Below are 56933 nucleotides of genomic sequence, written 5' to 3'. Positions count from 1 at the left end.
ACCCAAGCCGCCGAACGCGCCTATCGTGCGCAAACCGGTGAAACGGGCCGATTAAACACGCGGCTGAACGTGAACGCTGGTGCGCGGCTTAACTGGTTGCCACAAGAGATGATCCTGTTTGACGGCTGCACCCTGCACCGCCGCCTTGATATACAGCTGGATGCGTCTGCCGAGCTGTTGATGGTCGAGCCCGTTGTCTTTGGCCGCACCGCCATGGGCGAAACCCTACGCGATGTGCACTTCAAAGACCGCATCAAGATTACCCGCAATGGTGTACCGATCTATATCGACGGTGCGGACCTACACGGCAATGCTGCGGCCCACCTTGCCACCACCGCCACCGCCAAGGGCTCTGGGGCCATGTGCAGTGTCGTGATGGTCACCCCTGACGCCAAACGCCACCTAACAGGCGTACGCGCCTTGCTGCCCGAAACGGCAGGCGCCAGCGTTCTTGGCAGTGACGTTCTGGTCATCCGCCATCTTGCGCCAGACAGCTATGATCTGCGCCGCGATCTGATCCCCGTTCTTGAACACCTTAACCAATCCCCTCTCCCCGCGTCATGGAGGCTTTAGGCCATGCAACTTACCCCGCGAGAAAAAGATAAACTGCTGATCGCCATGGCAGCCGAAGTCGCCCGCAAGCGACTGGCCCGTGGCGTAAAGCTGAACCACCCAGAGGCCATTGCCCTAATCACGGACACCGTGGTTGAAGGCGCCCGCGACGGGCGCAGCGTTGCTGACATGATGGAAGCTGGCGGTTTGGTCGTCACCCGCGATCAATGCATGGAAGGTATCCCCGAGATGATCCCAGAGGTGCAAGTCGAAGCCACCTTTCCTGACGGCACCAAGCTCGTCACTGTTCACAATCCGATTAGGTAGGAGAACAACATGATCCCCGGAGAGATTTTCCCAGCCGATACCCCTTTGACCCTGAACGCAGGCGCGGAGGCAATCACGTTGCAGGTTGCCAATACCGGCGATCGCCCTGTGCAAGTCGGCAGCCATTACCATTTTGCAGAAACCAACCCAGCGCTGGATTTTGATCGTACCGCAGCCCGCGGCATGCGTCTTGATATCGCCGCCGGAACGGCCGTGCGGTTCGAGCCGGGCCAACGCCGCGACGTCCAACTGATCCCCTTTGGTGGCGATCGCAAGATTTTTGGTTTCAACCAAGAAGTTATGGGAGACCTATAGATGCCTCGTGAAATTCCCCGCCCCCAATATGCCGCCATGTTCGGCCCGACGACTGGCGACAAAGTGCGCCTTGCGGACACCGATCTGATTATCGAAGTCGAACGCGATCTTACGACCTACGGCGAAGAGGTGAAGTTTGGCGGCGGAAAAGTCATCCGTGACGGTATGGGCCAGTCCCAAGTCACCCGTGCAAACGGTGCCGTGGATACGGTCATCACCAATGCGTTGATCGTGGATCATTCCGGCATCTACAAAGCCGACGTGGCGCTGAAAGACGGCCTCATCCATGCCATCGGCAAAGCAGGTAATCCTGACACCCAATCCGGCGTCGATATCATTATCGGACCAGGCACTGAGATTATCGCAGGTGAAGGCCGCATTCTGACGGCGGGCGGTGTGGACAGTCATATCCACTTTATCTGCCCGCAACAGATGGAAGACTCCCTGCATTCCGGTGTCACCACTTGTTTTGGCGGCGGCACGGGGCCCGCGCACGGGACATTGGCCACGACCTGCACGCCGGGTCCTTGGCATATCGGCCGGATGTTGCAGTCCTTTGACGGCATCACCATGAACATCGGCCTGTCGGGCAAAGGCAACGCCAGCCAACCAGACGCTCTGGTTGAGATGGTTCAAGCCGGTGCTTGTGCACTGAAACTGCACGAAGACTGGGGCACCACCCCTGCTGCGATTGATTGCTGCCTTGGTGTAGCGGATGATCTCGATGTGCAGGTGATGATCCACACGGACACACTGAATGAATCCGGCTTTGTTGAACACACAGTCGGCGCGATCAAGAACCGCACGATCCACGCCTTCCATACTGAAGGCGCAGGCGGTGGGCACGCACCAGACATCATTAAGATCTGCGGCCATGACAATGTCATCCCAAGTTCGACCAACCCGACGCGCCCCTTCACGGTGAATACGTTGGAAGAACACCTCGATATGCTTATGGTGTGTCATCACCTCGACAAATCGATCCCCGAAGATATCGCATTCGCCGAAAGCCGTATCCGCCGTGAAACCATCGCCGCCGAAGACATCCTGCATGACATCGGCGCGTTTTCGATCATCGCGTCTGACAGCCAAGCCATGGGCCGCGTCGGTGAAGTGTTGATCCGCACATGGCAGACCGCCGACAAGATGAAAAAGCAACGCGGCGCGCTGGCAGATGAAACAGGCGACAACGACAATATGCGCGTGCGCCGCTACATCGCGAAATACACGATCAACCCCGCCATTGCGCAGGGCGTTGGCCATGTAATCGGCGATATTTCGGTCGGCAAGCGGGCGGACCTTGTTCTTTGGGACACCGCGTTCTTTGGGGTCAAACCAGAAATGGTGTTGATGGCTGGCACGATCGTCGTGGCGCAAATGGGTGATCCCAACGCGTCTATTCCGACGCCACAGCCCGTCTATACACGGCCGATGTTTGGCCAGTATGGCAGCGCACAGCAGCACACCTCTGTCAGCTTTGTATCAGGTGTCGCCCAAGACGCAGGCCTGCGTGACAGCTTGGGACTGGCGAAACAAACGGTTGCAGTGAAGAACACGCGCACAATCGGTAAATCCGACATGCTGCTGAACGACGCCACACCCGAGGTTGAGGTTGATCCCGAAACCTATGAAGTCCGCGCGGACGGTGAATTACTCACGTGTCAGCCAGCAGATGTGCTACCCATGGCGCAACGTTACTTTATGTTCTGAAAGGCGCCCCAATGGCACATGTTTTCCAAACCCTCCGCGCAACCTTTGTGGCGGGTCTTCTTCTGGCCCCTATCGGCGCGGCTGCACAGTCCACCTGCCCATCAGCGGACATGCTGGACGGGCAAGGTATCCGGTTCACACAAGACAACGGTGACTACGAAATCCATCGCATGGCGTCCAATGGCGCGATCCAGCAGAACACATACTTCGATGGCGATGAAAGCCTGAATTACCTGGCACACGGGGTTCACGTCCTTCAGCTGAGTTCGATTGAAAACGGGCGGATCATTCCAGATTCACTGTGGCAGTTTGTATTCGAAGAACCGATTGCGGACCTACCCGTCCCCGTCGCGGGTGGGACGTGGTCCGCACGGACAACGCAAATCCAGATGGGTGAAACAACCATCGAACGCGTAAGTCATCGTTGGGGCGCGACAACGCAATACACCATGGGCAACTGCACGTTGGATGCGATCCCTGTCAGCGTGAAATACACCAGTCGTGAATACGACCACATCGAAGAAGCGTTGTATTTTCCGGACCTCGGGACAGCGGTGCTGACGGCCTATTCTGATTCCGACGGTCGGGATGAGTTCACCTTCGTTTCCGTTCGGGCGCAGTGAAAGACATAAATGACCAACCTAACCGCACAGATCATCAAACGCCACGCCCACGCCGCAGCACCAATGGGCCACTGCACTCTGAGCTATGATGATCGGTTCTTGCGCCGCAAGATGCTGGCAACAGATGACGGGGTGAAGTTCCTTGTCGATCTGGAAAACACCGAGTCCCTGAACCAAGGGGACGCATTCGTGCTGGGCGATGGCCAGATGATCGAAGTTCACGCGGCCCCTGAACCGCTTTACCAAGTGACTGGCGATAATCTGGTGCAATTGGCGTGGCATGTTGGCAACCGCCACACCCCCTGTCAGATCGAAGCCGATTACCTGTTGATCCAAGCGGACCCTGTCATTGGTCATATGTTGGAACACTTGGGCGCTCAGGTGGCAGAGGTAACGGCCCCCTTCACACCAGAAGGCGGCGCCTATGGGCACGGGCGCACCCACAGCCATGAACATGTGGCAACCGCACATGACCACTAACCGCGACGTCTTAACCCTGACGCAATGGCTTTCCCCGAGTTTCCCCCTTGGGTCCTTTGCCTATTCCCACGGTCTGGAAACCGCGATTGCGAACGGCACTCTCGCGACAGCCACAGACCTTCAAGACTGGCTGACAGACCTGCTGGCACACGGCAGTGGCCGCAATGACTGCATCCTGCTGCGCGCGGGATATGACTGTGGTGATGATGGATTGGCAGATGTGAACGCAACCGCCCTCGCCTTTGCGGCCTCATCAGAACGTATCCAAGAGACGCTTTTGCAAGGGGCGGCGTTTTGCCAGACAACAGCGGCGATCTGGGGTGATAATACCCTTCCTGAACTTGCCCTACCTGTGGCGGTTGGGATGGCAGCAGCGCGACAGGGCATCGACCAAACACTTACAGCCTCAATGTATCTACAGGCCTTTTGCAGCAATCTGGTGTCTGCCTCTGTACGGGCGGTGCCGCTTGGGCAAACCGAGGGCCAAGCAGTACTGGCCGCCCTCTCCCCCCTGTGCATCGAAATTGCCGAAGACACCGCAAACGCCACCCTCGATGATTTGCAGAGCACGGCGTTCCTGTCTGACATCGCAGCGATGCAACATGAAACACTCCAACCAAGGATTTTCCGCTCATGAGCAAACACGGCCCCCTTCGCATTGGTATCGGCGGCCCCGTTGGAGCGGGTAAAACCACGCTAACCGCGGCTTTGGCGCGGGCGCTGCACCCACGGTTGTCCATTGGGGTCATCACCAATGACATCTACACCCAAGAAGACGCTGAAGCGCTAATGCGCATGCAAATCCTACCGCAGGAGCGCGTGATTGGCGTTGAAACCGGCGGATGCCCCCATACTGCAATCCGCGAGGACGCATCAATCAACCTCGCAGCGATTGCCGAGATGCGCAAACGCTTCGATGACCTAGACGCCGTAATGATCGAAAGCGGCGGCGACAATCTGTCCGCCACGTTTAGCCCTGAACTCGCGGATCTGACGATCTACGTGATCGATGTGGCAGCTGGCGAAGAGATCCCGCGCAAAGGCGGGCCTGCAATCACCAAATCGGATATTCTGGTTATCAACAAAACCGATCTGGCCCCCCATGTCGGGGCGTCACTAGACGTAATGGACCGCGACGCCACAAGAATGCGCGCGGGCCGTCCTTTTGTGTTTTGTTCCTTGCGAAACGATCAGGGCATCGATGAAGTTCTCAGCCTCATCTCTGACATTGGCGGGTTGCCGTTAAACTGACACCAGTTCCAGCAGCTGTTCCCGCCCGACGTTGGCCGACACATCATCCAACGTGACTGTCCCGCGATCCATCGTCACAAACCGATCGCCAAGTTCAAAAGCGAAATCGAAAAACTGTTCGACCAACACAATCGCGATCTCACCTTGATCACGCAGCGTTTGGATGACCTTGCCGATATGTTTTATGATGTTGGGCTGGATGCCCTCGGTCGGTTCATCCAGCAACAAGACGGATGGCTTGGTGATCAACGCCCGCGCAATGGCCAGTTGTTGTTGCTGACCACCTGACAAGTCCCCGCCGCGGCGAGCGGACATGTCCCGCAGCACAGGAAACAGATCATAGATATGGTCGGGCACACCGTGGGCACGGCCCTCAAGACAGGCAAAACCGGTCTCTAGGTTTTCCGTCACGGTCATCATCGGGAACACTTCGCGCCCTTGCGGGACATATGCGATCCCTGCCCGCGCGGCGTTCACGGCTGAATGTTTACCAAGAACCTCACCGTCCAATGAGATCGTGCCAGATGCATATGGATGGCGCCCTGCGATGGCTTTCAAAAGCGACGTCTTACCCACGCCGTTGGTGCCCATCACGGCCGTAATTTCACCCTTTTTGGCGGTGATATTGATGCCATTCAAAATCTGGCTTTGGCCATACTTCAGTGTTAAATCTTTGACTTCCAACATGATTATCGCCCTAGATAGACGTCAACGACGTCTTTGTTTTTCGTCACGTGATCCAAGCTGCCCTCGGCCAGAACGGAGCCTTCGTGCAGCACGGTCACTTTGCAGTTCAGCCGGCGCACAAATTCCATATCGTGTTCGACGACGACAACAGCGCGTGTCTTGGCGGCCCGAACCAACAGATCGGTCGTGTGTTCACGTTCTGCTGGCGTCATGCCCGCCGCGGGTTCGTCCACCAGCAACAAACGCGGGTCCTGCGCCAGCAACATGCCAATTTCCAACCACTGTTTCTGACCGTGGCTGAGCGAGCCTGATTGTTGATCCAACGCGTCTGTCAAACCGATCTCATCGCTGATAGCGCGAATGCGATCTTCGCGATTTTCGGTCTTGCGACGCAACAGAACATCAAACGGACCACGCTTGTTTTTCAACGCCATGGCGATGTTTTCGCGCACGGTTTGCGCCTCAAACACTGTAGGTTTTTGGAATTTGCGGCCAATGCCCGCCTGCGCGATCTGGCTTTCGCTCATCCCGAGCAGTGAATCTCCGCGATCCCCGAACACCACTCGACCTTCGTCGGGCTTGGTTTTGCCCGTCACGATGTCCATGAACGTGGTCTTGCCCGCACCATTGGGGCCAATGACGGCCCGCAGTTCAGGCTCCGCGATCTGGATCGACAGATTGTTGATGGCGCGAAACCCATCAAACGTGACCGAGACGCCGGAAACTTCAAGAAGCGTGCTCATGATGGCTCCCCCTCTTCATTGCGCCACGCGCCCTTGTCGGGGCCAAAATCGCCCTCGCGATTGGGTGGCGTCTTTTTCGCCAAAGCATCAAAGATGCCGCCGATGCCTTTGGGAAAGAACAGCGTGACCAACACGAAGGACAGGCCAAGCAGCACCAGCCACCAGTCGGTCCATTTGATCACATAGAAACCAAGATTGATGTTGGGGGCGGAACCGCCTGTGAACCAAGATGACAACAGTGACACCAACGCCGCGCCAATCACCGCACCATAAAGCCGCCCACGTCCACCAATGGCGACCCAAACCGCCAAATAGATCGATGCAATCGGCGCGATCTCGGCGGGGTTAATGATGCCCGCTTGCGGGTAATACAAAGCCCCAGCCACACCAGCGATCATTGCCGTCAGCGTAAAGACGAAAAGTTTATAGTGTTCAACGTGATACCCAAGGAACCTAACGCGGGCTTCGTTGTCGCGAATGGCGCGAATAACGGACCCGAACTTACCAGACACCACATAGGCAAACAGCACATAGCCAAGCGCCAGCGCAATCGCAGAGGCCCAGAAGAACCAGAGCGAAACAACCGCTTGGCTTTGATCCTCAAGACCTGGAATGTTTTGCAAACCTGACAACCCGTTGTTGCCCCGCAAACCGGTATCGTTTTGGAAAAAGTAAAGGGACAATGCCAGTGTCATCGCTTGGGTCAGGATGGACAAGTAGACCCCTGTCACCCGGCTGCGAAACGCCAGCCAACCAAACACCAATGCCAACACCCCGGGAACCAAGATCACTGCCAGCAGTTGCAGTGGCAGGCTGTGTGAGAACGCCCAAATCATCGGGAAGTCCGAACTGCCAACGACACCGAAAATCTGACCACCAATGGCGTCTGTAATCTCGGTCGCGGTCGGAGGGAGCGCATTCGCCTTAAGAGAGGTCAGCACGATCCCTTCGGTACGCGCATACATCAGCCACATACCGATGGCGTACCCACCAATGCCAAAGAATGCGAAGTGCCCAAGGCTTAGGATGCCGCAATAGCCCCAGACAACATCCATGGCGATGGCCACAAGGCACAGGCACAGGGTCTTGCCCAAGGTCTTCAGGAATGAGGTCGAGATGAGACCGAACCCTGTGGCTTCGCTCATGATTGTCACAAGGATCGTGAAAATCGCCAGCCCAGCAAGGAACCACAAGACGGACGGGTTACGCGCGATGAAGGTGTTTTTCATGATCTAGTCCCCCGCCGCACGACCCTTGAGGGCAACAATACCCTTGGGTCTGAATTGGATGAACAGGATCACGAACAGGATCATATAGGTCTGTGCCGCCAACGTGTTGGATGGGTTGAAGAATTCGATCCCCTTTTGGGTGAACCCGATCAGCGACGCACCAGCAAGCGTGCCCCAGACGTTACCGACACCGCCAACAACGACTGTCATGAAAGACTGCACGATGTAATCCGCACCCATTTCAGATGTCACCTTGGCATAAAGCCCAATGGCAACCCCTGCGATCCCTGCGATGCCAGACCCAAGCCCGAACGTCAGCATATTGATGCGATCAGGGTTGATGCCCATGCTCGCGGCCATGCCGGGGTTTTGGGTCACGGCGCGGACTTCTAGCCCTAGCCGAGTGCGTTTCAGAATGAACAAGATCAGCCCCAAGAACAGCAGCGCCAAAACGAAAATCGCGATACGGATATAGCTGATCTGGATCACATCATTGACCACCCAAGCGCCAGCCAACCAGTCAGGTGACGTAAGTGGACGGGCCTGCGTGCCAAAAATGTTCTTGGCCAGTTGCTGCAGGACGATTGCGATACCAAACGTGGCAAGCAAGGTTTCCAGCGGTCGATGATAGAGATGCCGGATGACCAAGCGTTCCATCGCAACCCCAGCTGCAAAGGTCACCGCAAAGGCGACGGGCAGCGCGATGATGATCGACAACGTGTAATTTGGCACAACCTGCTGCACGACGTAGCCAGCATAGGCCCCCATCATTATGAATTCGCCGTGGGCCATGTTGATGACCCCCATCACGCCAAACGTAATCGCAAGGCCAATTGCTGCGAGAAAATAGATCGATGCCAGCGACAGGGCATCCATCGTAAGATCGATCGTTTGACCAGCCCCAAGATACCCCGCAATCGCGGATTGCGCGTCTTCGGCGGCCCCCGTGATATCGGCATTCTCTTCGGTATAGGCGAGGTAGAACGTATGCGCACTGATCGCTGCCGCGCGTTCATCTGGCAAAATAATCGCAGGTGCGTCACCGCTGGCCACCAAGGTTTCATAGGCGGCGATGCGTGCGTCGTCAGTGTCGAGCGTGGACACGTCCACACCAGCCACCTGCCCGTTTGAAATTTGTGCCGTAAGCGTTGCGACAACATCATCAAGGGAAACGGTTGCGGGTGCGAGGTCCGCTTCAACCAGTTGTTGATACGCATCATCAGCTGACAGGTTTTCCCCGACCTCAAGGATCCGAGCGAGGTTTGTGCCCTCAGGAACATCAACGGCCACGAATTGGCGTGTGGCCAGAACTTGGCTGATCACACCGCGCACTTCGACGCTGACGTCACCTGACAGATCATTGATCGCTGCAATCCGCGCGGCTGGGTCTTCATCAAACTGCGCCGTTAGCTGGCGTTCAAGCTGTTGTTTGCGCGCAAGGATATCTGCATCTGGCTCGCCCTCAAGGCTGGCCCGTAGTGGCGCAAGCTGATCCCCCGACGGATCGCGGCCAATCGCATCAAGCGCGGACTGGCGGCGGGTGATGTCAGGGTCAGACAGCAGGAATTGAACCAAAGCGCTGCTGATCACGCGGCGCACGCCTGCATTGGGTTTGGCTTGGCTAAATCCGTCATCATCGGCAACGGTCGTGACCTCTGCGGTGTCCAGATCGGTAAGGATCAAACCATCCCCGTCTTCTACAGCGCGGAAAAACAAACCGTCGGCGTCGCGCTGCCAAATCTCTTTGGCGCGCCATCCTTCTAGGAAATCAGGAATGCCAGTGGCCGAGGACGCAACCAAGGCGGCAATAACATCATCAACTGTGCGGCGGGAGGGTTTGGCAACGGCCTCTGCATTGTTTTGCAAAACGTCTTGGAGGGTTTGCGCCTGAACGGGTTGGGCCAAAACGAGGGCCACACACAGGGACAGGCACGCGAGCAGAAGTCGCAGCATTGGGTATTCTTTCATTGGTCGTGAAGCGGGCGAGGCACCTGCCCCGCCCGCCCAAAACGCATCTTAGTAGTTAGATGTCAGCTGAACGCATGTTTCAGTTTCGGTGTTGTACATGCCGCAACCGAGGTCTTTCCAATCGGAAACAAGGACCGCAGATTCTGGCAAGTAGTCTGTCCATGCATCACCTGGAACTTCGCTTGTCTGGCTGATGATGTCGAACTGACCGTCCGCTGTGATCTCACCAATCAGAACTGGCTTGGACAGGTGGTGGTTTGGCAACATTACGGCTGTGCCGCCTGTCAGGTTCGGGAATTCCTGACCGTACATTGCTGCGCGAACGGCGTCGACTTCAACGGTTCCAGCTGCTTCTGCTGCGTTCACCCACATGTTGAAACCGATGTAGTGGGCTTCCATTGGGTCGTTTGTGACGCGTGTGTCGTCGCCAGTGTAGGCTTGCCAATCAGCGATGAACTGCGTGTTGGCTTCGGTGTCAGCGGACATGAAGTAGTTCCATGCAGCCAAGTGGCCAACCAGCTCGGATGTGTCAAAGCCGGACAGCTCTTCTTCACCAACAGAGAACGCAACAACTGGGATGTCGTCAGCAGAAACGCCGGCAGCAGCCAATTCTTTGTAGAAACCGACGTTCGCATCACCGTTGATTGTCGAGATTACGCCAACTTGGTTGCCGTCTGCGCCCAGCGCTACAACGTCACCAACAATCGTTGCCCAGTCAGAATGACCGAATGGTGTGTAGTTCACAAAGATATTCTCTGGCGCGATACCCTTTGAAATCAAGTAGCTTTCGAGAATGTTGTTGGTGGTGCGAGGATAGACATAGTCTGTCCCCAAAAGCGCAAATTGCTCTACGCCCAGCTCTTCGAGGAAATAATCGACAGCCGGAATGGCCTGCTGGTTTGGTGCGGCACCGGTATAGAATACGTTACGTGAGGACTCTTCGCCTTCGTACTGAACTGGGTAGAACAGAAGGCCGTTCAGTTCTTCGATAACTGGCAAAACAGATTTACGGGACACCGATGTCCAGTTGCCGAAGATCACGTCGACTTCGTGCACAGTCAAAAGCTCACGAGCTTTTTCAGCAAACAGTGGCCAGTCGGATGCAGGGTCAACAACGACCGCTTCCAGTTCACAGCCCAGAACGCCGCCTGCTTCGTTTTGTGTGGCGACAAGCATTTGCATGGTGTCAGCCAAAGTTGTTTCGGAAATCGCCATTGTACCGGACAGCGAGTGCAAAACGCCAACCTTGATGGTGCAGTCTTGCGCCATCGCGCTGCTGCCAGCAGCAATCAAGGTCATCGTTGAAAGAGTAGAAAGAAGTTTTGTGGACGTCTTCAAAGGATCGTTCCCCCATTTGGAATTCGGCCGCGGTCTTGGCCCGATAGTTACGCCTGTTCGAAAGGCGAAAACCACGGTATCCCTATTGCCGCAGCTTATTGTTGCAGCCATGCGAGGGTTGTTATCTTCCAGGATCGCGCCCTCGCTTGGCACTCATGCCCCTCATCAAGAGGCAGGGCGAGACTTGACGCCGCACCGCAGCAAGGCAACGCATCGCGCTAGAAAACACGCGACCCCCAAGAGGCTTGCCTAATTTTCAGTCAATAAACTGCAGTTCGCCCGAAAATTAATCGCAAATCCATTACCTGTTGCGCTACTAGTATGTCGTCAGGCAAACAAGGCGGATGACGCGGGATTGATGTGGACGCGGTGTTTGCCCGTTTGATTTGTTTGAAATTTGATGCCATCAACCAGAATGGAATTTTTAGACACCACCAACAATACCGCTCTTGTCTTGGCTTCTATCATCGTTGCTCTTGTCGCTGGCTTTACGGGTTTGACGTTGTCCAAAGATCTTTCAACGAAAAGTGTGGCACGTCGAAAGGTATCGATCGCGATGTCGTCTATCGCCCTAGGGGGCGGCATTTGGTCGATGCATTTTGTGGCCATGCTCGGCATTCAGATGCCCATCCTTTTTTATTACGATGCGGCGATAACACTCGCGTCCGCGCTGTTGGCAATTTTGATTGTGGGAACGGCTTTGCTGTTACTTCACTTTCGCGAACGGACGCCTTTTACCCTGTCAGCCGCAGGAGCATTGGTTGGCTGTGGCATACTGGCGATGCATTATATCGGAATGGCAGGCCTTCAATTGTGCCGCGCCGTTTACACGCCGCTTGGGATTTTACTGGCCGTCGTTTCTGCCGTGGGACTTTGTATCGCCGCGTTCTGGATTGCCTATGGCCGCCGGACCAATCGCAACATTCTATTGGGAACGCTGTGCTTTGGGACGGCCGTAAGCGCTGTTCATTTTGCCGCGATGGCAGGCACAAATTTCATTGCCGTTCCGACGATGCACGAATTTGGCCCTGTGATGAGCAATGAAACGCTCGCGATGGGTGTCATTCTTTCCAGCTTTGTCATTTTTGGCGCGTTCCTTTGGATGGGGGTGACGTTCTTTGCACCCACGGCGGGGACACCAGCCCCTCCCCCTCTTGCCGTACAACAACCAAAGACAACTGAACCTGTATTCAATCCGGCCCCAGCAACCGTACGCATTCCGTGCGACCACAATGGCGTCACGAAATTGATCGCCTCAGAACAGGTCGCATTTGTTCAGGCCGAAGGGCACTACACCAACGTTTTTACCGCCGACGCAAAGCAATTTTGCGGTTGGCCGATTACAGAGGCGATCACACGATTGGAAGCGGCTGGTTTTATTCGAACCCATCGCAGCTATTTGGTGAACCCTGCTATGGTCAACGACTTTGAACGGCTCAAAGATACGGGCGTTTGCCGCTTCGCATCGCCGCAATTGCCTTCGGTCCCCGTCAGTCGTTCCCACCTCAAGGGTGTGCGCGACGTACTTGGCCTTTAGCATTTCGCACTTCGTGCAACCCTAGGCGCATTTCGTGAAAAAACCCGATCATTTCGTTCAATAACGCAAGCCACTGCATACGACTGCGTACAACCTGTCCTCCTGACACATGATTGCGGAAACGGGAGGTGAAGCGATGATACCAGCAGCGTTTGAATACTATAGGCCCACGGATATGGCGGGCGTAATAGCCTTGCTCCAAGAACACGGAGACGACGCACGCGTCATGGCGGGCGGGCACAGCCTGATCCCCATGATGAAGTTGCGGATGGCCGAGGTGCCACATCTGATTGATCTTCAAGCCATTGAAGGTCTGAGCGAGATCGCCATCTCAGGCGGCTCCATCACCATCGGGGCGATGGTAACCCAACACGAGATTATTAATTCTGCCGAGATGGAAAAAGCTGCCCCCATCATGAAAGAGGCAGCGCTGCAAATTGCAGACCCACAGGTTCGTTACATGGGCACCGTGGGTGGCAACGTTGCAAACGGGGATCCTGGCAACGACATGCCTGGCCTGATGCAGTGCCTGAACGCACAGTTTCACCTTGTTGGCCCTGATGGGGACCGCGTGGTCGATGCGCGCGATTTCTACGAGGCAGCCTATATGACCGACCGCGAGGACGAAGAGGTCCTGACTGCTGTGAGCTTTGCAGCCCCCGTCGGTGGCTTCGCTTATGAAAAGCAAAAGCGCAAGATCGGCGATTATGCGACGGCCGCTGCTGCCGCACAAATCTTTAAAGAGGGTGGCAAAGTTTCTGCGGCCTCAATCGCTATGACCAACCTCAGCGATACGCCGGTCTGGTCCGAAGACGCGGGCACCGCTCTTGTTGGTTCGACTTGCGATGAGGTGGCCGTAAAGGCAGCCGTCACCGCCATGCTGGACGACATCGATCCAACCGAAGACAACCGCGGCCCCGTCGCATTCAAACGCCACGCCGCTGGTGTCGTCCTTGGCCGCGCCATCGCGCGCGCTTGGTCACGGGCGTAAGGGAGAAAAAACTATGTCAAACAAGATGCACGTCAAACTTAACGTTAACGGTGAGGACCACGAATTCCTTGCTGAACCACGCGAGCTGCTGATCTATGCGCTGCGTGAAAAGCTTAATATCACAGGGCCGCACGTGGGCTGCGAGACCTCCCATTGTGGGGCCTGCACGGTTACGATGAACGGCAAGTCCGTTAAATCCTGCACCGTCTTTGTGGCGCAAGCCAATGGCGCTGAGGTTACTACTGTCGAAGGCCTCGGTTCCCCCGACGCGTTGCACGTCTTGCAAGAGAACTTCAAAGAGCATCACGGCCTCCAGTGCGGTTTTTGCACGCCGGGCATGATCACGCGCGCAGCCAAATTGCTGGAAGAAAACCCTAACCCAACCGAGGAAGATGTCCGCTTTGGCATCGCTGGCAACATCTGCCGCTGCACGGGCTACCAGAACATCGTGAAATCAATTCTCTCAGCGGCGTCTGAGTTGAACGCATCCAAGGAGGCGGCACAATGAAGGACGAAATCACACGCGACGAACGGGTCGCAAACCTTAAGGGCATGGGGTGTTCACGCAAGCGGGTTGAAGACGCACGCTTTACCCAAGGCAAAGGCAATTACGTCGACGACATCAAATTACCGGGCATGCTGCACGGCGATTTCGTACGGTCGCCCTATGCGCACGCACGGGTGAAATCGATCAACATCGACGCCGCGATGGCGTTGCCCGGTGTTGTTGCCGTGCTGACAGCCAAAGACCTAGAACCGCTAAACCTGCACTGGATGCCGACTCTGGCGGGCGACAAACAGATGGTGCTCGCCGACGGAAAAGTGCTGTTCCAAGGTCAGGAAGTAGCGTTCGTTGTGGCCAATGACCGCTATATCGCAGCCGACGCGGTTGAGCTGGTCGAAGTGGATTACGAAGAACTTGAAGTGATCGTTGATCCGTTCAAATCACTGCAATCAGACGTGGTACTGCGTGAGGATATGGTGGCCGAAGACGGTTCAATCCCCAACGGTGCCCACGGTCCTCGTAAGCATCCCAATCATATTTTCACTTGGGAAGCGGGCGAAGAAGAAGCCACCAATCAGGTGATCGACAACGCCGAAGTCGTCGCCACCGAAGAGATGTATTACCACCGCACCCATCCGTGCCCGCTTGAAACCTGTGGATCTGTAGCGTCGATGGACAAGGTGAACGGCAAATTAACCCTGTGGGGGACCTTCCAAGCACCACACGTCGTGCGCACGGTTGCATCACTGCTGTCAGGTATTGAGGAGCACAACATCCGTGTCGTTTCCCCCGATATTGGCGGCGGGTTCGGCAACAAGGTCGGTGTCTATCCGGGCTATGTGTGCTCCATCGTCGCCTCGATTGTGACGGGCGTCCCTGTGAAGTGGGTCGAGGACCGGATGGAAAATCTGATGTCCACCGCCTTCGCGCGTGACTACTGGATGAAGGGCAAGATCAGCGCTACCAAAGAGGGCAAGATTACCGGCCTGCATTGCCACGTCACCGCTGACCACGGCGCATTTGATGCCTGTGCTGACCCGACCAAATTCCCAGCGGGTTTCATGAACATCTGTACGGGGTCCTATGACATCCCCGTCGCCTATCTGGGCGTCGATGGTGTTTACACCAACAAGGCCCCGGGGGGCGTATCTTACCGTTGTTCGTTCCGCGTCACGGAAGCTGTGTATTTCATCGAACGCATGATCGAAGTCCTTGCGATTGAGTTAAACATGGACCCCGCAGAACTGCGTTCGATCAACTTCATCAAGAAGGAACAGTTCCCCTATACCGCAGCACTTGGTTGGGAATACGACTCCGGCGACTATCAAACTGCGTGGGACAAGGCGCTACTGGCCGTTGACTATACAGGTCTGCGTGCTGAGCAAGCTCAACGGGTTGAGGATTTCAAGGCAGGCAAAACCCGTAAGGTCATGGGCATCGGTTTGTCATTCTTCACCGAAATCGTTGGCGCGGGACCTGTCAAGAACTGCGACATCCTTGGGATGGGTATGTTTGACAGCTGCGAAATCCGCATCCACCCGACAGGGTCTGCCGTTGCGCGGCTGGGGACGATCAGCCAAGGCCAAGGCCACGCCACGACCTTCGCGCAAATCCTTGCGACCGAGATTGGCCTGTCCGCCGAAAGCATCACGATTGAGGAAGGTGACACCGATACAGCACCTTACGGTCTGGGCACATATGGGTCCCGCTCCACTCCAGTTGCGGGTGCAGCGGCAGCAATGGCAGGGCGTAAAATCCGTGCCAAGGCACAGATGATCGCGGCGTATTTGCTCGAAGTTCACGACAACGACGTGGAATTCGACGTGGACCGCTTCGTCGTCAAAGGATCGCCTGAGCAGTTCAAGACGATGAAAGACATCGCCTACGCTGCTTACAATCAAGCCATTCCTGGTCTAGAACCTGGGCTTGAGGCGGTCAGCTACTACGATCCGCCGAACATGACCTATCCGTTTGGCGCCTATGTCTGCGTCATGGACATCGACGTCGATACGGGCGTGCCGGAAATCCGCCGCTTCTATGCGCTGGATGATTGCGGCACGCGGATCAATCCAATGGTCATCGAAGGGCAAATCCATGGAGGGCTGACAGAAGCCCTCGCCGTCGCACTGGGCCAAGAGATTGCCTATGACGACATGGGCAATGTCAAAACGGGGACGTTGATGGACTTCTTCCTGCCAACGGCATGGGAAGTTCCAAACTACGAAACGGATTACACCGTCACCCCAAGCCCGCACCACCCTATTGGGGCCAAAGGCGTGGGCGAAAGCCCGCATGTTGGCGGTGTTCCGTGCTTCTCGAATGCGGTGCAGGATGCGTTCCGCCCGTTTGGCAACCGTCACACCAATATGCCCCACGACCACTGGCGCATTTGGCAGACAGCCAACGATCTAGGCATGCACGACTAAAGGTTTGATGCGGGCGGCGATCTGCGCGGCCCGCATCGTCTGGGAGGACAACAATGACTTGGAAAACGTTGCAAACGGCTATGGCCGATCAGGGGTATATTGCCTCGGGCGATCTGGCGATGGCGCTGCATTTGGCACTGTCTCTTGGACGGCCTTTGTTGCTTGAGGGAGCAGCAGGTGTCGGTAAAACCGAGGTGGCCCGCGTGCTGGCGGCAACCGAAAACACGCAACTGATCCGATTGCAGTGTTACGAAGGGCTGGACGCCGCCCAAGCAATTTATGAATGGAATTACCAACGCCAATTGCTGGCAATTCGCGCGGCATCTGAAGACGGCGAAACGGGCAAAAGCGTAGAGGCACGTATTTTTTCGGACGAGTTCCTATTGGAACGGCCTTTGCTAAAGGCAATCCGACAAGAAAAGGCACCCGTGTTGCTGATCGATGAAATTGACCGCGCGGATGAGGAATTTGAGGCCTATTTACTCGAAATCCTGTCAGAGTTTCAGATTACGATCCCTGAAATGGGGACGATCACAGCGACCACACGCCCGATTGTGATCCTGACCGCCAATGGCACCCGCGACCTCAGCGACGCGCTGCGTCGCCGTTGTCTTTACGCCCATGTCCCCTACCCCGATCATGAAACCGAATTGTCCATTTTGGTTACGCGCTACCCCGACATTACGGATCGGTTGTGCGCGCAAATCGTCGGTTTCGTTCAAGCTTTGCGTAAACAAGAGTTGGAGAAAAAGCCGGGCATCGCAGAAATGCTCGACTTCGCGGCGGCGTTGATGGGGCTGGGTGTTGCGGATCTCACGGATGATCCTACGACATTGCAGGCGACACTGACGACATTGCTGAAAACGCAAATGGACCGCGATGCGATCCCGACGGAAATCGCACAACGCTTAGCCGGAAAAGCCGCATGAGCCTTGTGACTAAATTCGCAGCCCGAGACCCCGGGCCTGCAGCCCGCATGGCTGGATTTGTGGCGCATCTGCGCGACAATGGCTTGCGGTTGGGCGTCGGGGAAACAGGTATGGCGCTAGACGCGCTCACCTTCATAGACGCAGCCAACCCGCATGATACGCGCCGCGCACTGAAATCCGTTTTCACAGGTTGCGCCGAAGAGGCCGCCCAGTTTGACGCGCTATTCAACAGTTTTTGGATGAATGGCGGGCGGGTTAAAACCCGAGTGACAACCACGGCAACCCCGAGCCAGAACGAAAACGTACATTCCAACCGCGAGGCACGCGGCGAAGACAGCAGCGGCGCCGGCGACCTAACCGCCCCAGATGGAGGCAACGGCGAAGCGCAAAGCGATGGCGAAGGCAAGCTGGTCGCGACTGACGTCGCCAACCTGTTCAAGAAAGACCTGCGCGAGCTTGTCCAACCCGAGGATATTGCCGAGGCTGAAAAGATCGCGCTACGCCTTGGCGCTGCCTTGCGTGATCGCCGTTCGCGTCGTCGCAAAGCCGCCCGTAAAGGCGATCAAATCCATTTTCGCAAAGTCATGCGGCAAAGCCTTGCGACGGGTGGCGACCCCTTCGCGCTGCCCAAACGTCGGCGGCCGGATCGCACGATGCGGATTACGGCGATTTGCGATGTGTCGGGATCGATGACTGTCTATTCCCGTATTTTTCTTGCATTTCTTGCCGGCCTGATGCGCGCCGATCCTCGCGCCGATGCCTACCTCTTTCACACGCGCCTTGTGCGGATAACCGAAGCCTTACGCGACAAAGATGCGCTGCGGGCCTTGGCGCGTCTGTCTTTGTTGGCGGAAGGGTTCGCGGGCGGATCAAAGATATCTGAAAGCCTTGAAACTTTCGCAAACACATATGGCCGCCGGTTTGTCGATAACCGCACGGTCGTGATCATCTTGTCGGACGGCTATGACACCGCGTCCCCTGACGGAATTTCCGACGCGCTCGTTCGTTTGAAAAAGCGCGGCTGTAAACTTATCTGGCTGAATCCCCTCAAAGGCTGGGATGACTATGCGCCGACAGCCCGCGCAATGGCTGGTGCCTTGCCACATCTGGATCTGTTTCGCGCAGCCAACACGTTGGGTGACTTGGCCGCGCTTGAAACCGAAATGGAGCGGCTATGACACCTAAACAGATCACAGACCATGGATTGAACGAAGGCGAAGACTGTTTCGCCATCGCCACGATTGTGCGCACCGCCGGAACCACCTCAGCCAAACCCGGTGCCAAAGCGCTGCTGCGCGAAGATGGCACGATCCTAGAAGGCTGGCTTGGCGGAGGTTGCGTGCGCGGTGCGATCAGGGACGCGACTTTGCGGGCCTATGCGACGGGGCAACCGCAATTCATCTCGGTCGCTCCGGAAGAAGACCTGAAGGAAAAAGGCGTGCGGGCGGGCGATGACGTTGATGGTGTCCGATTTGCACGCAACGGATGCCCGTCCAAAGGCACCATCGACATCTTTATCGAACCTTACCTTCCGACGCCTGATCTACTGGTCTTTGGGGACTCCCCCGTGGCGGGGAAACTGTTAGAGCTTGCCCCACAGTTTGGATGGGCCGTCGCCCCTGTTGGCGTGGATGCCCCTTTGGACGAACGCACACCTAATCGCGCCCGCTATCTTGTGATTGCGACGCAAGGCCAAGGTGATCTCGCTGCATTGAAGACGGGGCTGGTTGAACCTGTTGATTACGTCGCATTTGTCGGCAGCTCCAAAAAGTTCGCAAGCCTTACCGAAAAGCTGATCGCGGCGGGTACCGATCCCGCGCAAATCGCCGCTGTCCGTGCGCCCGCTGGGTTAAACATCGGCGCTGTTACACCGGCCGAAATCGCGTTGTCGATCCTTGCGGAACTCACGCAGGTCAAACGTGATCGTTTGGCAAAGGTTGCCCAAAATGGATAGTTTTGGCGCGATAATCCTAGCGGCAGGTCTGTCGCGACGCATGGGAGATCGCAACAAATTACTGTTGCCAACCCACGGAAAGCCGATGATCCGCCACGTCGTTGAAACCTATTTGTCCGTAGTCAACGAACGGGTTTGGGTTGTCACTGGCTATGAGAACGAACGGATTGAAGCCGCGCTGCAGGGTCTGGATGTGCACATCGTACACAATGAAAATTTCGAGGCGGGGCAGCCGTTTTCAGTCCGGGCGGGGCTTCTTGAGGCACGGGGCGCAGGCCACTATCTGATCGGTCTTGGCGATCAGCCAGACCTAACGGGTGGCGATCTGCGTGCATTGATTGCGGCGCATTTGGCGGGCGACGTTCAGAAGATTTCAATCCCTTACCAAGGTACGACACGGGGGAATCCTGTCGTTGTTCCTGCAGTCATGCAGGCTCGATTGTTGGCAGATCAAGCCAATCCAGGTTGTGGGAAATTCACCCGCGACCATCCCGAACTGGCCCAACACCACACAATGACTCAACCTGGATTCTTCAATGACATCGATACGCCAACCGCGTTTGAAACCTTCAATAAATCAACAACATTAAAGGATCTGACATGAGAAAATTACGCAGCCTTTTCCAAGCCTATCGTCAAAAATGGGCCCTCTCACCGGAGCAAGTGGAAACACTAGCATCCGTCAAATTCCCCTGCTGTTAGAAAGCGAAAACATGGAACTTAAAGACGAAATCATCATCAATGCGCCAATGCAACGTGTTTACGAAGCATTGAACGATCCCGACATCCTTCGCGAATGCATCCCTGGGTGCGAAGAACTGATCCAACACTCCGATACTGAACTTGAAGCAAAGATCGTACTGAAAGTTGGCCCAGTCAAAGCACGGTTCAGCGGAGACGTCCAACTGGACAAAAGCGGCGCACCCGACGCGTTTTCCTTAACAGGACAGGGCAATGGCGGTGCTGCGGGCCATGCGAAAGGTGGAGCGGACGTTACACTGGTTGCGGACGGTGACACAACAATCCTGAGTTATGACGCCAAGGCGCAGATCGGCGGTAAATTGGCGCAACTGGGCAGCCGCCTGATCCAAAGCACTGCCAAAAAGCTCGCGGCCAAGTTCTTTAAGAAATTTGCCGAAGTGCTGGACGGCGAAACGGTTGGCTAACCCCATCACATATCAAGACCACGCGGTCGACGTTTTAGCACAGGTTGCGGCCTATGTCCGGTCAGGGCAGAGGTTTGTGCTGATAACGTCTGTGGACATCAAAGGCGGCAGCGCACGTGATCTAGGATCATTGGCTGTCGTCAATGATGAGGGCGAGATGACAGGTTATATGTCCAACGGATGCATTGATCAGGATATACTACTTCAGGCGCTGGAGTGTTTGCAGTCGGGGACAGCCCGCATGTTGCGGTACGGGGATGGATCGCCGTTCCATGATTTGACCTTGCCCTGTGGTGGGTCTTTGTCAATTTGGATCGACCCTGCCCCCGACACCGTAGCACTCATGGAAGCGTACACGGCATTGCTGGCCCGCACCCCTGCTACGCTTACATTTTATCCCTGCTCAGACCCCAATCAGGGGACAGATGCGATCACGATCGCCTATCAACCCAAAGTTGCCTTGACCCTTGCAGGGCGGGGCGCAATTTTCCGCGCGACCGCCAAAGTTGCACATGCCATCGGACTTGATGTGACGGGCTTTTCCCCCGATCTGCATGATCTTGATGCCGTCCTACCCTACTGTCTGACGCCCCCAACGCATGTGACGTCCCAGCAAGGTGCCATCAACCTTGATCTGGACGCGACCAGTGGCTTCTTAACTCTGTTTCACGATCATGATTGGGAACCCGCGTTCCTTGTTGCTGCCTTGGGCACCACCGCTGGATTCATTGGTGCGTTAGGAAGCACACGAACACACGCTGCCCGTCTCTCCCAGTTGGCGAACATGGGGGTTTGCGAACAGGATTTGCAACGGATCACGGGGCCAATTGGTCTTGTGCCATCCCTGCGAAATGCCGATCTAATCGCAATCTCCGCATTGGCCGAAATCGCGCAGGCCTTTGCCTATGATCAGCAACGGGTCGTTGACGTTCAGCAGCCCTATGAAATCGCTCAACTTTACTCTGGCTAACTGTTAAAAATTAACGTCTCGGCGCGCGATTGTATTCTGAATTAGGACATCTGGTCTTGGGCTCGTTCCTTGGCGTGATGTCGCCATTTTCTGTAATGGTTTCCCAATATCAGGCCTTCACTTCACTCCACACCGTGGGTTCTACGCCGTTGTTCGCTGTTCAACGAGCCATATCGAACGTCCGAAATGAGCAGCATAGCTTATGGTAGCACGGTGTTTGTTTGCTGCCCTGCCCCGATACCTGTGTCGTAAAATTTCCCGCGCTGTGTTTGTTGCCCCAACTCAGACGTCCAAGGAAACGTCTTGAATGAGCGCCAAGAGATACAGAGCAAAAAGACATGCGATGAACAGCGCTGACGTAACAAGAGACAAAGTCGTGTCTCTTGGAGAAATCGCATTTCCGTGGTCTTCTGGTTCTCTATCAGTGCGAGACAGCGCCAAGAATTCCAACGGTACCAAACAAATGTAGATCACGGCCACGGCAACAAAGGCAGAAACAAATTCGATCTCAATGCGGTTGTCGGGACGAAATGCGATCATACTTAAGACTGATCCAGTCCCAAGTATCCAAAGCACAAAAATGTAATGCGAGTACAACCCTTCGCCGATAGAAGGCTTATGCACGTTTGACGATCCTTCACGCGATGAAGCCTGAGATTTTTCGTTATTTTTCAATATTCTATCAATGAACAAAGCGGCAAATATCCCGAAAATCCCAAGCGGGATAGCAACATGCTGCAGGTTCTCGGTTTCCTGAACCGGTGGTATTTACAAGATAGAAAAATATAGTGCGCAGAGCGACAAGATCGAAAAAATGAATGACTGAGAATAGGCATTTTTGCTGAGCAGTATAAAGTTTGCTACCAGAATGAGGATAAGCTTCCGGATTTTCGGCGCAACTTCCAGACGAATGCTCGCACGTCATAAGTATTTGAAATTTATAGATAAATGGTGCCCCCACACGGACTCGAACCGCGGACCTACTGATTACAAATCAGTTGCTCTACCAGCTGAGCTATAGGGGCACTGGGCGGTCGTTTAAGGGAGAGTTTCGGGACGCGCAAGAGGGTCTTTGACGTTTTTCTCACATCATCGCAGGTTCCACTGCTGTCAATTCCCCCGTATGCTTGTTTTCAACAGTAAACAGTTCAAATAGCAGGCTCAAATTTATGCAAATTGTCTATCACATCGGCGCCAACTGCACCGATCAGGATCGCTTGTTGAAATCTGTTCTCAAGAACGCAGACACCTTTGCGAACCAAGGTGTGAAGGTCCCAGGACCAGGAAAGTACAGACGCCTTATTCGTGAGACAATTCAATCGCTTGACGGAAAATCACCCGCCCCTGACACGCGCGAAATCTTGCTGGATGCGATTCTTGACGACGAGCAATGCAATCGGCTTGTGATGAGCCATGCGCAGTTCATGTGTGTGCATCGCCGTATTTTTGAGGACGGTATCTTTTACGCGTTAGCGGAAGACAAGCTTACGGGCTTGGCCAGCCTCTTTCCCGAAGATGAAATCGAAGTTTTCCTCGGGATTCGGAATCCCGCGACGTTTATTCCCGCTGTTTTTGGCGACTCGAAAGTCGATGACCTTGAGTCGTTTCTGAACGGCTTTGATCCGATGCAATTGCGATGGTCTGATTTGATCGCACGTATCCGAAAAATCCTGCCCAAGGCGACAGTTACAGTGTGGTGTAATGAAGATACTCCGATGATTTGGGCGCAGCTGATCCGAGAACTCGGTGGCATTGATCCATTGGTGAAAATCACAGGTGGTTTCGATTTGCTGAGCGCGATCATGAGCCCCGACGGAATGAAGAAATTTGTGAGCTATCTGCGCGCGAACCCGCCACAGACGGAATCGCAAAAACGGCGGATCATCGCTGCCTTCCTCGAAAAGTACGCGCTTGAAGATGAGGTCGAGGACGAAATCGACCTCCCCGGTTGGACCGAGGACACCGTGGCCACATTAACCGCCGGTTATGATGATGACGTTTATCGTATCGAACGGATGGACGGGGTGACCTTCATTGCCCCTTAATTCCCGCCCTTTCATGCAGTGCGATGTGTTCAGCACAACGCCGACGGGCGGCAACGGGCTGGCTGTGGTGCTTGATGGTGACGGTTTGGATGATGCGGCCATGCAGGGATTTGCACGCTGGACGAACCTCGCGGAGACGACGTTCGTTCGCCCGCCCAGTCATCCTGATGCAGACTACGACATTCGTATTTTCACGGCGCAACGTGAACTGCCGTTCGCGGGGCACCCGACCTTGGGCACAGCGACCTGTTGGCTTGCGGCCGGTAACACCCCAAAGGCGGGTGGTGTGATACGTCAGAACTGCGGTGTGGGGATTGTCGACATTGACCTGACCGGTGATCAAACTGCGTTTGTGGCGCCCCCTACGGCGATTTCGAAGCTACCTGAAAGCATCTTGGATGCGCTGGTTGAAGCCTTCGGATTTGATGCAGCACATGTGCGTAGCGGTGCGGTCTTGGACAACGGTCCTGTTTGGCATGTTTTGGAATTGGCCGATGCCAGTGATCTACTTGATTTGGATGCGAGCAAGATCGTGGCAGACGACTGCTTGAACGGGTTCGCCGTTGGCTTGATCGCCCCCCATGCCAAAGGCGATGTGGCGTTTGAAGTTCGGATGTTTGACCTCAAACGCGGCGCCCATGAGGACCCGATCACTGGATCATTGAATGCCGCACTGGCCCATTGGCTGCAATCACAGGGCCGCGTGCGCCAGCCCTATGTCGTGGCGCAAGGCAGCTGTATTCACCGCACTGGCCGCGTTCACGTAATCCCCAACGATGCAGGGGAAATCCGCATCGGTGGGCATACTAATATTTTGATAAAAGGCACTGTGACGCTCTGAACGAGCTCACAGAAATGCGCCCTACATACCAAGCGCTTCTTTATACATTTCCAACACCGCTTCTTCTTCGGCGATATCGTTCTGGTCGCGCTTGCGCAGTGCAATGACCTTGCGCATGACTTTGGTGTCGTAACCGCGGCCCTTCGCTTCTGCCATGACTTCTTTTTGTTGCTCAGCGAGGTCTTTTTTCTCAGCATCCAGACGTTCGATCCGTTCGATGAACTGACGCAATTCGTCGGCTGTTACGCGGTAGCTGGTATCGGAAGACATATCGGACATATCGGGCCTCATCTGGGTGTACATGAATAGGGTCGGCCCCTTCCCTAACCGCCCCTGTCCACCTCGGCAAGCGCTTGCGTGCGTGATGCTGACACGATACGCAGCGCCATCACTGCGGAGGCGAAGATGGAACTACTTGTTGGAATTGGCGCACTACTGTCCTTGGTCGGGATCATCGGCATCATCTGGAGTGTCGTAAAAGTACGCCGCGCCAAGGCAAGCAGTGAAACAGACGAGGAATTGCGCGCGAAAATTCAAGCCGTGCTGCCGTTGAACCTTGGCGCGTTCTTGTTGTCGGTTCTTGGTTTGATGTGCGTCGTGGTCGGCGTCATTTTAGGCTAACGCATCGAACCCTTTGGAATCTTTGATCGCAGCGTCCAGCAGCTCAGGCGCGGCCCAGATGTCAGACTCTTGTGCCCAATCCCGTAAATCACTGCGCACCCCGATAAGCCCCATCGACTGTGCCGCCCGCATGGGCCCACCGTTTCGACGCGGAAACCCGATCCCGTGAACCGCCAAAGCGTCAATATCGGCTGGACGCTGCACCGCTTGTTCTTCGACGCAATGTGACCCTTCCACGACAAGGGCCCCGATCAGACGCCGTGAAATCGCGTCATTTGCGACACTGGCATCCCGTCCACCGAACGGGCCCTTGCGAAAGCCATATGCGACCATTGCCGCGTCGATCTCGGCCTCAGATTGCCCGTGTTTCACAAGAGCTTCAGCGGCCGTGCGCATTGCTTTGCGAAGACGTAAAACAACGGCCTTTCCAATCGGCACGACGGGTTTAAAGGCGACTCCGTCGCGTTCTATCAATGCATCGTCAATTCTACGCTCCGCCATAAATACATGGCGCAAGGCCAAGGATTGCGGGTGCGCCAAACAGCGGTCAAAGGCGTCACTTTCAAGCGCCATCGCCGTCTCGAACGGCAACAGGGCTGCGGCCTCAACGCATTCGACAACCCGATGCGGCGCATGAAGTGGATTGCTCACCAAAGCGGTGCGGGCCTTTGAAATGGCCGCTTGATAGGCGCGACCATCGCGCAGGTGGCTTCGGTTGGCGCGGGTTGGACGGGCGCCTTTTCCGCTTTCAATCAGGCCTTTCGCAAAGGCAATTGCCCCGGAGCCAAGATCGCCTTGAACGATACCGTCGACCAAACCGGCCCGCTGCGCGGAGCCCGCATCGATTGAATTGGTCGAAATCATCATCTGAAGCGCGCGTTCCGGCCCGATCAGGCGTGGCAGCCTTTGGGTGCCGCCTGCCCCCGGCACGAGGCCCAGCGCGACTTCTGGCAGACCAATCCGCGCGTCTGGCGTGGCCAGCCTGTAATGCGCCGCCAACACCAATTCCGCACCGCCGCCCAACGCTTGGCCTTGAATGGCCGCGACAACAGGTTTCGCGCAGCCCTCAATAAGATCGCAAAGCTGTCGCAATGATGGATCCCGCACCGCGCCGCCAAATTCCCGAATATCCGCGCCAGCTGAAAACAAATGGCCCGCCGCCATCAAAACGCCCGCCTTGATGTCATCATTGCTGTTGATACGAGTAAAAACGTCCCACAGGCCTGCGCGCATGGCACCAGACAGGGCATTTACGGGCGGCGCGTCCAGCGTCACGACGGCGACACCGTCCAAGACCCGAAACCTAACCAACTTTGCCATGTACCCACCTTCGTGCAACCGCCACTGCACGGACCACCGTACAGGTTTGCCCCAGAATGCAGGTCCTTTTACGAAAGGGAAAGCCCCAGTTTTCAGACCGCGCCCAAATGTGACCACTGGACGCCACGGGCAGCGCCACCTAAAAAGCCCCTATGGATATTCGCCCACTTACCCCCGCCTACGCTGTGTCGCCACAAATCAATCCCGAAGACCTGCCTGCAATCGCTGCAGCTGGATATAAAACGGTGATTAACAATCGGCCCGACGAAGAAAACCCGCCGTCCCATCAAAACGATGCGATGAAGAATGCCGCCGAAGCCGCTGGCATCACATTGGTGACCCTTCCCGTGTCCCACGCGACGCTCACGCTTGAAACGGTTGCGGCCCAAAAAGAAGCCATTGCCGCATCGGCTGGCCCGGTTCTAGCCTATTGCGCTTCAGGCAATCGCAGCACGATTGTTTGGGCCTTGGGGCAAGCTGGTCAGATCGAAACGGACGAGATTGTGCAGATCGCCGCAAACAACGGCTACAATCTCAGCCAAATGCGTGGCCAGTTGGACATGCTTGCCCAACAAGGCTGAGCTGCGCACGGCCCTAGCCTTCGACCATCTCAGAGGCCAGATCACCCTTGCTCGACCTCGGTCGCCCGTCCGAGGGGTTTTGGATCGCTGCGGGTTTTGGCGTGTCATCCTGCAATTGCATATCCATTACTTCGGTGCGCACCGCGCGTTTGCCGGCGACTTGCCCCAACCGAGCAGTTGCAACGGCCTCACCGGCGGGGCCTGTTAACGTCACCGATCCAACGGTTGTGCCAGCAAGGGTCAACAGCTGGCCCACCTCAAAGCGTTCAATCTTGCTGATCGGCATTGAAAACTTCGTCAACACCGCATCTAGCTCTGCGTGCGCCTCTTCAAGGGCAGCGCGTAGTTTTGTGGCCCATTCCCCCCCGCGGGCCTCGGAAACAGGAGCCTTGTCGACCTTGGGGCGCAGGGCAATCAGAACTTCACCGTGATGGTCGCCTCCTGCGATATGGATCGACACCCGCCAAACACGATAGGTCCCCTGAGCCATCATCAATCCAGCCGTGCGCAAGTCCTCCATCGGGCCGATGTCAAAGGCTGCCATATCAAAGTCATCCTGCCCAAACCCCGCATCTGCCAGTTCTTTGAGGAACTTATCCGCAAACGGAACGCTCATCACTGCATCGGTGCGTGTCACCTTGCGCTGGTCTGACGCCACGGGCAGAAGATAGCCCATCGTTTGCATTTCAACCAATGCAGATCGCAGCGGCGGATCCATCAGAAAGACACCAGACAACCCCGCGCTTGCACCCTCGCGAAGCCCCAATACGATCCAATCATCAGGCCCGTCTTCAATCAGGCTTTCGGCTTCGCTGTCTTCTTCGGCGACACTGCTGACAGATGCGGACAGACCGACAGTTTCATCCATTGCCCGTGCCAGAGCGCGCCGCATTTGCCGGACCGGCGAATCTGGCGTCGGCTCTTCGGTCGAGGGGGCCGCGTCAGGCGGCGTAAGACCCATTTTTCGGGAGAGAATTGGGTTTATCCTATCCATGATGATGTCCTACTTGGCATTGCATAGCCTTTCATAACTCAATCAAGGTTACCAACCTGCTAATATTCCTCAGGATTTAACCGATTGGTGATGGAAGTTCACGCCGTTGGGATCGTGACCCGAAAGGCCGCGCCACCTTGCCCGGGAAGGTAGGCGATCCCACCACCAATGGCAGTCATGATCTGGCGGCAAATCGCAAGACCAAGCCCCGCACCGCCCGCTTTACCTTCGTCCTCAAGGCGCGAGAATTTTTCGAAAATCACAGACTGGCTTTCTTCCGGGACGCCCGTGCCATTGTCACAAAAATCAACGACCAATTGCCCCTCCATGGGGCGCACGATGATCCGCAGTTCAGGCTTATCCGCATCACAATACTTGGCGACATTGCTGATCAGGTTGATAAACACCTGCGACAAGCGTTCTAGATCGGTCGACAACGTTACCGCCTCTGCGTTTGCACGCCGCGAGATCGAAACCCGCGTCTCGTCAATGCCCGACGCCAGCACAGCGCGGTCAAGGACATCCGCCAAACGGCCCTCAGCGATGTTCAACTGCACCTGCCCGCTTTCCAAAACGCCCAAGTCCAACAAATCATCAAGCAGGCGCGTTAGGCGATTTGTTTCATCGTGGATGATCCCCGCAAACCGCCGACGCGCGTCGCCATCGACTTCGCCGTCGCGCAGAATGTCCGAGAAAGATCGGATCGACGTCATCGGGGTGCGCAATTCGTGGCTGATTTGGCTCAGGAAGGCATCCTTCTGGATCGACAGCGCCGTCAGCTTGTCGTTGGCTTCTTGCAGCGCGCGGGCCGTTCGTTCTTGTTCGGCGCTTTTGGCTTCGAGCTGGTTGGAATATTCAACAATTTGCGCGGTTTCATCGGCCACCGCCATCAAATCATCGACGGACACTGTCGCACCTTCCGTCAGCTGGCCGATCATCGCATGGGCCGCCGCGGCCCCGATAGAACCAGACATTTCGCGTTCCAGTTTCCCAATGAAATCTGGCGTCACGTCCGGCAGAAACCCCGATTTGCCTTGCATCTGCGCCTCGGCTCGGAAAACCGCCTGCGCCTCAGCGCTGCCCAAAATGCGCTGGGTCATGACAAGCAAGTCTTCGGCTTGGGCTGCAGATTGCGACCATACGCGAGCATCGCTGGAATAGTCGTAGACATTGACGAACTGCGCCCCTTGCAGACGTTCAAGCGGGTTCGGGAACGTCAAAACCGACACCAGAACCACCGCGCCCGAATTTAGCAACATCGACCAGAACGCCACATGCACCAACGGATCGATACCATCGATCCCGAACAACGCATGTGGCCGCAGCCAATTGATCCCGAAAGGACCGTTGTCAAAAACCGCCTGAGAGATCACCCCATCAACACCAAAACTGGGCAAGAACTGCGTCCACGCCCAAATCGCGAACCCAATGGCAATCCCTGCCCCTGCGCCCCAACGGTTCGCCCCGCGCCAAAAGACGCCGCCAATCATCGCCGGAAGAACTTGCATAATCCCTGTGAAGGACACCAAGCCGATCGCCGCAAGGGCCGTCCCGCCACCGGACAGGCGAAAGTAGATGTAGCCCAAGGCCATAATGACCCCAATCGCAATGCGCCGCGATGCGACCACGACTCCACGGACGTCACCGCTTACGGCGGCACCGGTTGTGCGGGACGTCAGCCAGCTGGGGGCCACGATGTGGTTACTTACCATCGTGGCCAAGGCCAGCGTTGCAACGATCACCATTGACGTCGCCGAAGAGAAGCCCCCCAAGAACGCAAGGATCGCCAGTCCTTCGCGCCCCTCGCTGAGGGGCAAGGTCACTACGAAAAGGTCGGGGTTTGACCCTTCCGGCATCAGATCCAAGCCGACAACCGCAATCGGTACCACAAAAAGGCTCATCAACATCAGATAGGTCGGAAACGCCCAACTGGCGGTTCCCAAGGCCCGCTCGTCCGAGTTTTCAACGACAAGCACTTGAAACATCCGCGGTAAACATAGGAATGCAGCACCAGACACAAAGATAAGGCCGATCCATCTGCTTGGGCTTGGAGCCCATTGCGACTGCGCCGAGGCATCGATCAAATCCATCGTCGCGCCAACACCGCCAGCAACGCCCCAAACCACAAAGACACCGACCGCGATGAGCGCAAAAAGTTTAACCACGGCCTCCACGGCGATGGCCAAAACGATCCCGTCATGACGTTCATGGGCATCCAGATTTCGCGTACCGAAGACCACTGTGAAAACAGCCAGACCAACCGCGACCCACATCGCGGCACCATCTAAATCACGCTGGGCCCAGATTTCTCCACTGCTCGCGGCGAACACCGCAATAGATTGTGTAACGGATTGAAGTTGCAGTGCAATATAAGGTGTAATGCCAACAATCGCCAACACCGTTACCATCATCCCAAGCCCTGTAGACTTGCCAAATCGCGATGAAATCAAGTCCGCAATAGAGGTCAGGCGTTGCGCCCGCCCGATCCGCACAAGTTTACGGACCAACCACCACCAGCCGATCATGACCAGCGTCGGACCTAGATAGATTGTCAGAAACTCCAGCCCCGATCTGGCGGCGTAGCCCACTGCGCCATAAAACGTCCAAGCCGTGCAATAGATGCTGAGCGAAAGCGTATAAATCGCAGATGATCGCAGCCAGCCGGTTTTACCCAACGCCGCCCGCCGTTCCGCCACGAAGGCCACAATGAACAGGAACGCGACATAGAGCAGCGACACAAGGACCAGCAGGTTAAACGAAATCATTCGCTGCCCCGCTCATCCGTACTTTCACTCCCGTCGATGGTATCTGAAACCCGCAAAACACGGTTCAGCACGAACGCCAAGACAGCCAGAATAACCCAAAGCGCAAAAAGGTAGATCATACTGGTGCTGGTCAGGCTTTGATCCGGCGTTTCGCGCGGCCACATCAATGGAAAAACCATAAAGACCGCGCCGAACAGCGGCAACCAGCGGGCTGCATCACGAAAACGGCGTTGGCGGTAGTTGCTGCGCTCTAGAAACTTGGTCCGCGGTCCCGATTTGATCGGAGACTTGGGCGGGCTGTCATTGGGCAGAGCTTGTGTCATGATGGGCTAGGAACCCGCCAAAGCGCGCACGCTTTCTAGAACTTCCGCATTTGAAAACGGTTTGGTCATGAATTGTGTCGCCCCAAGACCAATCGCAAGTTCGCGATCCTTGGCCTGCCCCCGTGCCGTTAGCATCATGACCGGAGTCTCTTTGGTTTCCGCAGATGCACGAAGATCACGCAAGATGTCATATCCAGACCGCCCCGGCAGCATGACGTCCAAGATGATCAAGTCGGGGACACCCTGCATAACCTTCTCGATCGCCGTTTCCCCATCCGAATGGGTGTGAACGGTCCAACCGTCACGGCTTAGAATATAGCTGACGGCCTCGATTATGTTCGGCTCGTCTTCAATTAGCAGGACACGTTGGCCCATATAGCTTCCTCCCCAAAAAGCGATAAACACCTCCCAAGTGTTCGTGTCTAACTATCGCGGGTTGCGACCATAGTGTCAAAGGCAGCGTGACGATTATCCCTTAGGTTGCAGCACGCTAGGTTGCCTGCGGCTTGAACACCCCTCAATGGTGCAAATTCTACAACCAGGACCGACGGGGTTTGGCACCTCATCACTTTGGGCCGGGCGCACCAGCATCGTCGCCTCAATACGCGGTGGCGCCCCGAAAGAGACCGGCCCGACACGGGTTGCAATCGCGAAACACTCAAACGAGGTTCGTGCAGCACCGCCCATACGCACAACGCTTCGCAGCGCGTGTCCCGGTTGGGATAGGGCTTGGAAAAGCGGCCACAGCGGGCATGCCGCCCCCGCCCGCGGCAACCGGAAATCCAGAATGGGCTTTTGGAACGTGATGACCCCCGCGCTGTCACACCTGACCAACCCCATCGGAGGACCCGATGCTGACGCCGGAAGTTGCGCTAACCGACGCAGGACCATTTCGACAGGGACATCAAACCGCGCCGCCAAGCGCGCTGGGTCAAATGCCATTTGTTCTGCTGCCGGGCCAAACAACGTGAGCGGCAAGCGTGCCGCGTCTGCGATGTAATCGCGTGCCCAGCCCGCCGCAATTTCACCCACGACACTATCAACGGCCTCCGGCCACTCTGGCTCATTCCCGTTCTCACACTCAGGCAAATGAAACCCCCGCGCGCCAAAAAGGCTTTCGGCTTGCTCGACAACGGTCGAAACGTCAGATGCATCTCCTCCGGCTTCGATGTCCAGCAATCCTAGCAACGCCTGCGAACTTTCAGCCAGTCGGGCACTGTCGGTATCAATGTTGGTGTGGAACCTGCCCTGCCATTCCGCATCCAGATCAGGCGTTTCGACCAGGATCGACGCAGTTGAGCGAATAGCCGTCGCCGTCGAAATGACTTCATGCAGGGACGTCGCAATCTTGGTGTCGTGGGCCAGACGGTTTGCCAAAGCATCCACTTTCGCCGTGAGCCTTTCGATATGGGCTTGCTGGGCACTGATGACCCCTGCCCACCCGGGAAAACGAGAGGCAAGATCTTCTGCGCTTTCGGCCCCGACCGCCAAGCTGGGGAACTCGACCGCCGCCACCTTGAGAGGTGCAATAACGGATGCAGATGTCTCGTCTTCCAACTGCGCTTGGTCGACTTCGAGAACCCGCGCGAGAGCGCCCAGAAGCTTACCGCCGATTCTGCGACGGTTGTGTTCGATCAAGTTCAGGTAGGACCCAGAAATCCCGACCTGTTCTGCGACCGCAGATTGTCTGAGCCCCAGATCCAGTCTGCGATTTCGAACCCGCGTCCCTGTCAGTATCCGTTCCGCCATTAAGATTCCCTTAGTGTTTTCATCGCTATGCCGCAGCGCGTTGACAACTTTTTTACAAAATACCGCAACGCAGCGTCGAAGTCTTTACAAAAATAACCTTTCTTGTGGAGGCCTTATTGTGAAACTTTCTAATCCCCCCTCTAATGATGAAGCTACTAAAAGCACGTGCGGATTTAGCTGGGAGGCTCTCCGCATTTCTCTAGGGAGGATACTATATGTCCAAATCAAACTTCACACGTCGTGGTGTGCTTAAGACTGGTGCCGTCGCTGGTGCTGGCATGGCGCTTCCACAATATCTGCGCGCTCAAGAGTCCGGCTTCACGAACGCGCCTGGCGCAAGCGAAGTCACACTCGGCTTCAACGTTCCACAAACTGGTCCTTACGCGGACGAGGGTGCGGACGAACTGCGCGCATACGAACTGGCTGTTGAGCACATCAACGGCGGTGGCGACGGCGGCATGCTGAGCACATTCAGCTCCAAAGCGCTCGACGGTACAGGTATTCTGGGCCGCGAAGTTAAGTATGTAACAGGTGACACTCAGACAAAGTCTGACGCTGCCCGTGCATCTGCTCGTTCCATGATCGAAAAAGACGGCGCAATCATGATTACTGGTGGGTCTTCCTCCGGTGTGGCTGTTGCTGTTCAGGCTCTGTGTCAAGAAGCTGGCGTCATCTTTATGGCTGGCCTTACACACTCCAACGACACAACTGGTAAAGACCGTAAAGCGAACGGTTTCCGCCACTTCTTCAACTCCTACATGACAGGTGCTGCTCTGGCTCCGGTTCTGGCGGCGCGTTACGGTTCTGACCGTAAAGCATACCACCTGACTGCAGACTACAACTGGGGCTACACAACTGAGGAAGCCATCCGTGCCTCCACAGAAGCTGTTGGCTGGGAAACAGTGAACTCTGTCAAAACACCACTGACACAGACTGACTTCTCTTCCTACATCGCACCAGTTCTGAACTCCGGTGCCGACGTTCTGGTTCTGAACCACTACGGCGGGAACATGGTCAACTCTTTGACCTCTGCTGTTCAGTTCGGTCTTCGTGAAGCTCAGGCAAACGGCAAGGACTTCGAAATCGTTGTTCCATTGTTCTCCCGTCTGATGGCACGTGGTGCTGGCGAGAACATCAAGGGTATCCTTGGTTCCACCAACTGGCACTGGTCCCTGCAGGACGAAGGTTCTCAGGCGTTTGTTCGCTCCTTCGGTACCAAGTACGGCTTCCCACCATCCACAGCAGCGCACACAACATACGTGCAAACACTGCTTTACGCGGATGCGGTTACACGTGCTGGCTCCTTCGCACCTTGTGCGGTTGCTGAAGCGCTTGAAGACTTTGAGTTCGACGGTTTGGGCAACGGTAAGACACTTTACCGTGGCGATGACCACCAGTGCTTCAAAGACGTGCTGGTCGTGAAGGGTAAAGACAACCCAGAGTCCGAATTCGACCTTCTCGAAGTTGTCGAAGTTACTCCGGTTGATCAGGTTATGTACTCTCCTGATCACCCACAGATGGGCGGCGCAGAAGCCACTCTCGGTGAGTGTAACAACGGCGCGTAAGCGACTGTTCTTAAAATACTTCGGATGCGCGGCTTTGGCCGCGCATCCACACCAAATCGTTGCACCCCCCTTTCCTATTTCTCCTGAACCGAGGCGCCGTCCATGGACCAGATCATCGTTCAAATTCTCAACGGTCTAGACAAGGGCTCCGCTTATGCGCTGATTGCTCTTGGTCTGACCCTCATTTTCGGCACGCTCGGTGTTGTGAACTTTGCGCACGGCGCTTTGTTCATGCTGGGCTCGTTCTGTGCCGTTATCCTGTCACGTATTTTGTCAGCGTCGCACGAAGTTGCCGACCCTACCCGCCTGGACTTTCTGGGTAACCCCGCGATGAACAAAGTGTTCTACGTCCAAGACATGTTTGGTGAAGCCGCCGGCGCCGCGATTATGGACTGGGCTGTGCCTTTGGCGATCCTGTTCTCTATTCCGGTTATGATCGGTGTTGGGTTCATTATGGAACGCGGCTTGATCAAGCACTTCTACAAGCGCCCACACGCGGACCAGATCCTTGTGACCTTCGGCCTTGCCATCGTTTTGCAGGAAGTCATCAAGTACTTCTTCGGTGCAAACCCGATCCAGACCCCTGCCCCAGACGCGTTCAAAGGCTCTTTGGACTTCGGTGTGTTCCTTGGCTACGAAGCCAACGCGATCATGTATCCGTACTGGCGCTTGGTCTACTTCTTCTTCTCGGCTGTTATCATCGCCGCTGTGTTCGCCTTCTTGCAGTTCACCACCTTCGGGATGGTTGTGCGTGCAGGTATGGCTGACCGTGAGACTGTTGGCCTCTTGGGTATCGACATCGACAAACGCTTTACGTTCATGTTCGGCCTTGCTGCCGCCGTGGCGGGTGTTGCCGGTGTGATGTACGCGCCAATCGTTGCTCCGAACTACCATATGGGAATGGATTTCTTGGTCCTCAGCTTTGTTGTGGTTGTTGTGGGCGGTATGGGCTCGCTGCCTGGTGCTGTTGCTGCAGGCTTCCTGCTCGGCATTCTGGAAAGCTTTGCCTCGATGCCCGTCATTGTCGATATCCTTCCAGGTATCAACCAAATTATCATCTACCTTGTCGCAATCGTTATCTTGTTGACCCGCCCTCGTGGCCTGATGGGTCGCAAAGGCGTGATGGAGGACTAAACCCATGCTCGGATTAACTAAACAAGACAGCAAACTAATGCTGATCGTCATCGGGCTTGTCATTTTGGCACCCTTTATCCTCAACCCCTTCCCTGAAGGTTCTGCTATGGCGCAGTTCAACGCGGGCTACCCCGACTTGATGCAGCGTTTCGTGATCTTCGGTATCTTTGCGATTGGCTTTAACCTGCTGTTCGGCCTCACGGGCTACCTCAGCTTTGGACACGCCGCCTTTCTGGGTGTCGGTTCCTACGCAGCGATCTGGTCGCTGAAGCTGATCACTCTGAACGTCCTTCCTGGGATTGTTTTTGCGATCATCGTTGCAGGTGCCTTTAGCTTTGTGGTTGGCTACGTGTCGCTGCGCCGCTCAGGGATCTACTTCTCGATCCTGACATTGGCTTTTGCGCAAATGTCTTATGCTCTCGCCTACTCTGTTCTGACGCCTATCACCGGTGGTGAAACGGGTCTGCAGATCAAGAACACCGACAGCCCTCTCTTGGGCGGGCCAACAGATGGCAGCATTGGTCGTGCGAACCTCTTTGGGGCCGAAATGGGCAACTCGTTCGAGTTGAACATCGGCAACTGGTTGTTCACATTTAACCTTGGCTACTACATTGCAGCTGCCTTTATGCTGGCCGCGTTTTACCTCAGTATCCGCATCTTCCGCTCCCCGTTCGGGATCATGTTGCGCGCTGTGAAATCCAACCAGCAACGGATGAACTACACAGGTCTGACACCAAAGCGCTACACACTGTCCGCGTTTGTCATCTCTGGCATGTTTGCTGGCTTGGCCGGTGGCCTGATGGTCGCAATGGACACCCAAGTTGGCCCGGAACGCATGTTCTGGACAGCCTCCGGTGAGGTCGTGATCATGACGATCCTTGGCGGTGCGGGCACCTTGTTTGGCCCCGTCCTCGGCGCTGGTTTCATTAAGTACATGGAAAACATCGTTTCCAAGATCAACAAAGACATCCTGCACGAATGGTTCGCCTTCATGCCGGACGGCCTTGAAGATTTCATGGTTGCCCTCGTCTACCCGTTCATCGGTAAAGGCTGGCATCTGACACTTGGCATCATGTTCATGCTGGTCGTGATCTTCCTTCCTGGTGGTCTCGTAGAAGGTGGTCAACGTATCGCCGCTAAGTTCCGCCGCACCAAAAACGCTGACACGCCTGATGGCGCCAGCAAGCCCGCAGAATAAGGAGCCGAAACAATGGCACTACTTTCAGTAAAAGGCGTGAACAAACGCTTCGGTGGTCTGCAAGCCCTTGGTGATGTGAACCTTGATGTTGCAGAAAACACCTGCCACGCAATTATCGGCCCGAACGGGGCCGGTAAATCCACCCTCCTCAACGTGTTGGTTGGCAAATTGATCCCTGACTCCGGTTCTGTCGTGTTTGACGGGCAGTCGGTCCTGGGTCGTCAGCCACACGAAATCAACCAGATGGGCATCAGCCGCGTGTTCCAAACACCCGAGATCTTTGCAGACCTCAGCGTTATGGAAAACATGTTGATCCCCTGCTTCGCGAAACGTGATGGTGCATTCCGTATGCACGCCATCGAAAGCGTACGTCACGAAGCCGACATGATCGAGAAAGCCGAAGCCATGTTGGAAGAGGTGAAAATGCTCGACAAGCGCGAGATGATCGCGTCCTCCATGTCACGAGGGGATAAACGTCGCCTTGAGATGGCGATGTGCCTTGTGCAGGAACCACGTCTTCTGTTGCTCGATGAGCCAACAGCCGGCATGGCCCGCGCCGACACGGAAAACACGATTGAGTTGTTGAAAACGATCCGCAAGGAACGTGGTCTGACAATGGCGATCATCGAGCACGACATGAACGTTGTGTTCTCTTTGGCGGAACGGATCACTGTTCTGGCCCAAGGTACGCCGCTGGTCGAAGACACGCCAGACAACATCAAAGGTCACCCAAAAGTCCGCGAAGCCTACCTCGGCGAAGCTCAGGTCTAAGAGCCGTCGGATGGCTTCGGCCATCCACGCAAGCAAGGAATAACTATGACACACGTTGAACATCTTGATATCGAAGGCAAATTCGACAAGAAGCGGAATATGGCGGCAACCGCCCCCAAATACCTCAGTGTTTGGGACATCGAGGCTTACTACGGCGAAAGCTACATCGTTCAGGGCGTTAGCTTTGACATCCACGAAGGCGAAATCCTCGCCCTACTGGGCCGCAACGGTGCGGGTAAAACATCGACTTTGCGCACGATCGCGCGAATGGATGACCCCGAACTGAAGCACGGTGAAATCTGGCTGGACCATAAGCCGCTTCACAACATGCGTTCTCACGAAGCGTCGCAAGCTGGGATCCAGCTGGTGCCGGAAGATCGTAACATCATTCCCGGTCTGACCGTGGAAGAGAACCTCAAGCTGGCGCAGATCGCACCACCTAAGGGCTGGTCTTTAGACCGCGTTTACGACCTGTTCCCGCGCCTTAGGGAACGCCGCACTCAAGAAGGCGTTACGCTTTCTGGTGGTGAACAGCAGATGCTTGCCATCGCACGGGCCCTTTGCCGGGATATTAAAGTGCTACTTCTCGATGAACCATATGAGGGCCTTGCCCCTGTTATCGTTCAGGAAATTGCCAAAACACTGGAACTGATCCGCGACCAAGGTATCACAACAGTGATCGTTGAGCAGAACGCCGTTGCCGCGTTGAAGCTTGCAGACCGCGCTGTGATCCTCGACATTGGTAAGGTCGTCTATGACGGCTCTGCAAAAGAAGTGCTCGAAGACGAAGCGCTTCGCTCCAAGTACCTCGCGATCTGATCTCATTGCGGGGTCAACTTGGCCCCGCAATACCCATATGGTTTCCATATGCATTCCATACGGGTTCCCTGTTGCTCTTTCGACCTAAGGAACGCCCATGTCAAAGACCTACCCCCCCACCGCAGAAGTTGCCAAACGCGCCCATATTGATGCCGCAGGCTATGCTGAAATGTATGCCAAATCCGTGTCCGATCCAGAAGGGTTCTGGGGAGAGCACGGCAAGCGCATTGACTGGATCAAGCCCTACACCAAGGTAAAGAACACCTCCTTTGAGCCAGGCAATGTCGATATCAAATGGTTCGAGGACGGCACACTGAACGTCAGTGCAAACTGCGTGGACCGCCACGTTGCGACACGTGGTGATCAGACTGCAATCATCTGGGAACCGGATGATCCAAACACAACAGAATCCATGCACATCACTTACGCTGAACTTCAGGTTCACGTCTGTAAGATGGCAAATATCCTTCAGGAATTGGGTGTGGGCAAAGGCGACCGTGTTGTCCTTTATCTCCCGATGATCCCAGAAGCCGCCTACGCCATGTTGGCCTGTGCGCGGATCGGTGCGATCCACTCAATCGTTTTCGCTGGCTTCTCGGCAGACGCACTTGGCGCACGGATCAACGGGTCCGACGCCAAAGTTGTCATTACGGCAGACCACGCGCCACGTGGTGGCCGCTCTACCCCATTGAAATCCAACTGTGATACGGCACTGCTGCACTGCAAAGAGAGCGTCAAATGCCTTGTTGTGAAACGCACCGGTGAGCAGACCACATGGACCGATCGTGACTATAGCTACAATGACATGTTGCTTGAGGCTGACGACTACCAAAAACCAGAAGAGATGAACGCAGAAGACCCGCTGTTCATTCTATATACGTCTGGTTCCACAGGTCAGCCAAAGGGTGTTGTACACTCGACGGGTGGCTACCTTGTTTATGCCGCGATGACGCAGCAATACACGTTTGATTACCACGACGGTGACATCTTCTGGTGTACCGCTGATGTTGGTTGGGTCACAGGGCACAGCTACATTGTGTACGGTCCACTGGCGAACGGCGCGACAACGATCATGTTCGAAGGCGTTCCAACTTACCCTGACGCGGGTCGTTTCTGGGAAGTCTGCGCCAAGCATAAGGTCAACCAGTTCTACACAGCTCCGACGGCTATTCGTGCCCTGATGGGCGCTGGTAACGACTGGGTTGAAAAGCATGACCTGTCCGATCTGCGCATTCTTGGCTCTGTGGGTGAACCGATCAACCCAGAAGCCTGGAACTGGTACAACGACGTCGTCGGCAAAGGAAACTGCCCGATTGTTGATACCTTCTGGCAGACGGAAACAGGCGGTCACATGCTGACCCCCCTTCCCGGTGCGACAACACTGAAACCGGGTGCGGCACAGCAACCGTTCTTTGGTGTTCAGCCCGTGGTTCTGGACCCACAATCAGGTGTCGAAATCGAAGGCAACGGCGTCGAAGGCGTTCTTTGCATCAAAGACAGCTGGCCGGGCCAAATGCGGACCGTTTACGGCGATCATGAACGCTTTGAGAAAACGTACTTCGGCGATTACGCTGGCTACTACTTCTCTGGGGACGGCTGCAAACGTGACGAAGATGGCGATTACTGGGTCACGGGCCGCGTGGATGACGTGATCAATGTATCCGGTCACCGCATGGGCACCGCAGAAGTCGAATCTGCTCTTGTGGCGCACGTCAAAGTCGCGGAAGCCGCCGTTGTTGGCTATCCGCACGACATCAAAGGCCAAGGCATCTACGCTTACGTCACTTTGATGAACGGCGAAGAACCAACTCCAGAACTGCGCAAGGAGCTCGAAGTTTGGGTCCGTTCCGAGATTGGCCCAATCGCAAAACCAGACCTGATCCAATGGGCCCCTGGTTTGCCGAAGACACGTTCAGGCAAGATCATGCGCCGTATCCTGCGCAAGATTGCCGAAGATGACTTTGGTGCCTTGGGGGATACATCCACATTGGCGGATCCGTCCGTTGTGGATGACCTGATCGAGAACCGGATGAACAAATCCGACTAAGGCTCAAACCCGAGTGACAACAAAAAGCCGCGCAGCATATGCCTGCGCGGCTTTTTCTTTATCAGTTTCATTCTTCCTTAATGCCTCACGTCGCATAGTTGCCGTGGTGGGGGCTCCTTTTTGAGAATTGGAGCTTGAGAAATGGAACTTCCGAACACAACGGCACAACTGGCCACCGCGCCGACCGCGCCACAGACCGCCCCTGCCCCGGCAGAACAGGATGGTCGTGTCTCGGCTGACGCTGCAGCCATCACCAAAGACCCAACGCCCGAGGTGGCACTTCCCATACCCGCCAACCAGTCCCAGACAGGGTTGGTCAGCAAAGCGGTGATATCCGACAAGGAAGTCGCCCCCAAACTGGACACATCGGGCGTTTCAGCTGCCGAACGGGTGCTAAAACCTTATGGCATCACGATGCTGCCCGAACGCCAAGATGCCCCAGAGCAATCTTTACCTAACGAACGTTAACGGGGTTCACGTTACGTAATTTTCCCCGTTTGCCGTGCTTCCCCCTCTCGCCGCCTTGGTGTAGGTGTTTGGCATTGATTGCGATAACAGCACCGCAATCGCACCAACGATAGGCAAAGAGCTGGGAATAAAATGACAAAAAAGACGCCTCAAGACACCGACGTTAGCTTTATCCAAGCGCTGGCTGAATTGCTTCGCGAAAATGACCTGACAGAACTTCAGGTCAAACGCGAGTACGGCGAAAGCGATAGTTTGAACGTGCGGGTAAGCCGCCATCAGCCGGCCCAAGTGATCAGCCAGATTGCCGCCGCCCCCGTTGCTGCGGCCCCGACGGCCGCACCAGCAGCCCCCGCCGCCGCTGCCCCAGAGGCAAGCGCGGATCCCGCAAGCCTGCCCGGTGCAGTGACATCACCAATGGTCGGCACTGTTTATATGGCACCAGAACCTGACGCACCTGCCTTTGTAAAAGTTGGCGACACCGTCAACGAAGGCGACACGCTTCTGATTATTGAAGCCATGAAGACCATGAACCACATTCCCGCGCCATCTTCCGGCACGGTTAAGCGCATCGTCGTCGCCGACGGATCCGCTGTGGAATTCGGTGCCCCCTTGATGATCGTCGAATAGGGGCCACGGGAATAACATGGCCATGTTTGATAAAATCCTCATCGCGAACCGTGGCGAAATCGCCCTGCGTGTCATTCGTGCCTGTCGCGAAATGGGCATCGGGTCGGTCGCGGTTCATTCCACCGCAGACGCTGACGCCATGCACGTGCGCATGGCAGACGAAAGTGTGTGCATCGGACCACCTGCATCCCCGCAAAGCTACCTAAGCTTTCCGGCCCTGATCTCCGCTTGTGAAATCACTGGCGCGCAGGCTATTCACCCGGGTTACGGGTTCTTGTCCGAGAATGCTCAGTTCGTACAAATCGTTGAAGATCATGACCTTACGTTCATTGGTCCGACCGCTGAACACATCCGTACGATGGGTGACAAGATCACAGCCAAGGACACCATGAAGGCCCTTGGCGTGCCTTGCGTTCCGGGATCTGAAGGCGGTGTCGACACTGTTGAAGACGCCCTGAAAATTGGCGAAGAGTTCGGTTATCCGGTCATCATCAAAGCCACCGCTGGTGGCGGTGGTAAAGGGATGAAAGTCGCTAATTCCGCTGACGAAATGAAATCGGCGTTCCAGACAGCACGCGCCGAGGGCAAGTCGAACTTCGGCAACCCAGACGTCTATATCGAGAAATACCTCACCACACCGCGCCACATCGAAATTCAGGTGTTTGGCGACGGTAAGGGAAATGCAGTTCACCTTGGTGAACGCGACTGTTCCTTGCAGCGCCGCCACCAAAAGGTGTTCGAGGAGGCCCCCGGCCCCTCCATCACACCAGAAGAACGCGCAACAATCGGTAAGGTTTGCGCGGACGCCTGTGCACGTATCAACTACATCGGCGCCGGCACGATCGAATTCCTGTATGAAAAGGGCGAGTTCTATTTCATCGAGATGAACACGCGCTTGCAGGTGGAACACCCTGTTACGGAAGCGATTTTTGACCAAGACCTTGTGCGGGAACAAATCCGCGTTGCGGCTGGTCTGCCCATGTCATTCACGCAGGACGATCTCAAAATCCGTGGCCACGCCATTGAGGTTCGGATCAACGCTGAAAAACTGCCGAATTTCGCGCCCTGCCCGGGCAAGATCACGCAGTTTCATGCACCCGGCGGGCTGGGTGTTCGCATGGATTCTGCGCTCTATGACGGCTACTCAATCCCGCCTTACTACGACAGCTTGATCGGTAAGCTGATCGTGCATGGCCGTGACCGCCCTGAAGCGCTGGCACGTCTGGCACGGGCCTTGGGTGAATTGATTGTGGATGGCGTGGATACGACCGTGCCGTTGTTCCATGCTCTCTTGCAAGAAGACGCGGTGTTAACAGGGGATTACAACATCCACTGGCTCGAACACTGGCTGGAAGAAAACCTCGCCTAAGACCACATCGGTCGCAGCGCACAGGTGCCGCGCCGCATGTCTTTCTCGCGATAATAATCAGAGACCCCGCGCCGATCATCTTTGGCGCGGGCGTCCCAATCCACCCACTCCGTTTTGTATCCCAAGGCTTCAGCGATGTGATCCATCGCTTTAAAGCTAGGCACAGCTTTGATGGCACGTTCTTGCCCGTCAAACTGCGGAATGGCGTTCAGCACGTTAGATGTGCGTTCAGTTTTCAACATCATCATCGGAGCGGGTCGCAGCATAAATTCGCTGTCCACGATCACCAGTTTTGGTTGTAATTTCCGCACCAATTGGAACAGGCGGAAATGATCCATCACATGATATAGAATGCCGAAAACCCCAACGACATCGTAGGTTTCGCCATTCTTTATCGCCTCCTCCATCCCCTCGAACAGGTCCCCGACACGCAGCTCAATCTTGGCCCGTAGGTCCGCATCAGGGTAGTCGGTGAACTTATCGACCATCTCTTGGCGCCCTTCGATGCCGACAACCGACGCCGCCCCAGCACCCGCAAAGGCATAGCACCAGCGCCCGTCGTGGGACGCGAGATCAAGCACCCGCGCACCGTCAATTTCATCCGCAAAGGGCGCAATCAACGCATCAAATCGTTTATTCATCCGCGGCACGGGCGCAGAATGGTCCTGATAGTGCGGCAAATCTGCGATGAAATCGAAAAAACCCAATGACTTAACCCTCTGTGCGTTCATGAGAATTATTTACGAAGCCTGTCAATCATGCAACAACCGTGGCGTGAAATAGGACCATTATGACCACGACGCTAACACCGGAACTTCTGCTGTCTGCCTATGCCACTGGGGTTTTCCCGATGGCAGAGCACCGCGACGATGACGATGTTTTCTGGGTCGACCCTCGTCAAAGGGGGGTTTTGCCGTTGGACGCGTTTCACATCTCTCGATCCTTGCGCAAGACGATCCGCTCAAACCGGTTTCACGTCAGCTTTGATACGGATTTCGAGGGTGTCGTTGCAGGATGTGCCGACCGCGAGGAGACTTGGATCAATGATATGCTCACCGATCTTTATGGCCAGCTCCATCGTGGTGGCGTAGCCCATTCGGTCGAGGTTTGGGACGGCGAAGCATTGGTCGGTGGCGTCTTTGGTATCGCTTTGGGTGGTGCATTCTTTGGGGAAAGTATGTTCAGCACGCGAACCGACGCGTCCAAACTGGCGTTGGCCTATTTGGTGGATCGTTTGCGTGTTGGCGGGTTTAGCCTATTTGATACGCAGTTTATCACACCACATTTGGCAAGCTTGGGAGGGTTGGAAATCCCCCGCCCTGCCTATCGACAGAAGCTGAGCGCCGCTTTGGAAAATGATGCGGCGTTTGATCGCCAAGGCGACGTAACGGATGCTTATTCGCTGCTACAGCGCAACGCCCAGACGTCATAACGCGGGTGGTCCAACGCATTGAGTGCGGGGGCCGATGCGATCATCCAGCCACGAAAGACCGGATCGGCAGCATTGCTATAGACAACCGTCAAAAGCGCATAGGCGTCGCCCGAGCGGTTTCCAGTTGGGTAGCGGCATTCGCTCATGGTGATCGCGAGCAAGCCCACGACCTGCGTTTGACCATTGCGAAAATCCATGTCTATCGTGCGGCCCGTGATCTTATCCAGAACACGCAGTGTACCACCTGGTGCCGACGTGGCCTGTTGCGCAAAGGCAGGAGCAGCCGTGGCCGCCAGAAACGCCAATGCTGTCAGGAACGCTTTCACGCCTCGTCTCCGCCGACGAATTTCATCAGCAATTGGATCAGGCTCACGGCACCTTGCGTGTCTTCGATCAACGCACCGTCTGTAAACATTTCAAACGAACCACCGGGGACAATTTCGACAAATGTGCCGCCCAAAAGGCCCTCGGATGCAACCACGGCTGCGCTATCGTCTGGAATCACGACGCCTTCGTCTATGGCAAATGAAGCTTCTGCGCGGTAAGTCTCGATGTTGAGGTCCAGCCCATCAACGGTGCCGATGGACACACCAGCAAGACGGACGTCTGTGCCAACGCTCAACCCTTCAGCGGATCGGAAATTTGCCTGCAACGTCATGCCAGGCGTGCCGCCGCTTAGGCCGGTCGCGCTGAGGAGGAACCACAGAAACGCAACGGCTGTTGCAAGAACCGCAGCGCCGACGACGACTTCTGTTGTGTTCTCACGCATGGATTACTCCGGCGTCCACGCTTCGTAATCGTTGCGTGGTGCTGGATCTTTGCGGCGCAAGGACCCGGCAGGTGCATAGGCGGCGTCAGTTCCGGTTAGGTTTTCGATGTGGGGCTTTTCCCATGACTTATGAATCAACTGGTCCGGTGTTTCGTCGAACGTGTGATGCAGCCAACCGTGCCAGTCAGGGCTCACTCGGGAGCCTTCGACTTCGCCGTTGTAAATGACCCAACGACGGTCGCCTTTGGCGTTGGTGTAATAAATATTGCCGGCATCGTCTTCGCCGACCTTTTTACCATTGCGCCAAGTCCAGAGCTGGGTGCCAAGAGTCTGCCCATCCCACCAAGTGAAAATACGTTTGATAAAGTTAAGGGCGCCCATGGCTATCGCTCCGAATTGCTTAGTGTGGTGATGCCCGATAACGCCGCCAAGGTCCAGAGGGCCCGTGCTGCCTATCGGCACTATCCCGCGAGTGCGGTCACTTCGATTTCGATCCGGTACTTTGGGTCAATCAAACCGCACTCGATCATTGTCGCGGCGGGCGGGTTTTCACCAAATGCGGCGCTTAAAAGCGGCCAGCAGGGTTCGAATTCTGCAGCGTCGGGCAGGTAGTAGTTAACCCGCACGGCGTTTTCGAGGTTTGTGCCCGCCTCGGCAAGCGCAGCGTTGATGATGTCGAGCGCCGACGCGCACTGGGCGACCACGTCATCGCCCTGCCCCACAGTTCCAGCTACATGGACGAATCCACCTGCGGCAACTGCACGGCAATAGCCGATCTTGCCTTCGAACTCTCCGCCGGACTGGATTCGTTTGATGCGCATTAGCCGGCTGACGCTGGTTCGGCTTCTTTTTTGCTGTCATCGTGGATCATCAGCGGTGACGCGTCTGGGCCGACGGCTTCTTCGTTGACGACGACTTCGGTCACTGTGTCCATGCCCGGCAGGTCAAACATCGTATCAAGCAGGATGTCTTCCATGATGGAGCGCAGGCCACGTGCACCTGTTTTACGTTCGATCGCACGTTTCGCAATCGCCGTCAGCGCGTCTTCGGTGAACGTCAGCGCAACGTCTTCCAATTCGAACAAGCGTTGGTACTGTTTGACCAAAGCGTTCTTTGGCTGGCTCAGGATCGTGACAAGCGCGTCCTCATCGAGGTCTTCGAGTGTCGCGATAACAGGCAAACGGCCTACGAATTCAGGGATCAGGCCGAACTTTAGCAAATCTTCTGGTTCGAGGTCCGTGAAAATTTCACCAACACCGCGATCATCAGGGCCACGCACTTCGGCACCAAAGCCCATGCCAGCACCTTTGCCACGTTGTGCAATGATTTTGTCGAGGCCCGCAAATGCACCACCACAGACAAACAAGATGTTCGTTGTATCAACTTGCAGGAATTCCTGCTGCGGGTGCTTACGCCCCCCCTGCGGAGGAACGGAGGCCACGGTGCCTTCCATGATTTTCAGCAAGGCTTGCTGCACGCCTTCACCGGATACATCGCGTGTGATGGACGGGTTGTCAGACTTGCGCGTGATCTTGTCGACTTCGTCGATGTAGACGATGCCGCGCTGTGCGCGTTCGACGTTGTATTCAGAAGCCTGAAGCAATTTCAGGATGATGTTTTCGACGTCTTCGCCCACATAACCGGCTTCGGTCAGGGTCGTCGCGTCGGCCATTGTAAACGGCACATCCAGAATGCGTGCTAATGTTTGGGCCAGCAATGTCTTACCGCAGCCCGTTGGGCCGATCAGCATGATGTTGGATTTTGCCAATTCGATGTCGGAATTATCCGCATGGTTCAAACGCTTGTAGTGGTTGTGAACCGCAACGGACAACACGCGTTTGGCGTGGGCCTGACCGATAACGTAATCGTCGAGCACTTGGCTAATCTCGAGGGGCGTTGGCACCCCTTCGCTGGACTTCAAGCTCGAGGATTTGGTTTCCTCGCGAATGATGTCCATGCACAGTTCTACACATTCATCGCAAATAAAGACCGTTGGGCCTGCAATCAGCTTGCGCACCTCATGCTGGCTCTTACCGCAAAAGCTGCAGTAGAGGGTATTCTTGCTGTCACCGCCAGACGTGGTCGTCATGTCAATATCCTTGGCCAAGTCCTAAATCAGGGGGGCACTAAAATGTGTTTCGGGCTGCTTTGGCGTATATCCTAAGGCAGCCCGAAATGGTCCACAACGTCAAAAAGACGCCAAATGGTTTATGCGTCGTCGTCCATTTTGCCGCGGCTTTCGACGATCTCGTCGATATGGCCCCAGTCCTTGGCTTCTTCAGGTGTCATCCAGCTGTCGCGATCAAGCATTTTTTCGACCTCTTTTTTGGTCTGTCCGGTGTGCTTGTTGTACAATTTATACATCCGCTCGCGGGTTTGTTCGATGTGCTTGGCCGAGATCAGGATGTCTGACGCCTTGCCCTGCGCGCCGCCAGACGGCTGGTGAACCATGATTTCAGAGTTCGGCAGCGAGAAGCGCATGCCCTTTTCGCCGCCAACCGCAATAATAGATCCCATGGACGCTGCCATGCCGCAAATCAATGTGGACACCTTCGGACGGATATATTGCATCGTGTCATAAATGCTCATGCCTGAATGCACCGCGCCACCGGGGCTGTTGATGTACATGGAGATTTCTTTCTTCGGGTTCTCAGCTTCGAGGTGCAGAAGCTGCGCCACGATAAGCTGGCTCATGCCGTCGTGGACGGGGCCGTTTACAAAGATAATCCGTTCTTTCAGCAGGCGGCTGAAAATATCATAGGCGCGTTCGCCACGGCTGGTCTGTTCGACCACCATCGGCACGAGGTTCATGTAGGTTTCGACTGGATCATGCATAGCTTCGGCCTTTGGAATTGGGGCGACTTCGCGCCCGTGTATGGGATATTCGTTACCCAAACCTTAGTGGTGCATTTCGGGGGCTACAAGGGGGCCACACGGGGTTTGAGCAGGTGCTTGATAAAAGCATCCGACAAACGGAATTCAACCGGTCGCAAATTAAAGGTTGAGGTCGGCCTATGGCTCGCGCAGGGCTTCTTGCGAGCGATACAGCGGCTTGGTCAGATATTGCAAAACGGTCTTGGAACCAGTGTGCAATTCCACGTTAGCCTGCATGCCCGGGCGGACTTCGATCTGTGATTCACGTGGCCCCAGATCAGTTGTGTCCACACGCAACGTTACACGGTAGTGCGGCGGTGCGTTGGGGTCGCGTTCATCTTCAAACGTATCTGCAGAGATCAGGTAAACCTCAGCGGACAGTGTTCCATAAATCGTGTAGTCGTAAGCGCTTAGCTTAATCGTTGCTGCCTGCCCCGGGATAACATTGGCAATGTTGGATGGGGACACTTCGGCTTCTACGAACAGCTCGTCATCCAGCGGGATGATCTGGAAAATCTCTTCGCCGGGGCGAATAACGCCGCCGATTGTTGTGACGCCAAGGTTGTTGACGATCCCGCGCATCGGGCTTGTGATGATCGTGCGATCCAAACGGTCTTCTGCAACACGCAGGTCTTGGCGCAGCGTCGCAAGGACGGACAGCACTTCGGAATGTTCAGACGCGCGATCAAGTTCGGCGCGGGTGACGATTTCGTTATATGTGTTAAGGGCGTCAGAGTTTGCCTTTCGGGCGCGAGTGACCTCGATCAGGGCTGCGATGTCACGGTTGTACAGGTCTTCCATCACGCCAAGTTCACGGCGGGTTTCAGTGACAATCGCTTGCGCGCCTTCCGTGCGGCTCACGTAGTCGGACTGACGTGCATTAAGCAGCGCACGTTCACTGGCCACCATCTCGGGGCTAAAGGATGCGATTGCCTCAGGCACTTCGAAATCGAACATGCCGTCGATTTCTGCCGAAAGGCGAAGACGGCGAATTTCGGCAGCAATCACCTGTTCGCGCAGATCTGTCACCGATGTTTCAAACTGTGTGCCACGCAAACGCGCCAGCACATCGCCAGGTTCAACCGCGTCGCCTTCGGCAACCAACAATTCCGCCAAAATACCGCCTTCGAGGTTTTGAATAATCTGCGGGCGTGATGCGGAAACGATCGACCCATTGGCCCGCACAATTTCATCAATTGATGCGAATTTCGCCCAAAGGATAAACACGAGAACGGTTACACCGATCAACCAGATCAGGAGGCTTGGCCCACGTGAACGGCTCTCGAATTCGTCTGCAAAGGTAACCATCAGGCGCTCGCTTTCTTATTGTTTTTCTGCAAGTGCGCCAGCACTTCTTGACGGGGTCCATCCACTGCCAAACGGCCGTTCTGCAGGATGACTGTCCGTTGTGTAAGTTCAAGGATCGGAACACGGTGGGTCGCGATGATCGCGGTACGCCCTTTCAGCCATGTTTCAAGACGGCTGACCAAGGTTGCTTCGAGTGTTTGATCCAATGCCGCAGTTGGCTCATCCAAAAGGCATACTTTGGGGTCTTGCAGCCAAAGCCGCGCCCAGCCGATAGATTGACGTTGACCGATGGACAGACCTTCGCCGCCATCAGAAATTTCAAGGTCCAACCCTTTGGGGTGGTTGCGAACAAATTGACCAAGGCCTGCAAAATCAAGCGCCGCCAACAGACGGTCATCATCGCGTTCCAGCAAAGTCAGGTTCAGGTTTTCGCGCAGCGTGCCAGAGAACAGGCGCACTTCTTGGCTCAGGTAACCAATCGAGCGGCGCAGATCGCGTGGCATCACCTGCCCCATATCAACGCCATCGATCAAAACGCGGCCCTTTGTCGGACGGTAAATGCCAGACAACAGTTTTAGCATCGTCGACTTACCGGACCCGTTCGATCCAAGCACAGCAATGTGTTGACCCGGTTCGATCTTAAGGCCCGGAATATCCAGTGTCTGGCCGCTGTCTTCGTTATAGCAAAACGCGATGTCGCGCAGCTCAAAGCCGCCCTTCATGGTTTCGCGACGCAGATATGTGCGGTCCTCTTCTTGGTCTTGTTCAGCGTCTGCGATTTCGCCCAATGCTTCGAGCGCGGCTTTGACGTTGGACCAACGGGCCAATGTCGCGGCGAGCTGTGTTAGGGGGCCAAGTGTCCGGCTGGTCAGGATACCAACGGCGATGATTGTACCGACGGTGAATTCACCTGTGAACACCATGAACGTCCCAGCAACTACGGCGGCAACATAGGTCGCCTGCTGAACGCCCTGCGCCCAGAATGTCAGGGTGCTGGCGAGTTTACGTTGCTCGGACGTCGCAAGAGAGGACACAGCGGACAGTTCTGTCCAAAGACGGCGGAACCGGTCTTCGCCACGCTGTGCTTTGATTGTGTCAGCCTCATAGATGACTTCGTGAAGCAGTTTGTTGGATTTAGCGCTTGCACCTTGGGTCTGGTGTGTCAGCGCGATCATCTTCTTTTGCAAGAAGAAGCTGGGCAAAACCATCAGCGTTCCGCCGACAAACAGAACCCAGACAACATTGCCGCCAATTGACGCCACAAGTGCCAAGAACAAAACGATAAAGGGCAAATCTGTGAGCGTGCCGATGGTGGACGCGGTAAAGAATTCCCGCACGGAACCGAATTCACGCACAGCGGAAAACAGACCAGACGGCGTTTGGCCCTCTTTGCCGCGACGCATCCCCAAAAGGCGGTCCATCAACAGGCTTTGGACCTGCAATTCAATCTTGCGCCCTGCCCCGTCCATCAGACGAGCGCGGGCAATCCGCAAACCGGCCTCAAGCAACATCGCAAGGCCCGCACCAATCGCCAGAACCCAAAGAGTGGCGGTGGATTGGTGTGGAATAACGCGGTCATAGACCTGCAAGGAAAACAGCGCGACAGCGACAGCCAAAAGGTTTGCCACAAACGATCCCAACGCAATCTCGAGCAAGTGGCGGCGGAACTGGAGCATCTCGCCCCAGAACCAATGAGCCTTGTTGCCTTTGCTGGCGTGTTTCGCGGCCAAGTCTTTCACGGCCATGTCGGCGCGCAAGATCAAGCCACTGAAATGCGGCATGAACTCTGTCAGACTGACTTCGGCGCGGTTGTCTTTGCATGTGGTGTCAAACACCACAAACGAGTCATCTGTTTGATCCAAGACCAACAAGATCTGACCGCTGGTCATCTCAACCAAAGCGGGCCACTGGTCTGGTGTTGGTTTGGCGTCCAACGACACAGACGTCACCATGCCAGCCTCTTTTAGGGCCTTGGCAATGGCGCGCGGGGTGATTTCGTCGCCATCTTCGGTGGTCATTACCTCAAGAAGATCAGAACGCACGATATCCACGCCCAACAACCCGGCATAGGTCGCGGCCAGATCGGCACGAGACTTGGCTTTGTCGCTGTAGCGGTCATCGCCCGTAAATGTCGGGATTGCGATGGTTTGTTCGACTTGTTCTACTTCTGCGCGGATCGGTAATTCGACGTTCGTGGCTGGTGTCGCTTCGGCTTCGGCTTCTGGTTTGGCGACGCGGGTCAACTTGCCGCCACGGGTGGCGTTAATATCGAATGCAAGGACCGGACCGCTCATATGTCATCTCCATCGACCAAAGTGCCGTAAATGCGCGCCAAGATCAGCTCTTGGCGGGCGAGGTCATAGCGCAAAGCAACCGCTTCACGTTCTGCGTCCAGCTTGGTGCGGAACACGCCGACCACTTCTGGAACGGTCCGCTGACCTGCACGCAGCTGTTCTTCGAACAATGTGTAGTTGTCCTGTGCCTGCGAAATGATTGTCTGGATATTGCCCTGCTGGCGGCGCAAGGACGTGATCTGCCCTTGAACTGCGGCCACTTCACGGGCGCTGTCTTCGCGCTGCTCTGCGACCTGCAATTCTGCAGCTTCGCCCATTGCATCAATCGCAGCCATGTCAGCACCGCGGCCAAATCCGAGCCCGTTTGGAATGCCCACGTCGATCCCCGCACTATCACTAACGCCCACGGTCCCAGATGCAGAAATATTTGGCATGTAACCAGCCTGAAGCGCGCGTGCTTCGGCAAGACCACGGGTGCCTTCTGCTTGGGTCTTCATCACGTCAAGCGGTTGGGCTGTGCCAACAACATCACCCAAAGAAGAAATGCCCGACACACCATCAAGCGAGGTCGCAGACATCGCGGCCAGTTCTGCGCGGGCGGAATTTGCGTTTTCGCGGTCTTCCAAAACGTCCGAGCGCATCTGTGTCAGCTTTTGCTGCACCAGTTGCAAATCAGCGCGGTCATTGATGCCTGCGTTTACACGCTCCGACATCACGTATTCAAACCGCTCCATCCGCGCCATACCGCCTTCGTTCACGGCGGCGCGGGCCTCGGAGGCTTGTGCGGTCAGGTAAAGATCAAGCGCCTGATAGACGCGATCATTTGTATCTTGAGCAAGAGCCACAGCGGCAACTTCTACGTCGGCGCGGGCGAATTCACGTTCGGCGCGTTTCGCGCCACCGTCAAACAAAGTTTGTTCGATCAAAAGACCTGCAACAACTGACCCCAAAGAACTCAAAGAGATTGACGGGCCAATGGACGGGAGCCAGTTCAGTTCTCGGGCTTCTGCACGCAGCATCGCGGCGCGCAAATCTGCCTCTGCGGCGCGTGAGTTTGCCTCTAGAACGCTTTGTGCCACCTGAGCATAGGGACCAGATGGCAGGACAGATTGGCGAATAAGGAGGGCGTCGATCAGGGCGGAGCGTTCGCCGTTGGACAGCTCGCCATCCAAGGCAGCAGTATCAGCTGACGGGGCAGCAACTGCGTTATCATTTCCTAGAATACCGCCTGCGCGTGAAACGATGTCTCCACCAAAATTCTCTGCCATGCAGCCGCTCAAAACGCCGCAGCATACGAACGCTGCAAATGATGTTTTGATGTTGAAAGCCTGTCCCACTCAATACCCCAGTTCGCTTATCTTTTGCGGTGCGGGGGCCGGTTGGTCCGGCCCTCCGCAAGTGTCGTGCGCCCTCCCCCACTGTGAGGAGAGCGAGGGTCTTAGATGGTCACGTTTACGCCGTCTTCGATGAAGACCTGAGCATCGTCGCCCATTGTGTAGACGTCGTAGGACTTGCCATCGATCGTTGTTGTCTGGCCGCTGTTAGATGCGCCAGCCAGCGTGACGGAGTCGTCATCGCCACCGTGGATCACAAGGTTGTTGTCCGCATCAGACAGACCTTCGAGCGTGGAAACATCCAATGTCAGTTCGCTGTCTTTAGCAAAGCTCAGGTCAATCGCGCCGATGTCGAAATCGCCCAAACCGCCCATATCAACAACATCCGTTCCGGTTTCTTCCATCACAACATACGTTGCGTTGGAGTTGGAGGAGCCGTCAGTTTCGTTGACCACAAGGTGCGTGCCATCGGACAAAGCAGGGTCGAAGTTGAACAGTGTTTCACCCCATGGGAGCGTCGCACCGTCATCTTGATCCGCAAGCTCGTTTACAGCGCCGGAAGATGTGACTTCGCTGACTGTAACGTCGTTGTCCGTTGTATCGATACCAAGGTATTCGACACCGTCAGCCGTCAGCGTAACACTTTCAACACCAGGTGCGTCTGGCGCAACTGTGTCGACCTCAAAAGTGTCCGTGATCTCGGAGTAGTTGCCGTTGGCATCCGTAGCACCGATTGTGATGCTGGCTGTGTATTCGCCTGCTGGGAACTCATCAGCGTCGTATGTGACAGACCAGTTGCCAGAGCTATCGACAGTCGCGTCACGTGTGATGGAACCGGAACCGTAGTTGTAAACGACGCTCACAGTAGAGCCCGCTTCAACAGTCCCGTTCAGCGTAACACCATCCGCAGCTTCAGCGTTGTTAACAACGTTGTCACCTTCAACCGGATCGGTCGTTGTGAGTTCGTTCACCCATGTATCGACTTCAACCGAGCTTGTGATGACCGACACGTTCCCTGCTGGGTCCGTTGCCGTTGCTGTCATAGCAGCTGTGCCCTCATAGTTGGCCTGAACCGAAGAGGAAGAGAAGTTCGCATTCCAAGCGCCGCTTGCGCCGGAAATTACAGTCACAGTCTCGCCGCCAAATTCGACAACAACAGAGGAACCCGGCTCAGTTGTGCCGGACAATGTCACACCGTTCGCAGCCTCGGCCGCGTTGATGATGTTGTCACCTTCAATAGGCGCCGCAGACCATTCGTGCGGCTGAACGATTGTATCGATTTCGACAGTGTCGCTGACTTCTTTGTAGTTGCCCGCAGCATCCGTGATGGAGGCCGTGATCGGCGCTGATGCCGTATCAGCCGGAACGTCAGCCGCAGGGAAGTTCGCGGACCATGTGCCGTCAGACTGCGCCAAGACATCCATCGTCGCATCACCAAAGCCAACCGTAACAGTCAGGCCCGGTGTCGCTGTGCCGTTGATCACAACGCCATCGCTTGCTTCGTCGAAGTTCACAACATCGTCCAATTCGATCGGCTGAGTGGACAATGCAAGATCGCCAGCAACCGTATCAACATTGACCGCTTCGGAAATGGACGAGCTGTTGCCCGCGGCATCCGTCGCCGTCACAGTTACGGATGTTTCGTACTCGCCACCCTCAAGAGTGCCGCCCGGGTATGTCACAGACCAATTGCCGTCCGCATCAACCGTTGCCGCCATAACGACGCCATGCAGGTTCACGCTTACGGTGGAACCGGGTTCTACAGTCCCTGCCATCGTGATGGATTCACCGGATTCGTTGAAGTTAACAACGCTATCGGACCCACCAGAAGAGTTCGAAGTCATCTCGAGTTCGTTGACGTAAGTATCAACAACCACGGTGCCGGAAGAGGATGCAGTGTTACCCGCAGCATCTGTCGCCACAACAGTCACGTCATGTGTTGCCTCGCCGGTACCAACCTGCGCGGCGGTATAATCTGCAGACCATGTACCGTCGCTTGTTGCAGTAACGGTCTGGGAATAACCTGCCATTGTTACAACAACAGATGCACCTGGCTGCGCTGTCCCCGTCAGGGTTACACCGCTCGGCTGCTCGGAACCGTTCACAACATTGTCGGAACCGCCCACTGCGGAAGTATCCAAAGTAACGCTTGTTACGGTATCAACAACGACCGTCGCAGATGAGGAAGAAGAGTTCCCAGCCGCATCAGTTGCAGTGATTGTGATCTCTTGAGTGTATTCACCCTCGCCCATCACGCCACTATCAACATCAAGCGTCCATGTGCCGTCTGTAACCGTGGCGTCGTAATCAACACCATTGATCGTCACGACAACAGCTTCGCCGCCAGTCACAGTACCCGTCAGCGTAACGCCACCATCATATTCAGCAGCGTTGATTACACCATCAGCGCCACCAGTGGCTTCGACATCTACACCGATCACAGTGTCTACGATCAAGGTATCCGTAACAGTGGTGGACCCACCTTCATTGGTGATCGTGACCTCAACAGGAGTTTCGTACTCACCTGTTGCAATATCTTCAGGATCAAACGTGACAGTCCACTCACCGTCCTCAGAAACGGTTGTTGTTTCAGTTACGCCATCGATGACAACCTCAACCGTTGCACCTGCAGTACCAGACCCGCCGATTTCAACGCCATCAGCATGATCTTCTTCGTTCACAACATGCTCTGCCGCTTCAGTGCCAGCTGTTACCGAAACCACAGGAGCAGCAACACCATCGTCACCGCCACTATCACCATCGCCACCGCCAGAAGCCAACACCGCTGCACCAGCAGCCGCAGCCGCCGCAGCACCACCCCAACCAAAGAGAGGCGCCATCGCACCAAGCATGCCGACTTCATCATCTACGGGAACATAAGAATCTGCCAGCATAACGTCTGCATCACGCATGAAATACAGATCGTCGTTTGTCGCGAATTTTCCAATCGCAGCATCGCCACCTGTGTAAGAGGCATAATAGTCGGACCCAGCACCCGCGGTGAGGTCGACTTCTGTCAAAGTACCATTGGCAGACAGGAACAATTCATTCTCGCTCACGCCGTCCATTGTGAAGAAACCTTCAATCACAATCGTGCGCCCATCGACCAAAGTGATCTCTAGCGCTTGACCCTGACGGGTATAAGACAGGATCTGACCTTGGCTCAGGTTCAGCGACACATCGGCCCCCGCCCCAACAATCAATGAAGAAGGAACACCTTCTCCGGCCACAGAACCTCTGGAAATATTGCCCGCAACATCACGGACAACGAAACTAATCGCTGACATGGTACTCACTCCGCCTCATGTTCACGGCTTTTTTGCCGCATTATATACATTGCAACCACCATATGTTGATTTCTCAACTATTTCTAGGGGGAAATTTCCAATGAACGAATCATTTGCGAATCAAAGTATTTCAGTATGTTTCAGAGGGGTTTGCGGCGATCAAGCGTCACATTGAGAGCGCCGCCCAGCAGGATCAGATAGGCGCTTAGGTAGAACCACATCAACAATGCGATGACAGCACCAATGGATCCGTAGACCTCATTGTAGGTTCCGAAATTGGTGACATAGGCCGTAAATGCGAGCGACATCGCGATCCATAAAACCACCACCAATACGGCCCCGGGGGTGACCCACCCCAACCGCGACAGGCGCCGATTGGGCCCATAACGATAAAGAATACCCAACCCCATCAGCAAAACAAGAATGGCCACACACCAGCGAACACCCTCTAACAACAGTGCACTGTCCGTTTCGAACGGAATAATCGCCAGCACAATTGGCGCAACCACGACCATCAACAGCGCAATGATCGAGATCCCCACAAGGCAGACGGTCATGAACAGCGCAACAAAAATATGCCTAATGCTGCCGCGGTTCGGTCGATCAAAAATGGCATTCAACCCGCGAATAAGCGCCGCAACACCTGTGCGGGCAGACCAAAGCGCGATGCCAATCGAAATCAATGTCGTAACCCCGA

Annotated in this window: 57 protein-coding genes and 1 tRNA gene (2 of these 58 running past the window's edge); 32 read left to right on the top strand and 26 right to left on the bottom strand. The window is 55.6% G+C overall.

Features of this window, described 5'->3' with window-relative positions:
- The 8 genes in view from KO486_RS07405 to ureG are tightly spaced (at most 11 nt apart) and all read left to right on the top strand, a layout consistent with a single transcriptional unit that may run on beyond the window.
- Window positions 1–573, top strand: the 3' portion of a protein-coding gene (locus tag KO486_RS07405; protein ID WP_354667491.1) for an urease accessory protein UreD. The gene continues 261 nt to the left of window position 1, outside the view; the window shows 573 of its 834 coding nt (coding positions 262–834); its start codon lies beyond the left edge, outside the window; the stop codon is at window positions 571–573.
- A 3-nt stretch (window positions 574–576) separates the two neighbouring features.
- Complete coding sequence (locus KO486_RS07400; RefSeq protein WP_216036609.1) at window positions 577–879, top strand: urease subunit gamma; 303 nt, start codon at window positions 577–579, stop codon at window positions 877–879.
- A 9-nt stretch (window positions 880–888) separates the two neighbouring features.
- Window positions 889–1194: an urease subunit beta gene (locus KO486_RS07395; protein WP_216036608.1), complete on the top strand. Its 306-nt coding sequence runs from the start codon at window positions 889–891 to the stop codon at window positions 1192–1194.
- Entirely contained in the window at window positions 1195–2904 is a 1710-nt protein-coding gene (ureC, locus tag KO486_RS07390) for an urease subunit alpha (RefSeq protein WP_216036607.1), read from the top strand. It begins immediately after the preceding gene.
- 11 nt (window positions 2905–2915) lie between these two features.
- Window positions 2916–3527 carry a hypothetical protein gene (locus tag KO486_RS07385; RefSeq protein WP_216036606.1) on the top strand — a complete coding sequence of 204 codons (612 nt, stop codon included), beginning with the start codon at window positions 2916–2918 and terminating at the stop codon, window positions 3525–3527.
- A 9-nt stretch (window positions 3528–3536) separates the two neighbouring features.
- Window positions 3537–4007: an urease accessory protein UreE gene (locus tag KO486_RS07380; RefSeq protein WP_216036605.1), complete on the top strand. Its 471-nt coding sequence runs from the start codon at window positions 3537–3539 to the stop codon at window positions 4005–4007.
- Window positions 3997–4644: an urease accessory protein UreF gene (locus KO486_RS07375; RefSeq protein WP_216036604.1), complete on the top strand. Its 648-nt coding sequence runs from the start codon at window positions 3997–3999 to the stop codon at window positions 4642–4644. The genes KO486_RS07380 and KO486_RS07375 overlap by 11 nt, the downstream gene beginning before the upstream one ends.
- Entirely contained in the window at window positions 4641–5258 is a 618-nt protein-coding gene (gene ureG, locus KO486_RS07370) for an urease accessory protein UreG (protein WP_216036603.1), read from the top strand. Before KO486_RS07375 ends, ureG begins: the two co-directional genes overlap by 4 nt.
- On the opposite strand, the gene urtE is transcribed toward ureG, so the two are convergent.
- The 5 genes from urtE to urtA form a co-directional block, all read right to left on the bottom strand.
- Window positions 5250–5945 carry an urea ABC transporter ATP-binding subunit UrtE gene (urtE, locus tag KO486_RS07365; RefSeq protein WP_216036602.1) on the bottom strand — a complete coding sequence of 232 codons (696 nt, stop codon included), beginning with the start codon at window positions 5943–5945 and terminating at the stop codon, window positions 5250–5252. The two genes, ureG and urtE, sit on opposite strands and share 9 nt — an antisense overlap.
- A 2-nt stretch (window positions 5946–5947) precedes the next feature.
- Complete coding sequence (gene urtD / locus KO486_RS07360; RefSeq protein WP_216036601.1) at window positions 5948–6688, bottom strand: urea ABC transporter ATP-binding protein UrtD; 741 nt, start codon at window positions 6686–6688, stop codon at window positions 5948–5950.
- Window positions 6685–7917, bottom strand: a complete 1233-nt coding sequence (gene urtC, locus KO486_RS07355; protein WP_216036600.1) for an urea ABC transporter permease subunit UrtC — start codon at window positions 7915–7917, stop codon at window positions 6685–6687. The genes urtD and urtC overlap by 4 nt, the downstream gene beginning before the upstream one ends.
- 3 nt (window positions 7918–7920) lie before the next feature.
- Window positions 7921–9870, bottom strand: coding sequence for an urea ABC transporter permease subunit UrtB (gene urtB, locus KO486_RS07350; protein WP_216036599.1), 1950 nt, complete (start codon window positions 9868–9870; stop codon window positions 7921–7923).
- 63 nt (window positions 9871–9933) lie between these two features.
- Window positions 9934–11184, bottom strand: a complete 1251-nt coding sequence (gene urtA, locus KO486_RS07345; RefSeq protein WP_252734675.1) for an urea ABC transporter substrate-binding protein — start codon at window positions 11182–11184, stop codon at window positions 9934–9936.
- Between the two features lie 454 nt (window positions 11185–11638).
- On the opposite strand from urtA, the gene KO486_RS07340 reads away from it, so the two are divergent.
- The 10 genes from KO486_RS07340 to KO486_RS07295 all read left to right on the top strand — a co-directional run bounded on the left by KO486_RS07340 (window position 11639) and on the right by KO486_RS07295 (window position 21701).
- The gene (locus KO486_RS07340; protein WP_216036597.1) at window positions 11639–12760 is read left to right on the top strand and encodes an MHYT domain-containing protein; all 1122 of its coding nucleotides are present in this window, start codon (window positions 11639–11641) and stop codon (window positions 12758–12760) included.
- Window positions 12761–12896: 136 nt separating this feature from the next.
- Window positions 12897–13751, top strand: coding sequence for a xanthine dehydrogenase family protein subunit M (locus tag KO486_RS07335; protein WP_216036596.1), 855 nt, complete (start codon window positions 12897–12899; stop codon window positions 13749–13751).
- 13 nt (window positions 13752–13764) lie between these two features.
- Entirely contained in the window at window positions 13765–14259 is a 495-nt protein-coding gene (locus KO486_RS07330) for a (2Fe-2S)-binding protein (RefSeq protein ID WP_216036595.1), read from the top strand.
- Window positions 14256–16682, top strand: a complete 2427-nt coding sequence (locus KO486_RS07325) for an aerobic carbon-monoxide dehydrogenase large subunit (protein WP_216036594.1) — start codon at window positions 14256–14258, stop codon at window positions 16680–16682. Before KO486_RS07330 ends, KO486_RS07325 begins: the two co-directional genes overlap by 4 nt.
- A gap of 53 nt (window positions 16683–16735) precedes the next feature.
- Window positions 16736–17611, top strand: coding sequence for a MoxR family ATPase (locus KO486_RS07320; RefSeq protein WP_216036593.1), 876 nt, complete (start codon window positions 16736–16738; stop codon window positions 17609–17611).
- Window positions 17608–18789 (top strand): VWA domain-containing protein, encoded by a 1182-nt coding sequence (locus KO486_RS07315; protein ID WP_216036592.1) that lies wholly within the window; start codon window positions 17608–17610, stop codon window positions 18787–18789. Before KO486_RS07320 ends, KO486_RS07315 begins: the two co-directional genes overlap by 4 nt.
- The gene (locus tag KO486_RS07310; RefSeq protein WP_216036591.1) at window positions 18786–19565 is read left to right on the top strand and encodes an XdhC family protein; all 780 of its coding nucleotides are present in this window, start codon (window positions 18786–18788) and stop codon (window positions 19563–19565) included. Before KO486_RS07315 ends, KO486_RS07310 begins: the two co-directional genes overlap by 4 nt.
- On the top strand, window positions 19558–20169 hold the full coding sequence (locus KO486_RS07305; protein WP_216036590.1) for a nucleotidyltransferase family protein: 612 nt from the start codon (window positions 19558–19560) through the stop codon (window positions 20167–20169). Before KO486_RS07310 ends, KO486_RS07305 begins: the two co-directional genes overlap by 8 nt.
- A 109-nt stretch (window positions 20170–20278) precedes the next feature.
- Window positions 20279–20731: a carbon monoxide dehydrogenase subunit G gene (locus tag KO486_RS07300; protein WP_216036589.1), complete on the top strand. Its 453-nt coding sequence runs from the start codon at window positions 20279–20281 to the stop codon at window positions 20729–20731.
- A complete protein-coding gene (locus tag KO486_RS07295; protein ID WP_216036588.1) occupies window positions 20724–21701 on the top strand; it encodes an XdhC family protein in 978 nt (325 codons plus the stop codon). Before KO486_RS07300 ends, KO486_RS07295 begins: the two co-directional genes overlap by 8 nt.
- Window positions 21702–21983: 282 nt before the next feature.
- Here the strand turns inward: KO486_RS07295 and KO486_RS07290 are convergent, their stop codons facing one another.
- The gene (locus KO486_RS07290) at window positions 21984–22325 is read right to left on the bottom strand and encodes a hypothetical protein (protein WP_216036587.1); all 342 of its coding nucleotides are present in this window, start codon (window positions 22323–22325) and stop codon (window positions 21984–21986) included.
- Between the two features lie 325 nt (window positions 22326–22650).
- Window positions 22651–22726: transfer RNA gene (locus KO486_RS07285), tRNA-Thr, on the bottom strand.
- Between the two features lie 144 nt (window positions 22727–22870).
- Between KO486_RS07285 and KO486_RS07280 the strand changes: the two genes are divergently transcribed.
- Window positions 22871–23746: a hypothetical protein gene (locus KO486_RS07280; protein WP_216036586.1), complete on the top strand. Its 876-nt coding sequence runs from the start codon at window positions 22871–22873 to the stop codon at window positions 23744–23746.
- Between the two features lie 13 nt (window positions 23747–23759).
- Window positions 23760–24587: a PhzF family phenazine biosynthesis protein gene (locus KO486_RS07275; protein ID WP_216036585.1), complete on the top strand. Its 828-nt coding sequence runs from the start codon at window positions 23760–23762 to the stop codon at window positions 24585–24587.
- Window positions 24588–24608: 21 nt separating this feature from the next.
- On the opposite strand, the gene KO486_RS07270 is transcribed toward KO486_RS07275, so the two are convergent.
- A complete protein-coding gene (locus KO486_RS07270) occupies window positions 24609–24866 on the bottom strand; it encodes a DUF2312 domain-containing protein (RefSeq protein WP_216036584.1) in 258 nt (85 codons plus the stop codon).
- A gap of 126 nt (window positions 24867–24992) precedes the next feature.
- On the opposite strand from KO486_RS07270, the gene KO486_RS07265 reads away from it, so the two are divergent.
- Window positions 24993–25208, top strand: coding sequence for a hypothetical protein (locus tag KO486_RS07265; protein WP_216036583.1), 216 nt, complete (start codon window positions 24993–24995; stop codon window positions 25206–25208).
- On the opposite strand, the gene KO486_RS07260 is transcribed toward KO486_RS07265, so the two are convergent.
- On the bottom strand, window positions 25200–26528 hold the full coding sequence (locus tag KO486_RS07260) for an enoyl-CoA hydratase-related protein (RefSeq protein ID WP_216036582.1): 1329 nt from the start codon (window positions 26526–26528) through the stop codon (window positions 25200–25202). The two genes, KO486_RS07265 and KO486_RS07260, sit on opposite strands and share 9 nt — an antisense overlap.
- Window positions 26529–26680: 152 nt before the next feature.
- Here KO486_RS07260 and KO486_RS07255 point away from each other — a divergent pair, with 152 nt between their 5' ends.
- Window positions 26681–27109, top strand: a complete 429-nt coding sequence (locus tag KO486_RS07255) for a TIGR01244 family sulfur transferase (protein ID WP_216036581.1) — start codon at window positions 26681–26683, stop codon at window positions 27107–27109.
- A 13-nt stretch (window positions 27110–27122) separates the two neighbouring features.
- Here KO486_RS07255 and KO486_RS07250 read toward each other — a convergent pair whose 3' ends face one another.
- From KO486_RS07250 to KO486_RS07230, 5 genes are all read right to left on the bottom strand, one after another.
- Window positions 27123–28103 (bottom strand): FliM/FliN family flagellar motor switch protein, encoded by a 981-nt coding sequence (locus KO486_RS07250; RefSeq protein WP_216036580.1) that lies wholly within the window; start codon window positions 28101–28103, stop codon window positions 27123–27125.
- A 98-nt stretch (window positions 28104–28201) separates the two neighbouring features.
- Complete coding sequence (locus tag KO486_RS07245) at window positions 28202–30868, bottom strand: ATP-binding protein (protein WP_216036579.1); 2667 nt, start codon at window positions 30866–30868, stop codon at window positions 28202–28204.
- On the bottom strand, window positions 30865–31191 hold the full coding sequence (locus KO486_RS07240) for a hypothetical protein (RefSeq protein ID WP_216036578.1): 327 nt from the start codon (window positions 31189–31191) through the stop codon (window positions 30865–30867). The genes KO486_RS07245 and KO486_RS07240 overlap by 4 nt, the downstream gene beginning before the upstream one ends.
- A 6-nt stretch (window positions 31192–31197) precedes the next feature.
- On the bottom strand, window positions 31198–31566 hold the full coding sequence (locus tag KO486_RS07235) for a response regulator (RefSeq protein ID WP_216036577.1): 369 nt from the start codon (window positions 31564–31566) through the stop codon (window positions 31198–31200).
- Between the two features lie 93 nt (window positions 31567–31659).
- Entirely contained in the window at window positions 31660–32940 is a 1281-nt protein-coding gene (locus KO486_RS07230; RefSeq protein ID WP_216036576.1) for an XRE family transcriptional regulator, read from the bottom strand.
- Window positions 32941–33155: 215 nt separating this feature from the next.
- On the opposite strand from KO486_RS07230, the gene KO486_RS07225 reads away from it, so the two are divergent.
- From KO486_RS07225 to accC, 9 genes are all read left to right on the top strand, one after another.
- The gene (locus KO486_RS07225; RefSeq protein WP_216036575.1) at window positions 33156–34505 is read left to right on the top strand and encodes a substrate-binding protein; all 1350 of its coding nucleotides are present in this window, start codon (window positions 33156–33158) and stop codon (window positions 34503–34505) included.
- Window positions 34506–34607: 102 nt separating this feature from the next.
- A complete protein-coding gene (locus KO486_RS07220; protein ID WP_216036574.1) occupies window positions 34608–35639 on the top strand; it encodes a branched-chain amino acid ABC transporter permease in 1032 nt (343 codons plus the stop codon).
- Window positions 35640–35643: 4 nt separating this feature from the next.
- Window positions 35644–36837, top strand: coding sequence for a branched-chain amino acid ABC transporter permease (locus KO486_RS07215; protein ID WP_216036573.1), 1194 nt, complete (start codon window positions 35644–35646; stop codon window positions 36835–36837).
- Between the two features lie 12 nt (window positions 36838–36849).
- Complete coding sequence (locus KO486_RS07210; protein WP_216036572.1) at window positions 36850–37608, top strand: ABC transporter ATP-binding protein; 759 nt, start codon at window positions 36850–36852, stop codon at window positions 37606–37608.
- A 45-nt stretch (window positions 37609–37653) separates the two neighbouring features.
- Window positions 37654–38427, top strand: a complete 774-nt coding sequence (locus tag KO486_RS07205) for an ABC transporter ATP-binding protein (protein WP_216036571.1) — start codon at window positions 37654–37656, stop codon at window positions 38425–38427.
- A 97-nt stretch (window positions 38428–38524) separates the two neighbouring features.
- On the top strand, window positions 38525–40474 hold the full coding sequence (acs, locus tag KO486_RS07200) for an acetate--CoA ligase (protein ID WP_216036570.1): 1950 nt from the start codon (window positions 38525–38527) through the stop codon (window positions 40472–40474).
- A gap of 141 nt (window positions 40475–40615) precedes the next feature.
- Complete coding sequence (locus KO486_RS07195; protein WP_216036569.1) at window positions 40616–40942, top strand: hypothetical protein; 327 nt, start codon at window positions 40616–40618, stop codon at window positions 40940–40942.
- Window positions 40943–41074: 132 nt separating this feature from the next.
- Window positions 41075–41569, top strand: coding sequence for an acetyl-CoA carboxylase biotin carboxyl carrier protein (accB, locus tag KO486_RS07190; protein WP_216036568.1), 495 nt, complete (start codon window positions 41075–41077; stop codon window positions 41567–41569).
- A 22-nt stretch (window positions 41570–41591) separates the two neighbouring features.
- Entirely contained in the window at window positions 41592–42938 is a 1347-nt protein-coding gene (gene accC, locus KO486_RS07185; protein ID WP_216036567.1) for an acetyl-CoA carboxylase biotin carboxylase subunit, read from the top strand.
- Here the strand turns inward: accC and KO486_RS07180 are convergent.
- On the bottom strand, window positions 42935–43579 hold the full coding sequence (locus tag KO486_RS07180) for a class I SAM-dependent methyltransferase (RefSeq protein WP_216036566.1): 645 nt from the start codon (window positions 43577–43579) through the stop codon (window positions 42935–42937). The genes accC and KO486_RS07180 overlap by 4 nt on opposite strands.
- Before the next feature lie 149 nt (window positions 43580–43728).
- Between KO486_RS07180 and aat the strand changes: the two genes are divergently transcribed.
- Window positions 43729–44370 (top strand): leucyl/phenylalanyl-tRNA--protein transferase, encoded by a 642-nt coding sequence (gene aat / locus KO486_RS07175; RefSeq protein WP_216036565.1) that lies wholly within the window; start codon window positions 43729–43731, stop codon window positions 44368–44370.
- On the opposite strand, the gene KO486_RS07170 is transcribed toward aat, so the two are convergent.
- The 11 genes from KO486_RS07170 to KO486_RS07120 all read right to left on the bottom strand — a co-directional run.
- A complete protein-coding gene (locus tag KO486_RS07170; RefSeq protein WP_216036564.1) occupies window positions 44334–44696 on the bottom strand; it encodes a DUF2155 domain-containing protein in 363 nt (120 codons plus the stop codon). The two genes, aat and KO486_RS07170, sit on opposite strands and share 37 nt — an antisense overlap.
- A complete protein-coding gene (gene mlaD, locus KO486_RS07165) occupies window positions 44693–45139 on the bottom strand; it encodes an outer membrane lipid asymmetry maintenance protein MlaD (RefSeq protein WP_216036563.1) in 447 nt (148 codons plus the stop codon). Before mlaD ends, KO486_RS07170 begins: the two co-directional genes overlap by 4 nt.
- Window positions 45140–45142: 3 nt before the next feature.
- Window positions 45143–45520, bottom strand: coding sequence for an NADH:ubiquinone oxidoreductase subunit NDUFA12 (locus tag KO486_RS07160; RefSeq protein WP_216036562.1), 378 nt, complete (start codon window positions 45518–45520; stop codon window positions 45143–45145).
- 80 nt (window positions 45521–45600) lie between these two features.
- Complete coding sequence (locus KO486_RS07155) at window positions 45601–45960, bottom strand: RidA family protein (RefSeq protein ID WP_216036561.1); 360 nt, start codon at window positions 45958–45960, stop codon at window positions 45601–45603.
- The gene (gene clpX / locus KO486_RS07150; RefSeq protein ID WP_216036560.1) at window positions 45960–47228 is read right to left on the bottom strand and encodes an ATP-dependent Clp protease ATP-binding subunit ClpX; all 1269 of its coding nucleotides are present in this window, start codon (window positions 47226–47228) and stop codon (window positions 45960–45962) included. The genes KO486_RS07155 and clpX overlap by 1 nt, the downstream gene beginning before the upstream one ends.
- 119 nt (window positions 47229–47347) lie before the next feature.
- Window positions 47348–47974 (bottom strand): ATP-dependent Clp protease proteolytic subunit, encoded by a 627-nt coding sequence (locus KO486_RS07145; RefSeq protein ID WP_216036559.1) that lies wholly within the window; start codon window positions 47972–47974, stop codon window positions 47348–47350.
- 177 nt (window positions 47975–48151) lie between these two features.
- The gene (locus KO486_RS07140) at window positions 48152–49321 is read right to left on the bottom strand and encodes an HlyD family efflux transporter periplasmic adaptor subunit (RefSeq protein ID WP_216036558.1); all 1170 of its coding nucleotides are present in this window, start codon (window positions 49319–49321) and stop codon (window positions 48152–48154) included.
- A complete protein-coding gene (locus KO486_RS07135; RefSeq protein ID WP_216036557.1) occupies window positions 49321–51615 on the bottom strand; it encodes an ATP-binding cassette domain-containing protein in 2295 nt (764 codons plus the stop codon). Before KO486_RS07135 ends, KO486_RS07140 begins: the two co-directional genes overlap by 1 nt.
- Window positions 51612–52883, bottom strand: a complete 1272-nt coding sequence (locus KO486_RS07130) for a TolC family protein (protein WP_216036556.1) — start codon at window positions 52881–52883, stop codon at window positions 51612–51614. Before KO486_RS07130 ends, KO486_RS07135 begins: the two co-directional genes overlap by 4 nt.
- Before the next feature lie 170 nt (window positions 52884–53053).
- Window positions 53054–56236, bottom strand: a complete 3183-nt coding sequence (locus KO486_RS07125) for an Ig-like domain-containing protein (protein WP_216036555.1) — start codon at window positions 56234–56236, stop codon at window positions 53054–53056.
- A 140-nt stretch (window positions 56237–56376) separates the two neighbouring features.
- Window positions 56377–56933, bottom strand: the 3' portion of a protein-coding gene (locus KO486_RS07120) for a YihY/virulence factor BrkB family protein (RefSeq protein ID WP_216036554.1). It continues 268 nt past the right edge of the window; 557 of the gene's 825 nt are visible here — the last part of the coding sequence; its start codon lies off the right edge, out of view — the gene reads right to left on this strand; the stop codon is at window positions 56377–56379.

The sequence above is a fragment of the Octadecabacter sp. B2R22 genome (genome assembly GCF_018861045.1).
Lineage (GTDB): Bacteria > Pseudomonadota > Alphaproteobacteria > Rhodobacterales > Rhodobacteraceae > Octadecabacter.
Note: the sequence above shows the minus strand (reverse complement) of the source record. Positions and strands in the feature narration are given on the sequence as shown.

What these genes read in the sequence shown, in the direction of transcription:
- KO486_RS07400 (WP_216036609.1), top strand. Translation starts at nt 577, where the DNA reads ATGCAACTTACCCCGCGAGAAAAAGATAAACTGCTGATCGCCATGGCA.
- KO486_RS07395 (WP_216036608.1), top strand. Translation starts at nt 889, where the DNA reads ATGATCCCCGGAGAGATTTTCCCAGCCGATACCCCTTTGACCCTGAAC.
- ureC (WP_216036607.1), top strand. Translation starts at nt 1,195, where the DNA reads ATGCCTCGTGAAATTCCCCGCCCCCAATATGCCGCCATGTTCGGCCCG.
- KO486_RS07385 (WP_216036606.1), top strand. Translation starts at nt 2,916, where the DNA reads ATGGCACATGTTTTCCAAACCCTCCGCGCAACCTTTGTGGCGGGTCTT.
- KO486_RS07380 (WP_216036605.1), top strand. Translation starts at nt 3,537, where the DNA reads ATGACCAACCTAACCGCACAGATCATCAAACGCCACGCCCACGCCGCA.
- KO486_RS07375 (WP_216036604.1), top strand. Translation starts at nt 3,997, where the DNA reads ATGACCACTAACCGCGACGTCTTAACCCTGACGCAATGGCTTTCCCCG.
- ureG (WP_216036603.1), top strand. Translation starts at nt 4,641, where the DNA reads ATGAGCAAACACGGCCCCCTTCGCATTGGTATCGGCGGCCCCGTTGGA.
- urtE (WP_216036602.1), bottom strand. Translation starts at nt 5,945, where the DNA reads ATGTTGGAAGTCAAAGATTTAACACTGAAGTATGGCCAAAGCCAGATT.
- urtD (WP_216036601.1), bottom strand. Translation starts at nt 6,688, where the DNA reads ATGAGCACGCTTCTTGAAGTTTCCGGCGTCTCGGTCACGTTTGATGGG.
- urtC (WP_216036600.1), bottom strand. Translation starts at nt 7,917, where the DNA reads ATGAAAAACACCTTCATCGCGCGTAACCCGTCCGTCTTGTGGTTCCTT.
- urtB (WP_216036599.1), bottom strand. Translation starts at nt 9,870, where the DNA reads ATGCTGCGACTTCTGCTCGCGTGCCTGTCCCTGTGTGTGGCCCTCGTT.
- urtA (WP_252734675.1), bottom strand. Translation starts at nt 11,184, where the DNA reads ATGACCTTGATTGCTGCTGGCAGCAGCGCGATGGCGCAAGACTGCACC.
- KO486_RS07340 (WP_216036597.1), top strand. Translation starts at nt 11,639, where the DNA reads ATGGAATTTTTAGACACCACCAACAATACCGCTCTTGTCTTGGCTTCT.
- KO486_RS07335 (WP_216036596.1), top strand. Translation starts at nt 12,897, where the DNA reads ATGATACCAGCAGCGTTTGAATACTATAGGCCCACGGATATGGCGGGC.
- KO486_RS07330 (WP_216036595.1), top strand. Translation starts at nt 13,765, where the DNA reads ATGTCAAACAAGATGCACGTCAAACTTAACGTTAACGGTGAGGACCAC.
- KO486_RS07325 (WP_216036594.1), top strand. Translation starts at nt 14,256, where the DNA reads ATGAAGGACGAAATCACACGCGACGAACGGGTCGCAAACCTTAAGGGC.
- KO486_RS07320 (WP_216036593.1), top strand. Translation starts at nt 16,736, where the DNA reads ATGACTTGGAAAACGTTGCAAACGGCTATGGCCGATCAGGGGTATATT.
- KO486_RS07315 (WP_216036592.1), top strand. Translation starts at nt 17,608, where the DNA reads ATGAGCCTTGTGACTAAATTCGCAGCCCGAGACCCCGGGCCTGCAGCC.
- KO486_RS07310 (WP_216036591.1), top strand. Translation starts at nt 18,786, where the DNA reads ATGACACCTAAACAGATCACAGACCATGGATTGAACGAAGGCGAAGAC.
- KO486_RS07305 (WP_216036590.1), top strand. Translation starts at nt 19,558, where the DNA reads ATGGATAGTTTTGGCGCGATAATCCTAGCGGCAGGTCTGTCGCGACGC.
- KO486_RS07300 (WP_216036589.1), top strand. Translation starts at nt 20,279, where the DNA reads ATGGAACTTAAAGACGAAATCATCATCAATGCGCCAATGCAACGTGTT.
- KO486_RS07280 (WP_216036586.1), top strand. Translation starts at nt 22,871, where the DNA reads ATGCAAATTGTCTATCACATCGGCGCCAACTGCACCGATCAGGATCGC.
- KO486_RS07275 (WP_216036585.1), top strand. Translation starts at nt 23,760, where the DNA reads ATGCAGTGCGATGTGTTCAGCACAACGCCGACGGGCGGCAACGGGCTG.
- KO486_RS07270 (WP_216036584.1), bottom strand. Translation starts at nt 24,866, where the DNA reads ATGTCCGATATGTCTTCCGATACCAGCTACCGCGTAACAGCCGACGAA.
- KO486_RS07265 (WP_216036583.1), top strand. Translation starts at nt 24,993, where the DNA reads ATGGAACTACTTGTTGGAATTGGCGCACTACTGTCCTTGGTCGGGATC.
- KO486_RS07260 (WP_216036582.1), bottom strand. Translation starts at nt 26,528, where the DNA reads ATGGCAAAGTTGGTTAGGTTTCGGGTCTTGGACGGTGTCGCCGTCGTG.
- KO486_RS07255 (WP_216036581.1), top strand. Translation starts at nt 26,681, where the DNA reads ATGGATATTCGCCCACTTACCCCCGCCTACGCTGTGTCGCCACAAATC.
- KO486_RS07250 (WP_216036580.1), bottom strand. Translation starts at nt 28,103, where the DNA reads ATGGATAGGATAAACCCAATTCTCTCCCGAAAAATGGGTCTTACGCCG.
- KO486_RS07245 (WP_216036579.1), bottom strand. Translation starts at nt 30,868, where the DNA reads ATGATTTCGTTTAACCTGCTGGTCCTTGTGTCGCTGCTCTATGTCGCG.
- KO486_RS07240 (WP_216036578.1), bottom strand. Translation starts at nt 31,191, where the DNA reads ATGACACAAGCTCTGCCCAATGACAGCCCGCCCAAGTCTCCGATCAAA.
- KO486_RS07235 (WP_216036577.1), bottom strand. Translation starts at nt 31,566, where the DNA reads ATGGGCCAACGTGTCCTGCTAATTGAAGACGAGCCGAACATAATCGAG.
- KO486_RS07230 (WP_216036576.1), bottom strand. Translation starts at nt 32,940, where the DNA reads ATGGCGGAACGGATACTGACAGGGACGCGGGTTCGAAATCGCAGACTG.
- KO486_RS07225 (WP_216036575.1), top strand. Translation starts at nt 33,156, where the DNA reads ATGTCCAAATCAAACTTCACACGTCGTGGTGTGCTTAAGACTGGTGCC.
- KO486_RS07220 (WP_216036574.1), top strand. Translation starts at nt 34,608, where the DNA reads ATGGACCAGATCATCGTTCAAATTCTCAACGGTCTAGACAAGGGCTCC.
- KO486_RS07215 (WP_216036573.1), top strand. Translation starts at nt 35,644, where the DNA reads ATGCTCGGATTAACTAAACAAGACAGCAAACTAATGCTGATCGTCATC.
- KO486_RS07210 (WP_216036572.1), top strand. Translation starts at nt 36,850, where the DNA reads ATGGCACTACTTTCAGTAAAAGGCGTGAACAAACGCTTCGGTGGTCTG.
- KO486_RS07205 (WP_216036571.1), top strand. Translation starts at nt 37,654, where the DNA reads ATGACACACGTTGAACATCTTGATATCGAAGGCAAATTCGACAAGAAG.
- acs (WP_216036570.1), top strand. Translation starts at nt 38,525, where the DNA reads ATGTCAAAGACCTACCCCCCCACCGCAGAAGTTGCCAAACGCGCCCAT.
- KO486_RS07195 (WP_216036569.1), top strand. Translation starts at nt 40,616, where the DNA reads ATGGAACTTCCGAACACAACGGCACAACTGGCCACCGCGCCGACCGCG.
- accB (WP_216036568.1), top strand. Translation starts at nt 41,075, where the DNA reads ATGACAAAAAAGACGCCTCAAGACACCGACGTTAGCTTTATCCAAGCG.
- accC (WP_216036567.1), top strand. Translation starts at nt 41,592, where the DNA reads ATGTTTGATAAAATCCTCATCGCGAACCGTGGCGAAATCGCCCTGCGT.
- KO486_RS07180 (WP_216036566.1), bottom strand. Translation starts at nt 43,579, where the DNA reads ATGAATAAACGATTTGATGCGTTGATTGCGCCCTTTGCGGATGAAATT.
- aat (WP_216036565.1), top strand. Translation starts at nt 43,729, where the DNA reads ATGACCACGACGCTAACACCGGAACTTCTGCTGTCTGCCTATGCCACT.
- mlaD (WP_216036563.1), bottom strand. Translation starts at nt 45,139, where the DNA reads ATGCGTGAGAACACAACAGAAGTCGTCGTCGGCGCTGCGGTTCTTGCA.
- KO486_RS07160 (WP_216036562.1), bottom strand. Translation starts at nt 45,520, where the DNA reads ATGGGCGCCCTTAACTTTATCAAACGTATTTTCACTTGGTGGGATGGG.
- KO486_RS07155 (WP_216036561.1), bottom strand. Translation starts at nt 45,960, where the DNA reads ATGCGCATCAAACGAATCCAGTCCGGCGGAGAGTTCGAAGGCAAGATC.
- clpX (WP_216036560.1), bottom strand. Translation starts at nt 47,228, where the DNA reads ATGACGACCACGTCTGGCGGTGACAGCAAGAATACCCTCTACTGCAGC.
- KO486_RS07145 (WP_216036559.1), bottom strand. Translation starts at nt 47,974, where the DNA reads ATGCATGATCCAGTCGAAACCTACATGAACCTCGTGCCGATGGTGGTC.
- KO486_RS07140 (WP_216036558.1), bottom strand. Translation starts at nt 49,321, where the DNA reads ATGGTTACCTTTGCAGACGAATTCGAGAGCCGTTCACGTGGGCCAAGC.
- KO486_RS07135 (WP_216036557.1), bottom strand. Translation starts at nt 51,615, where the DNA reads ATGAGCGGTCCGGTCCTTGCATTCGATATTAACGCCACCCGTGGCGGC.
- KO486_RS07130 (WP_216036556.1), bottom strand. Translation starts at nt 52,883, where the DNA reads ATGGCAGAGAATTTTGGTGGAGACATCGTTTCACGCGCAGGCGGTATT.
- KO486_RS07125 (WP_216036555.1), bottom strand. Translation starts at nt 56,236, where the DNA reads ATGTCAGCGATTAGTTTCGTTGTCCGTGATGTTGCGGGCAATATTTCC.